A 56371-nucleotide genomic window follows, 5' to 3' on the forward strand; every position below is an offset into this window, starting at 1 on the left:
CATAATACAAAGGGCTATACAACAGAGGCTCTTCAACTTGTTGTAGATTTTGCTTTTAGGGAATTAGAGCTACATAGAATTGAAGCAGGAGCGATGCTTGCTAATTTAGCATCTATTCGTGTATTAGAAAAAATGGGATTTAAAAAAGAAGGTATAGCGAAAGAAAATATAAGGATTAATGGCAAATGGACAGATCATCAAATAGTAGCTATCATCAACAGCTTGGATGTGTAAGTTTATTTTGATTCCAATAACGATAATTATGTAACTCTTCAAACTCTACCAACAGTTTTATAGGGACCTTTACAATTTTCGGATTAGAAACTAACCTTACAAGTCTTGAAATTCCACCTAACTCTACAATTACTCTATTTGAAAATTTTACAACTAACCACACTAAGACTCTTATTTGTTTTAGTTTTAGCTTTGTATTTGCTGCGTTCGTCACATTGACTAGTAGAACATTTAAATCCACAACTCCACAAACAATTAGATTAACACCAGGGAGATACAAGGACTTTCTTATTTGAGGATGTTAAATGCCACTTCAGTTAACGCCTCATCAAGGCCATTATTTATCCAACAAACAACATATATTTTTTGTGATAAACCAAATTCATATTACTGTGAGAATAGTGATTATGGTTATTAGTAGTTATTAAAGAGGGCCTTGGCTCTTTTTTATTTTCTTTCGACATAATATGACAATATATGAATTAATAGTTTGGTATTATTATCTAGAAATCTTACATTTATCTACAAATTATTATTGTATTTTTAATTTTTTAAATGTAAAATATTTCAATGTAAATACATACCATTTAGGGGGATAAAGAAATTTATGAAAAAATTATTAGCTTCAGCAACAGCGGTAACACTATTAACAGTGGGGTACAGTTCTTCTGCATTTGCAGCTAAGAGTCCTAATGATACAAAAAACTGTGGCCATTTTAAAAGTCAACAAGATGCTCAAGCATTCTGGGATCAAAATGGATATGGTGTTGGAAATGATCCGCACCGTTTAGATAATGATAAAGACGGCATTCCATGTGAAGATTATAAATATCCAAAGAGCACAAATACTACAACAGAAAATAAAGAAACTACTAAACCTCAAGAACAACCTAAACAAGAAAATACTAAACAGGAAAACACTAAACAAGAACCTGTTAAACAAGAAAACACTAAGCAAGAGAATTCAAAACAAAACAACCAAACAACAAATAATAAACAAGAACAAACCAAGCCTCAAACAACTGCAAAAGAAACAAAGAAAAATACTAATACAGTTGTGAAAAAAGAAACAAAAAAACAAGGTGAAAAATTACCTAATACAGCATCAAACGGTGTTACAATGATGCTAGCAAGCTTAGGATTAGCATTAGCTGGATCTGTATTAATGTTCCGTCGTAAAAAGACAAACGCATAAAATAGTTCCTTAAAACGGCAGGAGAAATCCTGTCGTTTTCAAATGGAGTGATAAAAGTGAATAAAAAACAATGGATAGGCTTATGTTTAACTGTTATTGGACTTACTATCTTTTCCTATTATTTTCTGGAATGGTATAGTGCTAGACAATCAGCAGAGTCGTTAACAACTAGCGAGGCTAAACAATATGAGATCTCCACACCTTCTAAAGAAAATGAAACGCAAAACATCAATCAAACAGAGACAGAGATAAAGACTGACACTTCATTACAAGAAGAACCTGTACAAATTCCTGCTTCAAAGGTAAACCATCAGTTAGGAGATAAAGTAGCATATTTAATTATCCCTAAAATACAAAAGAAATACTCTATATATTGGGGAGCTGATGATAAAGTACTAAAAAAGGGTGTAGGTATGTTTGTTAGTGACTTAACTACTACACCATCTGGAAATGGTCATACAGTTTTAAGTGGACATAGAGATACTGTTTTTACCGAGCTTGGTCAATTAAAGGAAAATGACCAACTTATCGTGGAATATGAAAATAAAACATATACATATGAAATTAACAAGCATTGGATAACAGATTCAGAAGATCGAACAGTTATTGTAGAAAAAAGTGAGCCGACATTAACATTAACAACTTGTTATCCTTTTGACTATATAGGAGACGCTCCAGATCGGTACATAATTGAAGCATCTCTACTTTCTATTCATTGATGAGGATGGAAAGTCCAATACACATTAGTAAAATTAAAGTGGTTATCGAGTCGGAGAAAGGCACCTTAGAGTGTCTTTTTTTATATAATTTAGTTGCCCATATGGAAAGTTTGTTATAGTTTTTTGTTTAGCGTGATTTTTTTCGAAATGCTGGCGGCACCCCATCGCTATCAACCTAACAGAACAGGTTGCTCCCAAAAGTTTTTTATACAAAATAACATCAAAAAATACGTCTTGAACAAGCGTTAAAAAAGACAACTGAAGGGCAAGTATACCCTTTTGGAATCTTTTTAAGAGAAAATGATAAAATGAAGGTAATATTAGGGAATTGTGAGGATGATTACGTTGCTTACTTTGATAAAATTTGTAGTTAGTTATGCTGCAAGTCTATTTGCTTTTATTTTTGGATGGTTCTTAATTTCATATATTTTTAATCCTAGCTTTATTCACCCAGACGTTTTACAGGGGTTCATAAAAACTATCGTCACTTATGGTAGTATACCAGCTCTTATAGCTTGTCTAATTGGGGAAGTTTTATATAGGAAAATTAAACGATGTCGAGAGTTTCAATTTGGAATTCCTTTATTTATAGGACTAGCAGTTATCTATACACTTATACCATTTCTTTTTCTTTTTACTTTTTCTTTTTCACATTTCTTTTATTTCGTAGCACCTGTTATGATGGGGTCCTTAGCTTTTTATGTAGTGCGTAGAAAAATATAATTATAATAGATATGTCTAAATCACTAGTTTCAAAAAGCCTTCACGCAATAATGATTGCATGAAGGCTTTTGATGTTTTCTTATTTTTTTGTCTCGTTAACCCATGTAATAATGTCCTGGATGACGTACTCGGGAACATTAGCAGGGATTTCATATTCACTAGGGAGGCTTAATTCCCCGTCACCCTCCGTGAAGAAATGATTCAATTTCGGGTATTTTTTGAACTGAACATTCCTGCGGTTTGCAAGCCCTTCTTGCCATTTTGTATATTCATTTTTTACTGTTACTTGATAATCGCGTGCTCCTTGCAGAATGAGTAAAGGCTCTTTTCGTGATTTTGCCTCTTCAACTGGACGCCACCTAGAAACATCATACATAAAATGAGGTGACCCAAAATTGTAGCCAGCTGGAGGATGATCAGGATTGAAAGTAGGATCCTGAATAAAAGCAGCCTGTCTTTTTAGTTCATCGATTTCTTCCTGTGGTTTCCCAAGGTATTGATACTGATCAATGGCAATGTCAGTCAAAGGGTGTGCAGGTGGTGCGAGTAAGATACTTCCTCGAACAAGTGAAGAAGGCGCTTTGCTCAGTATACGCGGCATTGTGCCAGCTCCTTGGCTATGTCCGAGAATGAAAATATTATTTGGATCAATGCCTTCCTGCTGCGCTGCGGATTTTGCTGCATATATAGCATCATCTGTAGTATCACGGTCTAACGTAACGGGTTCTGCACTCATCTTTAATGCATGTTCTAAGGTACGTTTTTCATAGCGCAACACTGCAATTCCGTTGGATGAAAGGCCCACCGCAAGGTCTCGTAAGATTTTTGTTCCCAAATAGGTAGCATCGCGATCATGGATGCCAGCACCATGCACAAGAACAACGACGGGTACCTTTTCACCACGCTGATGCTTCGGAACTGTTAATGTCGCTGGTAACGGATAGGTAGAATTTCCAATGACGATTTCACGTTCTTGATAGGAGTCAGGTTGATCATAGCTAGGATGTGGGATGGTATAAGATTCTTCGGGTGGCCTTTCTCCAATTTCATCTACTTTCCCGCCAGGTGTGAATTTAAGGAGTAGCGGTATGGTAGTTCCTTCGGTAGCTGCTGGAATTTCTACCGTCTGATGGACCAAGTTTCGTTCTTTTATCACGGGGGTTCCCATGCTTTTTATCCCGCTCCAGCCACTTTGTGTCCACCAGTTTTGTAATGTGGTTGCTGTAAACTTGGATTGAAAAGCAGTTGACGTCAACTGTAGTGCCTCTGCATACTTACCTTGCTGGAGATATTCAAAAAATAATGATGTACGCTCCGTTAAAGAGACTAGTTTCTTTTCAGCAGATTGTTCTTCGCGTGTATCTGCGTGAATAGTTGTTGTAAGCGGGAAAGATGAAACGCCTAAAGAAAAGAGTAGGGGAAAGGTAAGTACTGATCTTTGTATTTTCTTTTTTTTATTCATGTTTTAACCTCCAATACGTGATGGTACAAAACAGGTATGGTAATTAGAATTCTGGTGCGAAAACTTCAAAATATTTGCAAGCAATCTCCAAAACTTGGACATACTCATATTATTATTCTAAAAAAACGTAGCTTTCTTCTCTTGTCACATGCATATTAATCCCAGAAATAATCTTTCTTCCTTCACTTTATATTTTGATTATACGAAACAAAGCTCTCGTTTTTCTTACTTGATACTTACAAATTCCTTAAGTAAAGGATATTTTAAAATCTTAGCTTGATGAATATGTAGCGGTACTCCTATGTTAAGAGATAGCTTAAGGACCGAGGATTATATTGTTTTTATAAAGGGTTGATGTTATGTTTGTTTTGTAACATATCGTGTTTTATGCATGTAGGAGGATTTATTGAAGAAATTATTAATATTGTTTTTATTAGCTACATTTTGTCTACAGATTACAGGATGTTCTAATAATATGGGTACACTAAGGGAGAAGTCTAAACGCATCAATAAAGGGTGGTACAAACATATGTAATAGTTTGTATCACCCTTTGTTGATGATAGAAGTCATAAAGAAAAGACACCCTAAGGTGCCTTCCTTCGACTTGAACCATCTTAATTTTAATAATATATTGGACTCCCATCCAACTATTATTTTACCATGTTAAATTGTTTTATTCATTGAGAAATATGCTTTAAATATATATTTTTAAAAAATATATAGATTTGAACAATATGTATACGAGCCACATATCAAAAAAAGACACTCTCAAGAGTGCCTCTCCTTAGCAGCCGAATCCGCCGCCCCAACAGCTAGCGCCAACAATGATTAATAAGATGAAGAGCACAACAAGTAAGGCAAATCCGCCGCCGAAACCACAGCCTCCACCACAACTACCTCCATAGCCCATATTAACTCCTCCTTCCATAAAGCCCATTTATTAATGGATTTAATTTAATTTATGTTTTTAAGGGTGAATGGAGCAGGTCCTTAAAAAAATAAAAGGATTTTGGAAGTTAAAAAGAGTTGACGATCTTATTTTTGTCACCGGAATTTTGTCTTCTACATATTGTATTTTATTCTGTGTATTGGGGGAAGGAGGATCTTATGGCTAATTCTGAGATGATTTTACGTTTACTTACGGATTTAAAGATTGAACAACAATTGTTGAAAGAACAGTTAGAGAAAATGCAAACAGCTGTGACTATTCTTGAAGAAAAGTCAGTGACGCTTAAAGAAAAACCAGCGACTCTTAAAGAAAAAACAATGACTCCTGAAGAAAAACCATCTGTTACAAAGCAAAGAGCTTTTTCTGGACGCCCAACATCTTTTCGTGATTGGAGAGCAGCTGCTCAAAAAAATTCATAAAACTATAAAAAAAGAAGACATCAATTAAGATGTCTTCTTTTGCTTGTACAATCCAAATGAAGTTAAGAAGATATATCCATATTGCTTTAGAAATAAGAAGAAAATAACGATTGTCGACTCCTATTTTAGTTATCTATTATTTGTTTTAATTCATTTATTCGTATTATTTTTTGAGAGCCCCAGTAATGAGGCCTTTTTTATAATTGTGTTAAAGTAGAAACCCCTCAAGCGTAGTGAGGGGTTACATGACTAGGGAAATGAATGATTATTAGTGTTTCATGAGCTGAAGTTCAGGATATTGCTTCTGAATTTCTTCTAAATGATTTTCGTTTATCCCTTTTAAATTTTGATCAAAGAAGCTAGTTACTAGTTTATTAATGAGTGTATAATTTGTGGCTACATCTTCGTCTGGTTCATTAATAATAGGTGAAAATGCTGCTAAATCTGTAAAACTGGTATGGTTTGTTTTTGGAATTACCACTGTGTACACGCCCGGTTTTTCAATCGTTTTATTTCTTAAATAGGATATTTCCAATAATTCATTTTGGATTCCGGTTGTCTTTTGATTCTCCGCTTCTTTCATATAATGAATCGTCGCCTCAGCATTCATCAACATGAATGGTTTCTGAGGACCGTCTTTAGGCATTGGGTCGCCAAACAATCCGCCATCCATATCAATTGCAGCTTTAATACGCGTATCCTTTACTAGCATCTGTGCGGAGGTTGCTCCGCCAAAAGAGTGACCGAACATTCCAATTTTGTCATAGTTAATTAAGTCTGCAATCGTTTTAAAACTTTTATCGAAATTACCTTTTATTACTTCGTTTAAAACAAAAGTAGTATCCTGTTCCCATTTTTGAACTATGGTATTTAAGGCCGTAGGTGTATTTTCAATTGGTATAGAGTCTACACGGTTTCCGTTAGGGAAAATCGTTGTTGCTGCATATCCTGTGAAATTAAGAGCGATTACTACATAGCCTTGACTAGCTAATTCCTCTAACTGGAATGTATTTTGTTGACTATATAATCCCATCCCATGGCCGAATAAAAGGAGGGGGAATTTTTCTTTAGCTTGAAGTGGCTTAGCATTTTGATAAGAATGTGTTTTTGTCAGCCCTAAATGTGTCGTTACGATATACGGAGCACCGTTTGTTACTGCCAATTGTTCACCCAGTTCGTTTATGTTCTCAAAATAGGCAGAAGGATTCCCTGATCCTTTTGCGGCAGGATAGTATACTTGTATCATTAACTCACGATTTCCATGATTATTTGGTACAGTTGTTTCTTTTCGATTTGTATCAATTAAATGAAAAGCTTTCGTGCCTACTGTATATTTTCCAGTAGGCTCTGGGAGTGTTATGATCGGAAAAAGTAAAGGTAATGTAAACATTACGATAGCAGTTACGATAATTCCTAAACCTTTTAAAACTTTCATCACTAACTTTTTAGAAACGGCTGTAGTTTTTGGTTTCAAAAAAACTTGTAATGTTAAAACGAACAATAAGAAATAGGCGGGAATCATGCGCCAGTTTGCACCAATTACAATGATAGTGGCAAGTAATAATGTATAATTTATTAGTAAAATGACTCCATTTTTTTTCGTCAAACCCCGTTTGATAAAGATGGGAATGATACTAGATAAAAGTAATGCAGCAACAAAAATGATTTCTAACATTTTTAGCTCCTTTCCTAATCAACATAAATATAGATTGATAATTTAAAACCTTCTCAATTATATAACTATCTTTGATAATTGTATGCATGTAAGTAAGTTTAGAATGTTTTTATATGACATTAAAAAAAGTACTCATACGAGTACTTTTTCTTAAATGAATTATTATTTATTTTTAAACCGTTCCCCATAAATGATAAACCATACCGATAACAAAAAATGCTAGTCCTACAAATAAAACAATTAAAGCAAGCACTCCATTTTTATTATGTTCCATAAAATTAGCTCCTTTTTCATTTACTTACATACAAAAAGCCTTTAGTCGTAATTATGGCTAAAGGCCTTAATCTTCATACTTTGTAGTTTATAAAAAAGTTGTACTTCTGTATTAATTTGGAATATGATTATTTAAAGAGAAGGTGATGAGTACATGCAGGAAACAAAACAATTCCCGCTTATATCGGGAAATCTCTCATTAGATTTAGTAAATACAGAGTTAGTTAGGCGTGGACAACGTTATGATTTATTAATAACAGATGAAGATGTATTAGAATGGCTACATGTAATAAAGGTTAATCTTCCTTTTTGGAATGAAAAAACACTTATAGGAATTCAGAAGCGAATGGATCAAGTTACATCTAGCATATTAGAGGTAAGAGAAGTATTGAGAAAACAGTTTGAGGCAATTGCTGATCAGCAAGAAATTTCTAATGATTTTATTACGTATTTAGAAAAACAAATTGAGAAGGCACCATTTACATATAAAATCATTGAACAGCAGCTAGTATCTATCCCAGTTGGAGAAATCGAGGATGTACTCGCATCGTTAATTGCATTTGACGCTTTAACGTTAATAGCAGAAAATAAGCTTATTTCCCTTAAAAGGTGTTCAAATCCTGACTGTGTTTTATTATTTATAGATAAGAGTGGAAAACGAAAATGGTGTTCTATGAAAATATGTGGGAACCGGAAAAAGGTAGCAAAATTTCAGGATCGAAAATTTGAGGAAGTTTAGAGAATCAACTTATAACAGTTGATTCTTTTTTTGCATTTTAAAACTAACCCCTTAAATTAATATTTACAGGTTAGTTATGCCGGGTTATAATTGTTGGTAAATAAAGGAGGAGAACGATGGATAATATAACAGCAACTAAGCAGAAAGATCCTCAACCAATAAGTGTACGATATTTTACAAAAATGAAAGGGAAAGGAAGAAGCCCATTACAAGTAAATGTAAAGGACTCTTTAACGGGACTACTAGGGGGATTTTTAACAATTCTTACCTTAACATATTTAACGAGCATAACCTCTACAGAATTATTAATGGCTCCATTTGGTGCGAGTTGTGTATTAGCGTTTGGAGTTTGGAATGCGCCATTATCTCAGCCGCGTAATATTATTGGAGGACATTTGATTTCAACTTTCATTGGTCTATCAATATATCATTTGTTTGGGAATGAATATTGGACAATTGCTTTAGCGGTGGGGATGGCAATAGCCGTTATGATGTTAACGAGAACGACGCACCCTCCGGCAGGCGCCGATCCGATTATCGTAATTTTAGGGGCAAATAGTTGGAGTTATTTAGTAACACCAGTTTTAATTGGCTCCGTTGTTATTGTAGTTATTGCTTTATTCATTAATAATATGAGTAGTAAAAGAAGTTATCCAACTTTTTGGATGTAGTTTGTGAAGTGAAAAATAATTTAATTGAGTATTCTATTCTTACTATGTTTTATTTTTTATATAGTAAAAGCCTTAGTCGTAATTGTAGCTAATGGCTTGGGTCCTCATACTTTGTAGTTCATAAAGAAAAGACACTTTAAAGTGTCTTCTACAGATTTGAATTATTTAATTCATGTAATTAATATTCGTTAGCATAAAACTCTTTTATTAATTTTATTTCATTTGTATCTGGATTAAACTTAAATATTTTAATTTGATTCGATTCGTCTTTGTATGCAAATGTATTCTCACCAACTTGGGTCATATTGCTGGTGTTTAAGATAGGGTCGCTACCGTGATCAGTAATTTCCACAGTTTTCTCACGATCCCAGAATGCAATGACAATAATCAAAATGATAAGACATACCCGTATAAAACGTAATTCTCTTGCAACAGGATGTTCCATCTGTTTGTCTCCTTTACTGTTTGATAGAGTCTGTTTATAAAAGAGATAATTCCTAGGGATATAAATAAAAAAGACACCGTAAAGTGTCTTTTTTATTTTAGTTATGCGCATTACTTAATAAGACGCTAGTTCCTCAGTCTGGCTATGAGTAACTATGTAGGGTAATTCCATTATAACATTTTAACCAGTAATGGGTCTATATGGAATTTAATTGATTTTCTTTTTGATTATTCAGAACGATTAATCGGGTATTTGGATGAAGGAAGCGGTGAGGAAGAAGGGACTTAACTTGTTTTAGAAGAGTGTCTTCTTTTTGTATCATTGTGAGTAAAGTGTAGAGTTATATTTCCCTTTACACGAACATAACGGTATAATATAGTTAAGTTAAGTGAACTTAACTATTAAACAAAACGAAATAAAAGCATGGAGGAATAACGCTATGACTAGAACGTATAAAGAAGTAATTAATGAAATGAACCGAGCTTATAATGAATTCTACATTTTACTATTCCAGGAGTTAAAAGATGAATTCGGTCTTACAGGACAGCAAGAGAGCATGCTATTTCATATTAATTTAAATGAAAACACGACAGCAAATCACATTGCGACTACTTTTAATATATCAAAAAGTGCCGTTAGTCAAGTTTTATCTAAATTGGAGAAACAGAAGATGATTTCAAAACAAGTAAACCCTAATAATAAACGGGAGTATTTTCTTACACTTGGTCCAAACGGTAGTAAGTATATAGAGCGGTTGTCGGAGTTAGATGATGTATTAATTGAGAAATATTTTTCTAAAATCGATATAAACGCCCTAGAGCAAATGACAGATACGTTAACGAAAATAAATAAAGTCATATTGGAAGAAAAACAGAAAGATCTTGATTGTAATGAGTAAGAACGTAGATGAAGCAATTAGTAGAAAGGAGGAGAAGTGCATTATGAGTTTCATACCAAATATGATTACGATAGCAAATTTTGTATGTGGGCTTTTAGCTATTTACGCTGTTTTCGTTCACGATATTTATTTGGGAGCAGTTTTTATTATTACAGGTATGCTGTTTGACTTTTTTGATGGCATGGTCGCTCGGAAACTTGATTCTGTTTCGGAAATTGGTGGAGAGTTGGACTCATTTGCGGATTTAGTTACTTTTGGTGTGGCACCGTCTATTCTGGCATATAGTGCCTCGTTAAAAGATTTGCAGTCTATCGGGATGATATGCGCGCTCACTTACAGTATTTGCGGCATGCTTCGGCTTGCAAGATTTAACACACAGCAAAGCAAACTCCCGACCTTTATCGGCATGCCAATCCCATTCGCGGCAATGTGTCTCCTCATTTTATGTTTTTTAAAGAATCCAGTTTCCGTGGCGTTTGGTACATGCGTACTCGCTTATTTAATGGTAAGCAAAATCAAATTCCCTCATTTTAAAAAAGATATAGCTGAAAGCTTGAAGCCTGGAAGATTGGATTGATGATACGAGATTACAATGAGAAAGATAAAGGAGTATAACATGATTCGTATGGCATTAAGATCATTCAACATACAAATGTATTGTTTGCTAGGCGTAATGTTATTGGGATGGCTTGTGACACCTTTTTCAGCACAGTTCGTAGGGATAAGCATTGGCCTTTTAGTAAGTATGTACTGCGCCTGGATTTTAGGAAGGCGTATTGAAAAGTTCGGAGATAGCATTGTAAAAAAAGAAAAAGCACCGATGCTTGGAATGATAAATCGGTTCGCAGCCGCAATACTCGGCGCGATTATTATGTATGAAATTGAACACCATGAATTCATGTGGACATTCGCTGCTGGAATTATGAGTGGGTATTTCTTGGTTATTATTAATTTGGGGTATTACAGTATGAGGGATGAGAAGGGATAAAGTGAAACCTAAGTTTAAGCATACTGTTGCCTAACAACGAATAGCGGATTAGTAATTAGAGTAATAATAAAATCTAACATAAAATTTAAGAAAAATTTTATATTTCCCCCACTTTTTATTTTAAAAGTTTTTTCTATCCTATAAACAAGTTACATCAAGGAGGAGACTGAAAATGAATAAGTGGGGATTTTTTTATTTTTAATATATTCCCTATATTCGAAGACAAAGTAGAAGATTAAACATATGAACAAAGTACTGGTTCTTAAACTATATTCTAAAATAATAGATGAAAATGTAAAGTTAGGGGATTCCACATGCATACAGAAGTTTTAATGAGTTATTTGTATACTTATTTTTTTACAATTATGTTTTGTATTTTATTTCAAATTGGATTTTATTTTAAAGCGAAAAGAAACATATCTATTCGGCATTTTCTATGGGTATATGTTTTTCTGTTCTACCTTTCGTTAGTGTATAAGGTGACGCAGATTGCAACTGTATGGGATATAAGTAGATATGAAACGTGGATTCGTGTAAGTCAAATCAACTTGACTCTATTTGATACGGCAGGTAGTACTACGTATCTTTTGAACATCGTACTGTTTATGCCGTTCGGTTTTTTATTACCGATGATTTGGCCGTATTTTAGAAAAATAAAAAATACGGTATGTGCAGGATTCTTTTTTTCATTGGCAATTGAGTTAAATCAATTGTTAAATAATAGAATTACAGATATTGATGATTTATTTACGAACACCCTCGGGGCGATTATTGGGTATTTATTATATAGAGCTTTAAAAATGATATTTAAAAGAGAGGGGGAAAAGCTTGATACCAGCTCTTCTCTAGTTATAAAATACGAGGCTATTTTTTGTTTAGTATGTTCATTTGTAGGAGCGATGTTAATTTATCATCCAGCTTTATTTGGAAGACCTGTCATCATTCAGTGAGGCAATTACGAATTTCTTTTGAATGCTCGAGTGATATTTCAATTTGCAAAAAGCCTTTAACTTGTTATAGTTAAAGGCTTTTATCATCATAATTTTTACTTACCAATTACCCACTCTAACATCCGCCTTCAACCACTTCACCCAATCCAAATCCTCTACCTTAAGCAAACTAAGCGAAACACCCTTCATATCTAAAGAAGTTAACAGTGTACCAACCTTTACGAATGTCACTTGCAATCCTTCAAGTTCACACAAACGGCGAATGTCGTTTGCGAAAATGTATTGTTCCATTAATGGAGTTGCGCCGAGTCCGTTAATGAGGATAGCGAAGTTGTCTCCTTTTCTCCAGCGATAAATGCTTTTTAGTTTGTTCATTAGTTCGATCGCTAATATTTCAGAAGAGGATAGTGCTTCTTTACGGTAACCTTTTTCTCCGTGAATGCCGACGCCATAAAACACTTCATCGTCATTTAATGTGAATGAAGCTTTTCCTTTTACTGGATCGTTGACAGGGGAAAGAGCAACTCCTAATGTGTGTAAGTTTTTAGTGATAGAGCGGCCAAGTGTTGTTAGTTCTTCTAGAGAATGGCCTTCAAGAGCGGCCGCACCAAGTATTTTTTGAACGAAAACAGTACCAGCGACGCCGCGTCTTCTTTTATTAAAAGAAGCATCATCTTCAATTGAAACGTCGTCATTTACGATGATGTGGTCAATTTTTCTTCCTTCTTCTTTAGCGATCTGCTTTGCCGCAAGAAAGTTCTCAACGTCATCTTTAAAGTTTTTAATAATGAATAGTATACTTTTATCTTTTGGCATAAGGCGAGTTGCCGCCGCAATTTGTTCCACTGTAGGCGGAGTGAAGATGCTTCCGTTTACTGCCGCTGTAAGCATACCTTTTCCTACATAGCCAATATCAGCAGGTTCATGTCCGCTACCACCGCCACTTATAATAGCGACGTCTTGCTTCATTTTTTCGATATCTTTTACATAAATGATGTTATTCGTTTCATCGTAATTTACTTTGTCGTTATGTTCAAAATAAAAGCCGTGCAGCATATCTTGAACGATATTTTGTACATCATTCATAATCTTTTTCATTGCTTTTGCCACCCTTTAATTACTTTGCTGATTGCTCCAGTAATAGTAGTAATTGATTGTTTATCATATTTTTCATAAGAGAAGACATAATGGAAGGATCTACTTCGCACTTACTTTCAATCCAATCTTTTATCGTTCCAACGAAGCCGTGACTATAAAAGGAGGCAATCGTATTTTTTGTCTCATCAGAAAGGCTGAATCCACAGCTCACAGATAGTTCATCGATAATCTTCATATATAAGTTTTTCGTATGCTCAAATAAATAGTGATTAAACGAGTTTTGCTCAATGACTTTAAAAGCATTTCGGTAAAATTTTTGATTTTCATAAAAGTAATCAAATAATAAATCGAAAATGTTTTCCCACGTTTCATAATCGAGAAAGTCGATAATGTTTTCCTTCGTTTCTTCTCTATAAATCCAGCTTAATAGTTCAAATTTATCTTTAAAATGATAATAAAAAGTTTGCCTACGCATTTGACAGTGTAACATAATATCGCTCACTGATATTTTATGAAACGACTCTGTTTCCATTAAATACTTCAATGAGTTCGCGATTATCTTTTTAGAAATTATAGAAGAGGTCATCTGAATCATCCCTAGAATGTTATTAATATGAAAATCCTATCTATAAATGAGAGCGGTGTCTTTAGACAGATTGTCCATTTTGTCCGTTTACTATAAAACGCTTTCATTTTAACATGGTTAGTAAGAAGAAGATTTCAAATATATCACAATATATTAAAGGAATTGAGGGAGAACTACAATGAAAAAGATTATAAACAAACCAGAAACATTAGTAATGGAAATGTGCAACGGAATGGTTATGGCTCATCCAGAGCTTGAGCTTTTGAAAAAATATAAAGTGATTAAGAAGAAAGAAATGAACGAAAATAAAGTAACGTTAATTAGTGGAGGCGGTAGTGGTCACGAGCCGGCACATGCAGGATTAGTCGGAAAAGGAATGTTAGATGCGGCAGTGTGCGGAGATGTGTTTGCGTCACCTTCACAAATTCAGGTATACCAAGCGATTAAAGAGACAGCTAGTAAAAAAGGTACGTTATTAATTATTAAAAATTATAGCGGCGATATTATGAATTTCAAAAACGGTGCGCATTTAGCGAAGGAAGATGGAATTGAAGTCGACTACGTAAAGGTGGACGATGATATTGCGGTAGAAGATAGCCTGTACACAGTAGGACGCCGCGGCGTTGCGGGCGTTATTTTAGTTCATAAAATTGCCGGCGCAGCAGCGGAAGCAGGTATGGATTTAGGAGCGGTGAAAGCTGTAGCAGAAAAAGCAGCGGCTAACGTGCGCACAATCGGTTTAGCATTAACGTCTTGTACAGTTCCAGCGAGTGGATCACCTACTTTCACACTTGCGGAAGATGAAATGGAATACGGTGTAGGTATTCACGGCGAACCAGGAATTAAGCGTGAAAAAATGCTGTCAGCAGATGAACTAGCGAACCGTATGACAAATGACCTTGTAAAAGATTTAGGAGTAAAAGATGGCGAGGAAATCGCAATTCTAGTTAACGGTTTTGGCGGAACACCACTGCAAGAACTTTACTTATTTAACAACGCAGTTACGAGAGAACTAGCTGCAAGAAACATTAAAATTAATAGAGTATTCGTCGGTAACTATATGACAAGTATTGATATGGCTGGTATGTCTTTAACGGTAATGAAGTTAGATGAAGAGCTAAAAACATTACTATCAAAAGAATGTAATACACCAGCGTTTAAAGTAGACGGTCCAGTTGAAAGTGTAGAGTACGTAAATGTACTTGAAGAGACAGAAGAGAAGGAAGTTTCATTTGAACTAGAAACTGCGGAAGAGCACGCTGTTATTAAAGATAATGTTATTACATTAAACAACATGATTTATCTCGTTGATAAAATGAGCGATATTATTATTAAAAATGAAGTACCGTTCTGTGAGCTAGATACGCATGCTGGTGATGGCGACTTCGGAATGAGTGTGGCAAAAGGATTTAAGCAATTAAAACGTGAGTGGCACTCTATTGTAGAACAAGAAAACGTAACGATCGGATCATTCCTTGACGGCTGTTCGATGATTATTATGGAACATTGCGGCGGCGCATCTGGTCCAATTTGGGGCGGTGCATTCCGCGCAGCTAGTAAAGCAGCAGCCGAGAAGCGTGAGTTAACAGTGAAAGAATTCGCTGAAATGCTGCAAGCAGCATTGCAAGGCATCCAATCGATCGGTGAAAGATCATTCGGCAGAGGAGCAGTAGTTGGTGACAAAACACTTGTTGACGCACTTGCTCCATGTGTAGACTCTTGGTTAGATAGCGCCTCAAACGAAGTAGACGTAAAAACTGCCTTTGAAAAAGGAGCAGAAGCAGCGGTCAAAGGAGCAGAGTACACGAAAGAAATCGTAGCTCGCATGGGCCGCGCTGGTACAGTTGGCGAAAGAAGCTTAGGATATCCAGATGCAGGTGCACATGCACTTGGGGTTATCTTTACGGAGATTGCAGGTAGTTTGAAATAGTAATTGGAAAGTCCCTCTGCTTTAAGGTGGAGGGGTTTTTCTGTAGTTTTCGAGAATAATAGTATGTGTCTTTTTGTATTACCAAAAACGACCGATTTTGGTGATACAGAAGGACATAAATCTCGTTTTTTATCGGACTTCTTTTTACTGTACTTTTATTTTCTTTATGAGTTATTAGAAAAATAATTGTCTATATAAGTCTTTATTTTTTCAAAATCCTTTTCCATAAATAAAATTGCTGGTACTTCAATTATTGGAAGATTATTTTCATTATCAAAAGGTGGACACGGTTTGGGAACTACCAAATAGTCAACTGAGCTTTTATCCCTAATATAATTAATTGAAACATCATAATGTTTGGAAAAATATTCCTTCAAATCATCCTGATTCCTTAAAAATGGTAGAGAAAATATTGAACCATAATTTATACCAGCGTCGACAATTAATACAAAGCATATTTTTTTCATGATACACCCTCCTCGTATAATAAGTTTTAAGTTAATAATTGTTCCTTGAAAATTAAATAGTTTTTATATTCAAGAGCTACATCAAAAAAATGATGTATGGGTAAAATTTAGTCTTGGATACTGGTGATTCCTAGATAATGGAAGTATAGAAGTAAAAAGATATGGTTATAATTTAAGTCTTCGACACGATATAACATATCCCCTGTAAAAATTTTGTAAAATAGCCTGTGAAAAACTGGATTTTCACTTGTAAATAACAGAAATAGGAGATGGAGAGAATGTTATTTACTTTGGATGAAATTATGACGACGAGGGAAGCATGTGATCGTTGGGAGATTACGCTGGATAATCTACACATGAAATTAAATAGATTAAAAAATAGTGATGTGTTGAATGGATTAATTAAAGAAGGAAAAGCAAAATATTATAAGCCAGAAGGAAAAAAAGAGGGGAATGGATATTTACAATAGAAGAGATTAATAAGGTGCAGCAAGTAAAATTATTAGAAATGGAACAAAGATTAGGTGATCGCATTGATCAAAGAAATAAATTAATTGAAAATGATATAAAAGATCGTAAGGAACGTGAAGAAAGAATAGAAAAAAGGCTAGAATTAAGAGATGATAACTTTATGGAAATGGTAAGAGAAATCCAAGATGCAAAACGTACTATCGTATTGGCTCAACAAGAAATAGCGGCAGCTAAAAAGAAGTCCTGGTAGAAGTTTTGGAAATGAGTATCATTTTTAAATTAATACAAGTAAAAGAGACCTTATATGGTCTCTTTTTTTTAGGGTATTTTACTGTTTTCGCTCAAATGGATTGTCTTATACATCTAAGTTGTTTCTACATAAATATCTGTAATCTCACCTATTACTATATCTTTAAAAAAATTTCCAACAGAACCAATAAACCGTTATAAAAAGTATTTAAAATAATAACAAATAGGTATAATAATTCCCACTATAGAAAATACAATACTTCCTAAATTAAATGCAGAAAGTTTCGCACGATGAACTTGAATTTCACCTAAATCTACCCCTCCACTAAAATGCTTATCCATAACTTTAGCGACGTTTTGTTGTTGATTAACAAAATAAGGTATTAGCCATATACAGCAGAACAAAATAATACTACCAAAAAAGAGTGTGTCAATAATTGAAGCTTTCCAATTTAATGAAGTAATGACTATGAGAACAAATTCTCCCACCATAACAATTATCATAGTTACTACATATCTGGTTTTTTCAGAAACGTTTTTAAATACAGTCTCGTCCATAATTTTTTCTATTTTAGTCCATATTACACTGATTAACACGATTAGGCTAATTAAGAAAATAGTAAATAAAGCTTTAACTAAAAGGTACTCAAACACTATCGACACCACCTAGTAATTTCTAAATTAGAATATAAAGTTGATTTTTTTAACTCTATCAAAAGATTAAATTCAATAATCTATTAACTAGCTTATCGAAAAATTTATTGATTTAAAGATACAACACTATATGTATTAGTTATATGGGATAAGATCTCCCAAAATTCCTTTTCTAATATATATATCTTCTAATCGTTGTTGGACTTCAATTGTCTAAATATTTTATTTAGCAATTTATATTAGTTAATAATTAGAATTTTTAGAATTAAAATTCCGTGATATTGTTAAGAAAATAATTATTATTATGATATTTCGATGTAATTGCTGCTAATGCTTTATCTTCAGGGGGAAATATAAGGTTTTCGTTACCATAATACTAATAACAACCTAACAAATTGAATAGTTACCAGAAAATACTAAATTTTGTCCCTCAGCAATTTACAGTATAATACACTTTTAGAAAAAATGGAATATTTAAATATTTTTTATTAATAATAATACGAATCGTCAGAATACTTATAATTATTGTATGGATTAAAGATAACTCATCTGTGGTGATCTTTATTCATTTTTTCTAGAGTTTATATTAACTTAGAAAACTTTGTAACAGAATCATATATAAGAGCAAATATGATACAAGCAATATCATAAGTTTTTTATTTTTTTACAGTAACCATTTCTCAGCTAATCTCCACTATTGATTCGCAATATTCTGTTATTTTTTTATCAATTTACAATTGCAGGTTGAACTATTATATAATATACAGAATAATGGTAATATTCAGGTGAATAGAAGTGTTTGAGGAGGACGTAGTGATATGAGCACAAATATTTTAATGCATGAAGCAGTTATGCAACAACTTAATGATTTTTATCAAATGATGTTGTCGCAGCAAATTATAAAAGCAATTGAATTAAAGAAAGAAATAGATGAAAAAATTGAACAGATTAAACATGCAGAAGAAAAAGAAAATCAAAATTTATTATTATATTATTCTTTACTAGACCTAAAATATAGAATGCTAACTGATCGAGTGAGTATTCGAAAAGATAGTTTTGAAGCAATTGATACAATTGATGAATCGACAGATACACTCACAGCTTATTACTATCATTCTTTTAAAGCAGAACATGCTTTAATGTTTAGTAACTATAATGAAGCCAGAAGGCAATATGAAGAAGCTGAGAGTTTATTAGAACATATTTCTGACGAACTAGAGCATGCAGAGTTTTATCAAAAATATGCGGTGTTAAATCATCATATGTCTAGTATGTTAATATCTATTGAATACGCAAATAAAGCGAAAGAAATCTTTGAAAGGCATGCTGGATATGAGGTGAAAGTTGCTTCTTGTGAAAACACACTAGGGACAGCTTGTATATTCTTAAAGCAATTTGAAAAAGCGGAAGAACATTTGAATCGTTCCATTGACCTGTTGCAAAAACATAATGTAGAAAAATTAATTTTAGTAGTAAGGCATAATTTAGGATTATTATATGCAACTCAAAACTTATCTACATTAGCGATTCGTCATTTATCAGAAGTGACAGAGAAGAATCCTGTCCATTTTAAAGCATTGTTCTTACAAGCACGTGAACACTACAAGCTAAGAGAAACAATTATTGCAAAAGAACTTATTGAAAAAGGATTAGCAGTTTGTATAGAATTAGGAAATGAAGAGTATGTATATCATTTCAATATTTTACGTTCTCTTAATGAAGATGAAGCAATTGAACTCTTAGAAGAAGAAGTGAAAAAAGGTATTTCTTACTTTGAAACGCAGGATTTATGGGATTTCGTAGAAGAATATGCAGAAGTATTAGCAGTTCGCTTCCGCAAATTGAATAAGCATGAAAAAGTTAGTGATTATTTCGATGTATGTTACGAAGCGAAACAAAAATTACTAAGCAAAGGGGCGTTAAAATAATGAAGAAGCTTGTATTAGCGACGTTAGGATTAGTGATAGCATTATCATTTAGTAACAATACAGGTGATACACAACATGCTCTAAAAAAGGAAGAAATTATACAATATTCACATGCTGATCATTTTTAATATCTCATTAACAAAGGGACTCCAATTATGGAGTCCCTTTGTTAATGGGATATTGCTTTAGTTTATCTAATTGTAATAATGCTTGTAAAAAGTGTAGATATTTTCTAAATTTGCAGAGGTAATTATTTGTTAATCTTTTAAAACATTGGCTTAGTAATACCGAGGGTTATTATAGATATATTAATCATGTAATTTGTCCATATCAAAATGAACGTTTTTTGCATTTAATATATTGTAAATATATTTTATTTTGGAAGGATGTGATTATATGGCTCATAAATCTACTGGAGTGTTTCGAGTTCCAGTCTCTGAAAATGGGATTATTCCAACTGCTCTCAACATTATGTTAAACAATGATTCACGTTGCCATACTAGTAATGTAACGGTAACTGTTAAGAGAAGTCGAAACACTTTTTTTCCAACTCAAAATGAATTAGTTGAAATCTCTCGTACTTTTGTTTCTTTAGAACCAAACAGAACAACTAAGATTGTGTTATTTACTCCAGAATTCCAAGTAGAAGATTTCCTTGATGTCATCATTAGTGGAAATAGAGAGGATGTTAAGGATGTTCTTGTATATTCTTTCTTAGCAGATTCAGTAGGTCATAATCTGCCATCTACTGTTTTCAGAAATGCAGAATACACTTTTGCTTGCTGACACAGTGATGATGTATTCTTTACTGTCGTATATCTGAATTGAAATGTTGCAAACAGCACTTCAAGGCATATAATCTATCGGTGAAAGATCATTCGGCAGAGGAGCGGTAGTTGGTGAAAGAAGTTTAGGATATTCAGATGCAGGTGCACATGCGCTTGGGGTACCTTTACGGAGATTTCGGGTAGTTTGAAATAGAAATTAGAAGATCCCTTCTACCTTAAGGTGGAGGGGGTTTTTAATATTATTTTTTGATATATATTGCTAAATATGTTCCCATAATTCATTCTATTGTATTGAGAATAATGTCATCTACATCAAAAAACGGTTTATAAAAGGAACTAGTATTTGAAGAAGTTCCACCTCAAACATACTCCTATGCATATAAGTATGTTTGAGGTGGATTTATTAAAGAATTTTATATATAGCATGAATGAAAATGAGATAAATAAAACAATGCTTCTCAGTATGTTCTTAAGAATTAATTGAGCAGGTCCTTGTAAAAATAAAGAAAAGACACCAAAAGGTGCCTTTCGCCGACTTAAATTAATTTTAATATTATCGATCTAAGTTTAAAAGCTATAAGAATTTTTTCTGTAGGATTTGTAAGTAGTTTTTACGAAATTATGAGTGTTTTTTATTTTGTAATTCAATAAGTTCATCTGGTAGCATTTTTGTATAATATTCTTTTTCTGTTAGTTCAAATATAAATAATGCTTTTTTCCAGTTATAAATAACATCTTCTACATTATGTTGTTTCATTTTTAATAAACACTGACCTTTTAAATAGAATAGTTCACCTAGTAAGTATAAAGTATTTAGATTAATTGCTAATTTGATACCCTTATCAATATACTTTATTGCCTCTTCATGTTGATATGTGAAGTCGAAACATTTTGCTAAATTTAACATGAGTTTTAATTTAATTTCTTTATCTCTAGGAAAATCTAATTTATTAAAATTAGTTAAACATCTTTTGAATATATTAATACTTTTTTCATATTCTTTATTTTCTGCATAAAATATAGCCATTGTTTGCATAATATCTATTTCTCTTTCTGATAAAAAATCAGAATTAGTTAAAGTCAGTTTTAATGCATTATTTAAAAAATCTAAAGCAGTTTTTATTGATTTATCCACCATAAATATAGCAATTGCTTCATGCCACATTAGAAATTGTTTCTCATCTTTTGTTTGAAAATTATTTAAGTTTTTCTCTTTTTTTACTATTTCATAAAGTTCTTTATATTGTTTTTGCTTTAAGCAATCTTTTATTACGTATTTTACGTTTTCTACATATTTTAATCTTTTGTTTTGAGTTAGTGCAAATATGTTATTCGGATCAATACCAAGTCTTTCTGATAATTGATATAACAATATACTAGATGGATAAATCATACCTTTTTCAATCTTGCTAATTTGACTTTGTGAACATATTCCATGACATAATTCGGATTGTGATATATTTTTTTTAATTCTAAGTTCTTTAATGGTAATACCCAAATCGTTAAATTCCATTTTGCCACCTACTATTTAGCACTTTATTAATATAAGAACATTCTCTAACCTTAATGTAATGTAAAATTAATATAGTTGCAATTATTGTTTTAAAGGGCTTATCGTTTCTATAAGATGGTGAGATTTTTTTATGTACAAAAAAGACACCCTAAGGTGCCTTACGCCGACTTGGACCACATTCGTTTAATATAAACCTATCTGTATTTTCACATGCTTCTCTAATTCCTCTATTTTCCATTTGATAAAATAAAATCCTAATATTACTAATAATTAAATAAATATTTCTGCATATTCAAGATATTTACATAAATTACAAAAGTGATACATTTAAGTTGTAATCTATAAAAACTATTAAAGGGGGATTTATTATGTTCAAGAAATTAGTAGTAGGAGCGTTAGCAACAGGTATTGCATTAACAGGAGGAATGGGTGCAGCTTCAGCTGATACACAAAAAGCTGTGAGCTCTCCGAAGCAAGCAGCCTGCTCCATTCCTTATGAGTATTCTAATGGTAAATTCAAAAGAACTCTTTATTACTCAAATGGAGTATATGCTAATAGTTTTAATGAAAATGTTTGTGGCGGGACGATTACGTGGTATTTAAAACATGTTCAACATGGAGTTGCTTTTTACGAAGGTAATTTAAAATAGTAGATTTTTTGAACCTCATTTATTGAGGTTCTTTTATTTTTAGTTTTTAAACTGATTCTCTATAAAAAAGACACCCTAAGGTGCCTTTTTGCGATTTGATCCATTGTAATATGGTATTGAATGTCAGTCCGATTATTATTTTACTATGTTAAGTAGTTTCGATTATTGAGAAAAAATACAACTCATTGTTTGAATGCAAAAAAGCCCTAGGGGGACTAGGACTTTTTGCTAGAATGAATAAGATTTAAAAAAGGACTTATATAACGTAACATATGAATGTTTCGTAAATGTATCAAAAAAATGAACAAAATAGTTATTTTAAATAAAAAAAGCTCCGCGATAAAAGCTGCGGAGCTTCATAAGGTCGAGTTATGTCGTACTCACAAGGGATTTTAACATGAATGTTGTGGTAAAAATACCGGTAAATTTATCCTATAACCCCCCCGCTGATTAGAGTTTCACTTCATTCGAAGGAATTTATGTTTTATAAATTAGATTATGATAGTTGATATTTTCCATATTGACCAGAAAAGAACTAAAAATTCTAGTGAAATTCCAAGTGTTCGTTTCCTAGTTTTTTGAAATTCTTTTATTAAATAGCCAACAGCACTAATTGCTATAAGAATGAAAAGAATAAGTTCGAGTGTAACTGGCATTTTATCTACTCCTAATACATTAATTTGTTATATAAAGATTATAAGATATTTTTGTGATTAGTAGTGAAAAATTCAATAGAATTATCTCTAAATGGAGTAAATGTTTCAACGGACCAATCAAATGTCAATACAACAAGTGTTATACAATATACGCATGGAGAGCCGTGGGGCTGAAGAAATATTGAAGTATAAAGAGTTGTTAGATCGAAGGATGATTACCGAAGAAGAGTTCTAAGTGAAGAAAAAGTAACTAATAAGTATATAGATGAAACGCTCAGATGAGCGTTTTTTTATTTATATATTCGCAAGTAAAATAACATAATATCACTATGAATCCTTATAACAATATGAATTTTTGCATATTTTTAAATTCAATATATCCCTCAAAAACTTTTAATTGTATAATATATTTTGTCATATTTTTAGATTTTTCGACATAAACCAACAAAAATAGAGAACGTATTGGGAGAAGACATTATGTATACAAAACTATTAAAATCAATTACATCATTATCACTGATTGGTGGTGCGTTGTTATATACAAATGGCAGTGGTGTGAAGGCTGCTGAAGTGGGTGTTTTTTCTGATGTGCCGACATCACATTGGTCATATCCTGCGATTAAAGATTTAGCGAGTAAAAATATTATTTCCGGTTATGGGAATGGGATATTTGGTTTTGGAGATGTTGCGACAAGGGAGCAAGTTGCGGCTTTAATTTATCGAGTGTTAGTACCGAATAAACAAGGCGGTTCGTTTAGTAATGATGGAACTCGTTACGTATTAAAGGATGGGTCTACGTTTAAAAATCCTTACGGTGATATTAATCAAAGTTCTACAATGTTTCCAGAAGAGGTATTAACTTTAACGAATTTAGGAGTTTTTAAAGGTGATGAAAATGGCCAATTTAGACCGAAAGCTTCTGTGAGTCGTGCGGAAATGGCACAAATTCTTACAAATGCTTTCCATCTTGCGGCAAAACAAAAACATACCTTTAAGGATGTTCCAAATCCATTTTGGGCAGAAAACGCAATTAGTGCAGTGCAGTCAAATGGAATCGCAGATGGCACAGGGAACGGGAATTTTGAACCGTATGGCACAGTAACACGTGAACAGTATGCGCAGTTTTTATATAAAACTTTAAAATATAAAAATGCCGATGTGAAAGATACAGGAGATGCTGCATTATTAACAGCGTTTAAAGAGGAAGTACAAAAGCGTATTAATACATACGAGACAAATATTACACTTCCATATAAAACGAAAAACAATAATACAAACGAAGTGATGAATACACTTTTTAACGCATATAAAGAAGTTGCAAGTAAAAATGAGTATACAAATAATAATAGATCGAATGTTTCATATGGACTTTCTGGATCACCTGGAAATTATACATTTACGCTTAAGATTACATATCGTGAAACGAAAGAACAGACGGAATATGTCATGAAACAAGCGAAAGCAATCGTTTCTTCTATTACTCAAGTTGGAATGGATGATCACGAAAAAGTGAAGGCGATTCATGATTACGTAGTAAAACATGTTTCTTATGATACGTCTTATAAAGCTTACACAGCATATGAAGCACTTGTAAATCGTTCTGCGGTTTGCCAAGGTTACGCACTATTAACGTATCAATTATTAAAAGAAGCAGGAATTGAAAATCATTTCGTGACAGGAACTGGGGACGGACAACCTCATGCTTGGAATTTAGTGAAAATCGAAAACAAATGGTATCATCTTGATACAACATTTGATGATCCGGTTCCAGATGAGCAGGGCCGCGTAACGTATTCGTATTTCAATTTATCAGATGAACAAATCGCAAGAAATCATGAGTGGAACCGCGGAGACTACCCGCAAGCTACAACGAATTATTATAGTACACTGACAAACAAAATTGCGGCAGGTAGTACGAAAACGCCTGCATATCAACAAATATTAAAAGATACAAAGTTAAACTATTTAGGAAATGAATATATCGCAAATAACTATACCGAATTAAAAAATAAAATGCAGCAACGCTATAGTGCAAAACCAGAGAAAATTGAAGTGCTATACAAGCAATCAATGAATGGTGCACTGCAAGATGTGAAAAAGGCAATTGGTGAAATCGATTATCCGCAAGGGGCAAATCGAGTTTCTTATAAAGCGGAGCCTTACAATGCGAAAGAAGGGTATTCTTTAGTAACAATTACGTTTACGTATTAAGAATGAGAAAAAGCATCTGTTTCAGATGCTTTTTTTTTATTGTATTGATTCGACAAAATATGACAGGGGAAAGCGAATTGGTCTGTTATGATAATTTTTGAAATTTTACATTTTGGAGGATTAATCATGAACAAAAAGAAGATTTTCGGTGCGTTAATAGGAATTGTAGCCTTATTTGTAATTATTAATGTAGTTGTTATGAAAGAGAAAACGACATCAACTAGTGAAAAAATGTACTCTGAGAAAGAATATAATAAATTAGTAGATGAACATTTTGAAGAAACGCAAAAGTTGAAAAGTGATATGAGTGTGTTAGAAACTGAAAAAAAATCTCTTGATGAGCAAGTGAAGAAGTTAAAAGATGAGTTAGCGAAAAAAGAGCAACAAGTAGCGCAGCAGCCGGTTCAACAAGAACAACCAAAGCAGGAACCACAACAACCAGCACCAGCGCAACAGCCGGAAAAGAAAGAAGAGCCAAAACCAGAACAACCTACTGGAGCATTCGAAAATCCAATGAAAAGCATAAACAAAACAGAGGCAATGAATAAAGTAAAAGAAAAGGCGAAGAAAGACTTCCAAGATGATTATATGACACAAAACTTTGTTGCGGAGGAACAATCAAAAGCATTTGATTTCTTAAACAGTATTGAAATTAAATCACAAGAAGAATTAAATGTAATGAAGAATGCATTGAAAGATTTTTCTAACGACTTTATGACCGCGAAGTTTGTTTATGAAGAGCAAATGAAGGCGAAGAATAAGCAAGGGTAAAACAAAAACGTTATCTTTTAAAAGATAGCGTTTTTGTTTTGGGTTATAAAGTTATTCCTACATTTTACATATACAGTCTGACTGTATAAAATCAAACTATACAGTTTAACTATATAGTTTGGCTATATAGTTATCGTGACATTGGAAGTCTTTATGAATACAGATAAAAATTTACCATTAACGGAAACAAAGTATTACGTTCTTTTAGCTTTATTAGAGCCAGCTCATGGATATTTAATTATGCAAAAGGTGGAGGAACTGAGTAATCATCAAGTAAAAATCGCAGCGGGTACATTGTATGGTGCGGTTGAAAATTTATTAAAACAAGGGTTAATAGAATCAGTAAAAAGTGAAGATAAACGAAGAAAAGTGTATGTTATTACGGAACGCGGGAAAGAAGTATTGCACTTAGACTTTATGAGAATGCAGCACATTATTGAGGTTACAAAGAGTTTATTACACGTATAGTTAGGGGGAAACGATGATGTGGAGATTGAAATTCTTTTTAGACTTTGAGAAAGAGGAAAAATGGTTAGAAGAGATGGCTTGGAAAGGCTATCAACTGGAAAGCACTACATTTGGTTATACATTTAGATATACAGAACCAGAAGATGCGACGATTAAAATAGACCATAGAGTATTTAGTAGAAAAAGTGACTTTATTAATTACTGTACATTATTTGAAGATAGTGGCTGGGAGCATATAGCTGGTAATCGTTGGTCAGGTACGTACTATTTTAAAAAGGTAAATGAGGAAAGTGAAGATGACATTTTTTCAGATCCAATGTCACGAGCAGGGAAGTATAAGCGTCTATCTAAAACATTTTTAGAATTAGCAATCTGTTATTTGCCAATATTATTTTTATTTATGTATAGTAATACAATGAATTTAGGAGCCTTTGTAAATCCGAAAGAACTATACTTGACGCCAGGATTATGGGATAAGCAAGGTGTATCATTTCTATGGTCATTCTTATTTGAAACGCCATTTGCATTAATGAGAGGACTTTTTTTGACATTTATCCCCGTTGCGACATGTATGTTTTTCGTTTGCTCGTATAAAGCGAATCGATTGTATGAAGAGAGAAGATGATAGGATGGATCCCCTGAAAGCTTAAACTCTTGGGATAGATGGGCATCTATAATGACACTTTTCAAAAGAATCAGCTTTATAGAGCATACCCATAGTTTATAGTCTACTATATACCTTTTCATGAATATGTAAAATTACATAAAATTTCAGTGAAAAAGAGAGTATACTTTCGTATTGTGTAATAAAGATAAAGCCCGCCTACGGAAATAGGCGGGCTTTTTTTACTTATAAAGAAAAGACAACCTTTAAGGTGTCTTCCTTCGATTTGAAACATTTTACTAGGTTAAGTTTTTGTGATAATAAACTCTTTTAATTGGAATGAACCTACGCAGTACATCACTTTATTCTTAAGCATCATTCTCAACAAAAGTGAAGATTTTCATTATCTTTTTAACTACAAAGGGTAATAATTTAGAAGCTAAAAATGCAAGTACGAAAGCAATTCCCCATGTTTTCATCCATGATTTGAGAAATAAAGCTGTATATCCAACATTCATTGAAACCATGACGAAAGAGATAATGCTAGATATGCCTAAAATCATAAAGATATTAAAAATTAATGGTTCAAATTTTTTATTGATTTTCAACATTAACACCTATTTTCTATATATGCTTTGCTGCCCAATTTCACCAACATCTAATCTTACAGTTTGAAATCTAGGTTGTCCAGTTTGTTTTACTTTGGTGCAATAGCGATATTGTTTGGAATAAAGTTTCACTTTATTATTTAAGAGCGAATAAATGAAAAATAAAATATCCAAAAATATAGATAGAAATCCGCTTTTATACCTTTCAATAAAAGAATACTAGCATTATATATTATAAGGAATACTTGTCCTTAATTGTAAATGAAAGGGGGGAATTGGTATGAGTTATGGCTATGGTCACCCTCCAAAAAAATGCTTTGAACATCATAATGAAACTTTATCAACGGGTGTATTACGTAGACATTCCGCTACGTTATTTCTTACTGTTGAAGCTATGAATGTTGATCCAGATGATACTCGTAGAGTAACAGTTGAAATGTTTGATTGGTCATCGGGTTCTCCGGTATTGTTACCATTAATAGACCCTTCAACACAAACATTGCCACCTAATCGATATGTTACTTTTCGTTCAGCAGCTCTTCCTCCAGCACTCTTTGCTTATGAAGTAAGAATCATTCGTCCGAAAGATAGAGATGTTGTTACAAATGTTTTTGGTCTTAGTGCAATCGTATTTAACCCACAAGAAGGAAATAATGTTTTACAACATGATTTAGCAAAATTAGACTTTAAATAGATTTTATAAAGGTCTATTTATTGAGCATGATTAAACAAAAGAGTAGGGTGTAATCCTACTCTTTTTTTAACGTTAACTAGAATTTTAAAAGAAATCCTTCATCATTTTAGCATCTTTAATATTTACTATCACACCTTCTACCTTATCTTTCTTCTCATCTTTAGCAATTGTAATTTGTTCCTTATTATCAACCCAAACAAGAAACTCTTCTTTGGAGTCATCTTTATATGTAACGGTAATAGTAGAATGTGCAGATTCTCTCTTTTTTTGATCTAAAGTAATTGTTGTAGGTGTTCCATTTTGAACTGCTGAAACGATAGATTGTATCATTTCTTCGTTATCTGTTTGAGATTTGGAAGTAGTATGATTTGTTGTTTTCAGTATTTCAATGTCTGAAATATTTGCGGAGTTTAATTGAAAGGTATATTGTGCATGTTCTTGCTTAACTTGTGAAGCTTTATCTGTAGCCGAGGTGCTTGTACAACCTATTAAAGTGAAAGATAGAGCGGTTAGTGCGCATATAGATATGATTTTTTTCATAGTATCCCTCCTTAAGATTAATTATAACAATTTTCTGTTAATTTAGGTAGTTATTGTAAGGGGAAGATGTTTTAAAGTGGTAAATGATGTTGTTCATTTTCTATTAAAATTAAAATTCACATAATTTTTTTCATATTTTATGTTTAACATTTCGAAAATAGGTGTACTACATATAATATAACAAATAATTCATTTTAAAGGAGGAAGTTAAAGATGGAAACGAAGTATAGGAAACCTTTTGTATATGAATTTATTACGGAGAAAGAGGTCATGAATGCGGCGAATGATCTAGTGAAGAAAGGAATAGAACAAAAAGATATTTACGTGTTAACACATGAGAAAGAGAGGACAGATAGAATCGCAGATAATGCAGACGTGAACACGATTGGAATAAAAGAGGAAGGACTTGGGACAAGCATTATTAATGTCTTTCAAAAAACGGGAGATCAGTTAAGAAATAAGATGCAGGAGTTAGGGCTTAATGAGGAAGAAGCAAACTTCTACGAAGAAAAGCTAGATGAAGGGAAGATCTTGTTATTCGTTAAAGATTTAGAAAGAGTCGGTGAATGGTTACACGAAAGAAGATGCATGTATTCTATTTAAATTTGTATCCTGTAAATCTATAAATCTATTACGAAAAGGAGATGGGAAATATGAGTGAGAGCGGACTAAAAGAACAAATTACTGGTAAAGTGGAAAAGGCAAAGGGACAAGTAAAAGAAGGAATTGGTGAAGTTACAGAAGATAGAAAGTTGAAAAATGAAGGGAAGTGGGACAAGACGAAGGGAACGATAAAAGAAAAAGTCGGAAAAGTGAAACAAAAGATAAGTGATGGATTGGATAATAAAGAATAATACATGTTTATCAAGCTTTGGTTACATACCAAAGCTTGATAAATCCAATATAAAACGAATATAGGAGGTTTAATTGTGGGACTTATTATTACGTGTATTGTAGGTGGACTTATTGGTGCGTTAGCTGGAATGATTACGGGAAAAGACTTTCCTTTAGGTATAGTTGGTAATGTGATTGCCGGATTAATTGGATCTTGGGTAGGTAGTGCGTTATTTGGTCATTGGGGTCCTGAATGGGGAGGCATTTTCGTTCTTCCAGCGTTATTAGGTGCAATCGTCTTTATTTTAATCGTTACATTCTTCTCTAGAATGCTACGGAAAGCGTAAGTATGATAATGAATAGTAATCTTAAGTTTATTATATATAACTATAAAGTGAATGAACTGATAAAAATACATAAAAAAGCATCCAATTAAACTAATTTGGATGCTTTTTTATGTATTTTACATAGGAATGAGTGGAGGATGAAGAACCCCCCACTCATTAACATTACACTTTCTATTATGTATTAAGCCATCGTTACCTTTTTACAATTATTTATTCTTACGACTTGCCTTGGTTCTATATGAGATAAGTCCTCGCTATTACTTATATCAACTACAATTGTATTCGTTAGTATGTTAATAATGGAACCAACTAATTTTGTAGCATGATCGTGTCGATAAGAAAATTGAACGAAATCTCCCTTTTTAAAGTTGTGCTCTTCCATAGATAGATCCCCCTAAAAATAATGTTTATACATTATACATACACAAAATTATAAGTTTTAAACATTTATTAGTACGATTTAAGTGTTAAGCCGAGAAAGGTGTAGAAAATTTATTTATAATGAAAATAAAAAAATATGTTTAAAACTAATTTTTATGGGTAATTAAATAGTAAAAGTTCGAGATAAGGGGGCGGAAATGATGAATTTGGCAATAAATATTTTGCAAAATGATGGAGGTTATACGGTACAACTTAATGGTGAAATTGATGCATATACGGCATCAGATTTAAAAAATAAGATTATGCCTATTGCAAGCGAAAAAGAGGTTCAGATTGTAGTAGATTTTCATAACGTAGATTATATGGATAGCACCGGTTTAGGTGTTTTTATAGCGCTATTAAAAGCGGTTAAGAAAAATGATGGAAAACTAGAGTTTATTGGTGTATCTAAAAGGTTAAAAAGATTATTTGATATTACAGGGTTAACAGAAATATTAAATTTGAATTCCGATTTTGAAAAAGTAGAAAGAAGGTGACTAGGGATGATGGAGAGATTTGAAAAGATAGAAATGAAAATTCCTGCAAAGGCAGAATATGTGGCTATTATTCGTTTAACAATGGCTGGTGTTGCGAATCGAATGGGCTTTGCTTATGACGATATAGAAGATATGAAAATTGCTATTAGTGAAGCATGTACAAATATTGTACAACATGCATATAAAGAAGACGTTGGAGAAATTGCAATTGTCTTTGGACTATATGAAAATCGATTAGAAATTATGGTTGCGGATAATGGGGTTAGCTTTGATTTTAATAACTTAAAAAGGAAAGTTGGTCCGTATGATATTAGTAAACCAGTAGAACATTTGCCGGAAAATGGTTTAGGTTTATATTTAATTAATACGTTAATGGATGATATACAAATCATGCATGATGAGGGTATGACAGTTTTAATGACAAAATATATACAAAGAGAGCAGGTGGAGAATGATGGAAATCCAATCTCAACCTACGAATCTTACTAAAGAAGACGTTATTAAACTAATTGCAGACTTCCAACAAAACCAATGTGATGAAGCGCAGGAAAGGTTAGTTGAGCATTATAAAAATCTTGTCTATTCCATTGCATATCGCTATTCAAAAGGCGGACCGATGCATGAGGATATTATACAAGTAGGCATGTTAGGGCTCTTAGGTGCAATAAGAAGGTATGATTATTCGATAGGGAATGCCTTTGAGCCTTTTGCAATACCTACAATAGTAGGCGAAATAAAGAAGTATTTACGTGATAAAACTTGGGGCATTCACGTTCCAAGGCGAATTAAAGATTTGGGCGGGAAAATTAAGCTTGCGATAGAGGAGCTAACAGATCACCTACAACGTTCACCGAGGATAATAGAAATCGCAAATCATTTAGGACTATCGGAAGAGGAAGTTCTAGAGATTATGGATGCGAAAAATAATTATCGAGTATCTTCCTTAGATGATGTAGTTGAAAATTCATCTGATGGAAGTTCGGTAGCGAGAATTGAATCTGTAGGTGAAGTAGAGCAAGGATATGAAGAGACAGAAAGGCGTCTCGTTTTAAAGGATATTTTTAACGTATTAAATGATACGGAAAAGAGTGTTATTCATTATATATTTGGAGAAAATTTAAATCAAAAAGATACAGGGGAACGGTTAGGTATTTCACAAATGCACGTTTCTCGTATTAAAAGACAAGCGATAAGTAAATTGAAGCAAGCCGCATTTTTAGATACATAAAAAATTTAAAATAATGATGTTTAAAACATGAGAAAAGGGGTACTTATTAAGTATAGGAGGAGATATGAAAATGTCACACGATGTGAAAGAACTAATCGAAGGATTGAATGAAGATTTAGCAGGAGAATACTCAGCAATTATTATGTATAACCATAATGCAGCTACAGTTTCTGGTATATATAGACAAGTGTTAAAACCTTTCTTTGAATCTGAAATTAGTGATGAACAAGGACATGCCCTATATTTAGCGGAGAAAATTAAGACGCTAGGTGGTACCCCCACTACGATCCCTTTACCAGTGAAACAAGTAGAAGATGTTAGAGAAATGTTAGAATCCGCTAGACAATCAGAATATGAAACAATTAAGCGTTATGAAACGAGAAAAGAACAGGCAGCGAAATTAAATATGACAGAGTTAGTTGTAAAACTAGAAGATATGATTGCCGATGAAACAAATCATATGGAAGAATTAGATCGTCTTTTAAATGATAAAGCAATGGTGTTAAATTAAAAGTAGAAATTTATAGAGTGAAAGAACAAATTCCTATTTCTAGGGGTTTGTTCTTTTGTTGTATAAATATGTTTGAGTAAGAAATTTTCATTTTGTAACTGAGTATGTAATACTAGAAAAATAGAAAATGATAATAGATTTACATTTTAAATAAGAAAAGGGGAAATAACTTGTGTCCATTTTAATTGTTGATGATAATCCGGTTAACATATTTGTAATTGAGAAGATTTTAAAACAAGCCGGATATCATGATCTTGTATCGCTCAATTCTGCACAAGAGCTCTTCGAATACATACAGTTTGGAAAAGATTCTTCCAGGCATAATGAAATTGATTTAATATTATTAGATATTATGATGCCTGAAATTGATGGACTTGAAGTTTGTAGGCGATTACAAAAAGAGGAGAAGTTTAAAGATATCCCTATTATTTTTGTTACAGCTTTAGAGGATGCAAATAAATTGGCCGAAGCTCTTGATATGGGGGCAATGGATTATATTACGAAACCTATAAATAAAGTTGAACTATTAGCACGTATGCGTGTAGCGTTACGCTTGAAATCGGAATTAAATTGGCATAAAGAGCAAGAAGAAAATCTTCGGAATGAACTAGATTTAGCTACGCAAGTACAAAGAAACTTATTAAGTAGCCCATTAAGAGAAGATCATATAAAAATTGAAGCAAGTTACTTGCCCTCATTTAAACTAGCTGGAGATATGTATTATTGGTATAAAATCGATGAAAATCGCTACGGTATTATATTATTAGATGTGATGGGACATGGTGTATCTGCTTCATTAGTTTGTATGTTTATTTCGTCTGTATTACGTGAAACGATTAAATGTTTAATTGATCCAGAACTCGTTATTAAAGAATTAAATAAATATATGACCCTTTTACATAATGAAAATGATAATATTCCCTATTATTTTACGGCCATATACTTAGTTGTTAATACAGAAGATAGAACAGTTGAATATGTCAATGCAGGGCATCCTTCTGGATATGTTTTAGTTGATGAAACAAATGTAGTTGAACTAGATCGCGGGAGTTGTGCGGTAGGATTTTTTGATGAAATAAAAGTTGAAAAGACAGTTATACCTTTTGAGAAAAATGCTCAAATCGTATTATTTACAGATGGTGTTCTTGAAGCAATTGCAAATGATGAATTTGAGGCTGAAGAGAAATTACGTACTTTTACAGAAAGAAAATGGGGAGATTTAGAAGGCGAGATAGAAGGGTTTTACAAGGAAGAACAAAAGAAAGCGCAATCAGATGATATGTGTCTCATTATGATACAAACGAATGCGAAATAAAAAGCGTATGAAATCCAAACAGAGGATTTCATACGCTTTTTATTGTATTTTTTGATAAATTTGTTCACTAGGATTAAATTGGGTATAATGCGGCATTATATTTGAAAAACGAAGAGTTTCTTTATTTCCTAAACATAGAAATCCATTGTGACCTAAGCTTTCATAAAATAGTTGCTGCACTTGATTTTGAAGTTTGCTTGTAAAGTAAATTAAAACGTTACGACAAAGTATAATATGAAACTCGTTAAAAGATTGATCGGTTACTAAATTATGCTGTGCAAAAATAATGTTTTGTAAAAGTGATGGATTAAAATAAGCAAAACGATTATCTGTTGAATAATAGTTAGAAAACGCTTGTGTACCGCCAGCTTGTAAATAGTTTTTCGTATAAGTTTGCATTTTATTTAACGGGAGGATACCTTGTTTTGCTTTTTCTAACACATTTGTATTCATATCTGTTGCGTAAATAACCGACTTTTCACTTAATCCTTCTTCGTGAAGTAAGATGGACATTGATAATACTTCTTCACCAGTTGCGCATCCAGCATGCCAAATTCTAATTTCAGGTTGCTTTTTCAATTCAGGAATAACATGCTCTCTTAGCGCTTTAAAAAAGGCAGGGTTACGGAACATCTCAGTTACATTAATCGAGAAATCATTTAATAACTGTTCTAAAACCCCTTCCTCGTGAATTACTTTTTCAATTAATTTTGAAATGGTTGGGATATTAGAGAGCTGCATTCGATTACAAATCCTTCTATAAATAGATGTGCGAGCATATTGGCGAAAATCAAATCCTGATAGTTTAAATACCGCTTCCAATAGTAATTCAATTTCTAAGTTTGTGCGCTCATCCGTATCTACTGATGGATCAAAATTATAATACTTATTTTCCACTCCAACTAAACCTCACTTATTTTATTAACCATACACTCATTACCGAATAGAGTTGATGTAGATTTAATGGTTTACTTATATAATCTGAAGCGCCAGCAGATAAACATTTTTCCTTATCATTTGGCATTGCTTTAGCAGTTAATGCGATAATAGGTATTTCATGTAACCCTAAGTTCATTCGGATATTTTCCATCGTTTCATAACCGTCCATATTCGGCATCATAATATCCATTAAAATAAGGTCAATATTTGTATTGCTTTTTAGTATTTCTAAACACTCTATGCCGTTTTGGGCAGTAATAATGTTGGCATTTTGTTTTTTTAATGCATTTTGTAACGCAAATATATTTCGATGATCATCATCGACAATTAAAATGGTTTTCTCTTGGAAGACGTTATTTGTTTCGGTAGTAACGATAGTTTCTTCAACAACTTTAGCAGGAATAACATCTTCTATCGTTGCTGCGACTTCTAAATTGGATAACTGTATATCATGTAATCCATTTGGAAGGTTAGGAATATATACGGTGAAAGTACTACCTTCTCCTACATTACTCTCTAACGTAATCCAACCACCTAATAATCTCGCAAACTCTTTACAAATAGATAAACCTAATCCTGTACCACCATACTTTCGAATCGTTGCTCCATCTGCCTGTTGAAAGGCTTCGAAAATAAGTTGATGCTGTTCTTTAGCGATACCAATACCAGTATCTTTTACTGAAATTGTAATCCAATCTTTACTGATAGACTGCATATCATGACTTAAATTGGTTGTTTCTATCGAATCAAAATGTAAAGAAACGGATCCTTTTTCTGTGAATTTAAATGCATTGGATAATAAGTTTTTAATAATTTGCTCAATCCGTTTTGCATCTGTATAAAACAGATCAGGAATCGTATCACTGTCTTCAATAGTAAATTCGACATTTTTTTGTGCAGCTATATGTAAAAAGTTTTGATGCATATTGGCTGCCATGTCACTTATGTTCGTTGCCTCAAAAATGATGTCTAGTTTGCCTGCTTCTACTTTAGATAAATCTAGTATGTCATTAATTAAAGTAAGTAAGTCTTTCCCTGATGAATGAATGACAGTTGCTAATTCAATCTCATCGTCGGATAAATTGTTATCATGATTTTCTCTTAACATTTCAGATAATAGTAAAATACTATTTAATGGTGTGCGTAATTCATGTGACATATTTGCTAAGAACTCAGATTTGTATTTTGAGCTGCGTAACAACTCGCTTGCTTTTTCTTCTAATTCTAATTTAGTAATTTGTAAGTCAGCTGTCTTCTGCTCAGCCTCTTCAGTTCTAGACTCTAATTGTTCATTCGTTGTTCGTAATTCTTCGGCTTGCATTTGTAGTTCTTCCGCTTGTGTTTGCAATTCTTCTGATTGAACTTGCAACTCTTCTGTCATTGCTTGTGATTCATGTAAAAGAGTTTGAATTCGCATACGTCCCATAATACTATGGATTGTTAAACCTAAATTATCAACAGTTTGGTGAATTAAATCTTGATGTAAATCTGAAATCTCAGTTACACTTACTAACTCCATTACTGCAATCACTTCATCTTCAAATAAGACAGGGATGACTAGTATATTTTTAGGACGTATTTCTAATAATCCAGTAGTAACGTAACGAAACTCTTCAGGTATGTCCCTCAGAATAAAACTTTTCTTTTCTAAAGCAGACTGTCCAATGAAACCTTCACCCATTTTAATGGATTGTTTTCCAACATCAGCACCTTGATCGGCGAAAGAAGCTTTTTTCACATAGTAGACAGTTTCTTCATATTCTTCACGTACATAAAATGCACCGCAAGAAGTTTGCGTTTTTTGTATGATGCCACTAAGAATTTTTTTACCTAACATCTCAATAGAAGATACACCTTGATACATTAAAATTAATTCTGCAAGCTCAGTTTGTAACCACTCTCTTTTTGATATTTCGTCTAGTAGGTGATTTGTTGTATGAGCAAGATCTTTTATTTCATCATGTGTATTTACATGAATTCTTTCCGTAATTTTTTCTTTAGAAGAAATGGATTTAATAGCTTGAATTACATTTTTAATCGTTTTTGTAATGGCATTCGAAATATAGAGTGAAACGATAATAGAAATACAAGAAAGTAAGAACAATAAACTGTATAACCAAATCTCTAATTTATTATTTTCAGTATCTAATTGTGCAGCTCTTTTTTTCGTTAGTTGCTCCTCAGTGTTACGGAAGTTAGTTAGCTGTGATTGTAATGACTGAATTTGAGTCGTGTCGATTGTTTGTACATTATTACTATTATTATTTGCAATGAGTGGGTGAATCTCTTTATTAATCCAACTAGTAATGTTTTCGTTAATCTGTTTTAATTTTTCTTGCTGAGAGGGATTATCCTCTAATAAAGCAAAAAGATCTTGATAATGTTTTTCGTAATCCTTTTCCGCAGAGTTAAGGGATTGCACGTAAGTAGGGTTATTAGAAATGATAAACCCTTTCGCTTTATTTTCAATTGTTAGTAACTCTTTCTCCACTTGATTCGTTAAATTGAGAACTTTAAAATCGTGATCAATAATAAAATTACGAGATTTTTGTAAGCTGGAAATCTCATTGTTTAACATAATGAAAGAAACAAGTAAGAACAAAATGATAACTAAATAACCAGCCATAATTTTGTAGCGAATACTAAATTTTGCTTTCGAGTTCATTAAAAATTCCTACCTTCAAGGTTATTAAAACTTTTCTATTTTAAAGAATGAAAAACGTAATATATATTATATCAGTTTTCATAAGGTCAAACTAGAAATCCCCCTATTGTATTAGGGGGTTCTTTTTTAATAGAGGAAATCATTTTGAAATATAAAAACATATATGAAAGGTAGTAGACGAGGGAATAGAGGATAACAAACATTCTAAGAAGGGAAGAGTGTTCTTAAAGCTCTTTTTGCATCTATTCCTTCAAAAATAAATAATACAAGATCTCTCTTTTTTACAGTAAGGAAAAAGGATACTAGAGTGCTTAAGTTTTTAATAGAAGTAAGTGTTCCATGTTTACTTATAAACAAATTAGCTTGAAATGTTGTCATTAAAGCATAAAAATGATGAATCTGCGTTATTGTAGGTGTTTCATTATAAGAAATAGTAGTAGAGTGAATGGCGTTCATCGTAATATTCCTTTCCATATAGTAAGCATAACAATATAAACATACCCGTTTAAAAAAATGTTAAACATATAAATAAGAAAAAATATAATTATAGTTTTTTACGTTTAGAAAAGGTTAGGAAGGGTATACATATACTACAAAGAGATTAACTGAAGATGAATTGTAAGATGTCTATGTTTAGTAGATTAGTCTATCAAAATATAATTTTACTTTAAATAAAAAGGAGCCTGGTATACATGAATGAAATGATGATTAATATTACATTTGATTTAATTTACTTGTTAAGTAGTTCACTTGTAGTGCTTATACTATTCGCTTTTTTCGTAAATGGTTATGTTAATAAGAAGATTAGTGTATACAGAAATGAAGAAAAATAAAGATACATTATATAAAACTTTAGGAGGTTAATAGTTATGAATGTAGATAGAAAAATAGTAGGTGTTTTTAGAACAATTGATGATGCGGCACTCGTTATTAATGAATTAAATGAAAAAGGATACTCAGCAGATAACATTTCAGCTATTGCGAAAGATCAAAAGGAAATTGAACATCTGGAAGAAAAATCGGGTGAAAAAGTGAATAGCGAAACTGCACATAAAGCAGATATCTTTTCAGCAACAGGGCTTGTAGCTGGAGGAGTAGCAGGCGGACTCGGTGGTTTATTAACAGGTCTTGGTATACTTGCCGTTTCTGGAATGGGTCCAATCGTAGCAGCGGGACCGATCGCAGCAGCTATTGGAGGAGCTGGTATTGGCGGAGGAGCTGGAAGTTTAATAGGAGCATTTATAGGATTAGGAATTCCAGAAGAACATGCTAAAAAGTATGAAGAATATATTTACGATGGAAATATATTAATTTTAGTAGATGCAAAATTAGATAATAAGTTAGAAATCTATAAAATCTTTGATAAGCATCATGCTTATAACTCTGATTTCTTTAAATAAAATGTAAACAAAGTAAATATCGTTTTTTGATCTTACAAATTTGGCGCGGCCGAGGAGTCGTATGACTATAAGAGAGGAAGGGCTTATAGTAAAAGATCAAGTTCTATCATGCTATTTAAAAGGGAAGAGGTGTCTTTTCGTGATTGTAAAAATATTAAAGGATAGCAGTAATAGTTTCCTTTGTACAGTTCAAAATAAAAATGGAGACCAGTATGTGAAGAAATGGTTTCGTAAACATGAAAACAATGAAAAATTAGGACGACCAACTTTTAAAGAAGTAGAAAAGGACTGGAAAGAAAATAAAGAGTCGTTTATGTATCCTAATGTTAAAGCGCTTTATTAAACATAATAGGCATTTTATTCTTACAAAACTGTCACATTCCTGTAAGGTAATTCAATAGATTAGTTGTGTGTTCCATGTCATAATAAAGACATAAGAAAGCTAATTAAAACTACAACTTATTAGGAGAGTGTCAGTCATGATTGTAACAACAACGTCTGGAATTCAAGGTAAAGAAATTATTGAGTATATCGATATTGTAAATGGTGAAGCTATTATGGGTGCAAATATTGTCCGCGATTTATTCGCTTCTGTTCGTGATGTTGTCGGTGGTCGTGCTGGTTCTTATGAAAGTAAGCTAAAAGAAGCTCGTGATATCGCAATGGACGAAATGAAAGAACTTGCAAAACAAAAAGGTGCGAACGCTATCGTTGGTGTTGACGTAGATTACGAAGTAGTTCGTGATGGAATGTTAATGGTTGCTGTAAGTGGTACAGCTGTACGTATATAAGTAAATAAAAAACAGGCTCACCCCTTGAAGTTTATGCTTTGAGGGGGTTTTTTATTTTTCTTTTGTTCATGACTAAAGTTAAAATAGAGAAGGGCCGATGTACTAGCTCGCTTATTTCAAATGTAGTATATTATTTCTTAAGAAAAAGCAAGTAAATGGAAGTTTTTGTATTTAAAGAAGGTGTTAATTTTATGACAAATAATAAAATTGCTATTTGAGGTACGAAGAGAATGAGTGGTATGAATAATTTTAGAAAGTGTATAGTTAATAGAAATAAACGATGGAGTATGTAAAGAGTTATATTACATAAAATTTATTATGAATGGAGGCGGTTACACTATGTTTTGGTTAGGATGTTTTTTAGGATACATTGTAGGTTCTATTATTACATGTGCGCTACTTTACTTTGGATATAGATCCAATGAAAATAAAAAAGCGGATATGCAAAAAGGGGAGGAGAGAAAAATCAATAAAAGAGGTGTATAGTAGGCGAAAGGTAAGGTGATAACATTGATGCAAAAATAAAGGACAGTTACATATTTCATATGATTACTATGTACTGTCCCGCTTATTCCTTTTGGATTAGGAAAAATTGTTCCCTGTCTTGCTATAAATTTCATAAGCAAAAAATCCAAATAAATAGCCTATTCCAGATCCTAAACTAACTGAAAGTAGTAATGAATCAGGAGAAAATATGCCAACAATAATACCGATCAAACACCCTAAAAGCATTCCTATTGGTATTAAACTATCTAATAAAACTTGAGCGTTTTTTGATTTTTTCTTACCTAAGTTACCGTTGTTATATTTATGTTTAAGGCTACCAATCACATATACTACAATTCCCCCGACTATTAAAACAGGCGCAATTGCCGTGAGTAACCACATGTTAGAACCTCCTTTCGCTTTTTTAATTAAATTACATAAGCTACTTAAAATTCTATGCTACTAAATGGATTGATAGTTGAATGTACTCAATTTAATAATTCGTTAAAAAAACTTTCCCTTTCGTTTTCTCCGCAGATTGCACAACATCAACCGCCGTTTTCACATCCGCTAAGTCATATGTAGAATGTACTTTCATAAAACGTAATTGCTTATTTTCTACTAAGTGAATTAAATGACGAAACGTCTCTTGCCATTTATATGGTGACACTTCTTTATTCCAATGTCGTAAATGAAATATGTTCGCGTGCACTTTTGCTTTCGTGACAATCTCTGCCCAGTTTACTTGTATGCCTGATAGAAGACCGATCGTTAAAAAGTGCCCGTTTGGACGTAAGGAGAAAGCTAATTCATTTCCATCCGGTCCCCCAATAGAATCAATCGCAGCGTCTGCACCTCTGCCGTTTGTTAATGTCATAACTGTTTCATAAAGCGGGGCAGTCGAAGTATCAATTACATGATGAGCGCCAAGCTGAAGTAATTCCTCTGTATGTTTACTATTTCTTGTCACGGCAATGAGTTGGAAATTTAAAATTTGCGATAACTGCGCAAAAAGATGACCAATTGCGGATCCACAAGCATTCACTAATAAAACGTCATTACGCTGTAAGTTTAACGTTTCTGTACATGTAACCCACGCTGTAAGGGGATTAATATACATTTGTGCCGCGGTAAAATCATCAATAGAATCGGGAATAGGGACTACAAAATCAGCCGATGTTTTCACATATTCTTGCCAAGTACCTTCCCCGCGTAACGGTAACACACGTTTACCGATAAGCTCTCTAGAAACAAAAGCTCTTACATCTTCTACAATACCAACACCTTCATAACCAGGTATGTTAGGTAACGGAATTCTATGAGCGTACGCTCCGGTTATTGGAATTAAGTCAGATGGATTAATCGGTCTAACTAGCATACGGACGAAGACTTCATTATCTTTCAGTGGTTCTATATTTTTATATTCAACTTGTAATACGTCTTTTGGATTGCCAAACTTATGAAATTGAATGTGTTTTCCACGCAAGATAGATGTTCCCCCTTAGTTTGATTGAGTTTATTATAGCATTTTTGGTTTGGTTGGTTATTTTGTTAATGATAAATAGGGTTTGTACAATGGTAAGTAAAATAGATTTTAATTTACGTATTTATCAGAATTTTATAAAATGTGTATATAACTATGAAATGGGGGAGATTTCTTCATGTGTACTAGTTTGACGTTACAAACTAAAAATTTCCAACATCTTTTTGCGAGAACAATGGATTTCACATTAGATATGAATCAGGAAGTAATAATCATTCCTCGGCGTTATCAGTGGAACAATATAACTGGTGAAACAATCCGAACGAAAAAGGCTGTTGTCGGAATGGGAATTAATTTTGGAGGAAGGGTCATGATGGCAGATGGAGTAAATGAAGCTGGTATGACATGTGCAACTCTCTATTTCCCAGGATTCGCTACTTATAGTAGTCATGTAGATAGCAATAAAACGAATGTAGCACCATTTGATTTTGTGACTTGGAGCCTCACGCAGTTCAATTCTGTTGAAGAATTAAGAAAATCTATTGATAGCATTGCCTTTATAGATGTGCCATTACCAATTTTAGGGGTTACTCCACCGCTACATTGGATTTTAGCAGATAAATCGGGAGAATGTATTGTACTTGAGCCGACAGCTGATGGAATAAAAGTGTATGACAATCCAATAGGAGTGATGACTAATAGTCCGGAGTTTAGTTGGCATTTACAAAATTTAAGACAATATATTGGTCTTAAATCGCAGCCATTTGCGCCAACGGAGTGGGGCGATGTACCATTAAGTGCTTTTGGCCAAGGTTCAGGATCGATGGGACTTCCTGGAGATTTCACACCGCCATCAAGATTTGTACGGGCAGCGTATGGCAAACAAAACATTCAAGGTATAGAGAACGAAGAAGAGGGTATATCGGCTATTTTTCATATTTTATCGAATTGTGAGGTTCCTAAGGGGGCAGTAATAACAGAAGACGGTATATTAGATAATACGATCTATACAAGTGCAATGTGTATGGAGTCTGGAACATATTATTACCATACTTACGATTGTAGACAAATTATAGCCATTCATTTATTCAATGAAGATTTAGATACAGCTGAGATTAAAACGTATCCGTTTCAGCGGAAACAAAAAATATTTTATGAAAACTGAAGCGCCCCTGAAAAAGTGAGACTAATAAAAACACCTCCATTTAATTTGCATACTTAGTATGCGAATTTAGGAGGTGTTTTTTATCATTTACCAATATTCAGGTTTACTTCTTGCTATTCTATTAAGCCGAAGCTCTCTTCATTCTCTCAAGTAAACTAGACAACACATGCGTACGATAAGATTCTAGTTTTTTACCTTCATAAGTACGGATACCTAATTTTTTAAGTTCTTTTACATACCAACCTTTGCTTCCGAAATACATGTGATCGCTCCCCTTCAACTTTGTTTTTATTTATCCTGATTGCATATGGAGGTACAGGAATTATAATGAAGGAAATGAATTTCGCGCGAAAATGGTTAACTTTGTTGCAAAAGACATATATACTAAAGATAGTATACAACGAGGTGGACAAGACGTGATTATAGAGAAGCACGAAATTCAAATTGACCAAATTACTAGCGGTAAAGTGAATATCTTTACTTTCTATAGAAATAGAAAGCAAATTGATGATCATTTTTTACGATTGCAAGAACCATCGCTTACAGCAAACTACTTCTTCCATTTTCATTTTGATGCAGAGAGCTTGCATCTACTGCAGAAAGAGTTTCCGAGCGTATATCCGTACGACGGTAGTGAAACGATTCACGACTGGACGGAAAAGATGAAAGCTGAATTGCAACATCAGATCCAAACAGGAAAATGGAATAAACGCGTACGTATCGGTAATCGCATTCTAGATGTGGTGTTTACGTGGTGTGACGAAGATATAGTAGAGTGAAAAAGAAGCGGATGACGCTTCTTTTTTTTAGCGCTGGAATAAAACGAGCTTACCTGCAGTAGATGTACAGCGATGTGTTTTTTCATACAATCCTTTTTCTTGTAAGATAGATTCACCTTTTGCTTTTGCTTCTTTTTCAGTTGCCGCCTCGAATGATTCGTCTAATGCTTTTGAACCATCTTTTTCAAAGACTGTTAGAACGTATACTCCCATGAAAATTCCCTCCAATAATTAAAATCAGAATCTTATAATTATTTTGACATAAAACGCTACAATATGCAAAGAAATATATGACATTGCGTGGTAAAATAGAATGAAACTTTACTCATCGAGAATATTTTTATTCTCGATGAGTATTAGTTTTCAGCGATTTTAATTTTAATAAAATGAAACTTTTGAAAGATAGAAAGGATCGTTATTTGTGAAACAAGTAAAGTTTATACATGCGGCTGATTTGCATTTGGATAGTCCGTTTAAAGGGATGGAGATGAATGTTGCGCAGTCTGTTTGGGAGAGAATGAAGCAAAGTACGTTTGAATCATTTGAGCGTATTGTTGATAAAGCGATTCAAGAGCGCGTTGATTTCGTATTACTAGCTGGGGATTTGTATGATGCGGAGACGAGAAGTTTGAGGGCGCAAGTGTTTGTGCGTGAGCAAATGAAGAGACTTTCGCAGTACGATATCCCTGTTTTTATTATTCACGGTAACCATGATCATTTAGGGGGAAGCTGGGCAGCAATTGAGTTTCCGGAAAATGTTCATGTATTTACTGAGCCTTATGTAGAAGAGAAATCATTTTATAAAAATGGTGAGCTATTAGCTTCTATTTATGGTTTTAGTTATTTGCAGCAAGCGGTAACAGATAATATGACAGCGCAGTATACGAAAATGAGTGATGCGCCTTTTCATATTGGCATGCTTCACGGAAGTGTGGAAGGAGATGCAGAGCATAATCGCTATGCACCGTTTCAAATTCGTGAGTTGAAAGAAAAACAGTTTGATTATTGGGCTCTTGGCCATATACATAAACGTGAAATTTTATCAGAAGAACCATGCATTATTTATCCAGGGAACATACAAGGTCGTCATCGTAAGGAAACAGGCGAGAAGGGTGCGTACCTTATTGAACTTACGAAACAAGGAACGCAGTGTTCATTTTTCCATACGGCAGATGTTGTATGGGATGAAATCGAAGTTTGTATTGATAGACTTGAAACTGTTGATGAACTTATGACGAGCCTATCTACTGCGATGAATGAATGCCGAAGAGAAGAGGAAGGTACGCTATTAACTGTCGTATTCACAGGACAAGGCTCACTTTCCCCTTATTTGCGTGACGAAAAGCGCGTGGAAGAGATTTTTCACATTTTAGCATCTAGCGAAGAGCGAAAAGATTTTGTATATGCGATGAAGTGGAAAAATGAGACGGTTTCTTTTGCGGAAATCGAACGTTTGAAAGCGGAAAATCATTTCATAGGTAGTGTGCTAAAGGAGTTAGAAGCTTTCAGCAATATGGACGGAGTATTGCGCACTATTTGGACATCTCCTGTAGCGCGTAATAGTATTGAATCTTTTACAGAAGAAGAGAAGAAAGAGATTCAAAAGGAAGCAGAAAATATTATTTTAGAGCAATTATTCCAGCAAGAGAGGGATAAAAAATGAGAATTGAAAAACTCCATATTTATGGGTACGGAAAATTAGAAAATGTGGAAATGGATCTTTCCTTGCTGACGGTGTTATACGGTGAAAATGAAGCGGGGAAATCGACAATTCGCTCATTTATGAAAAGTATTTTGTTCGGTTTTCCGACGAGAGGACAGCGCCGTTATGAGCCGAAAGAAGGCGGGAAGTATGGCGGCGCGATGACTGTGCAAACAGAGCAGTACGGTCGTTTGAAAATTGAGCGATTGCCAAAGACGGCAGCTGGCGAGGTGACCGTTTATTTTGAAGACGGGAAAACGGGCGGAGAAGAAATTTTAAACGATATATTAAGCGGGATGAATGAAAGTTTATTTGAATCTGTCTTTTCATTTGATATGCATGGTCTTCAAAATATTCATCAGCTAGGCGAAGCGGATATTGGCAATTATTTATTTTCGGCAAGTGCAGTCGGAAGTGATGCGCTATTGCAGTTAGATAAAAAGCTAGAAAAAGAAATGGATCAGCGCTTTAAGCCGAGCGGGCGTAAACCAGAAATTAACGTGTCATTGCAAGAGATGAAGAAACTTGAAGAGAAGATGAAAGAGTGGCAAGGAAAAATTGGCACGTATGAAAAACAAGTAGAGCAGTTAAAAGAAAGTGAAGAGAAGCTTGCTTCTGTTCGCGTGGAGAAAGAGAGTGCAGAAAAGCGAAAGCAAGATTATGAAATATTAGCAGCGCTTGAGCCACTCGTTATTGAAAAACGTGCGCATGAGAAAGTGTTAGAGAACGAGAGCGGGCAGTTTCCTGTAAACGGAATGGCGCGTTATGAAGCAATGAAGGCGAAGATGGAGCCGCTTCAATTACAAGTTGATTCACTCCACAAGAAAATTGAGACAGTGCAATCGGAAATTGCCTCGATTCAAATAGATGAAGAGTTTTTACAAAAAGAAAGTTATGTAGAAGAACTTCGTATGCAGCATATGTCTTACGAAAATGCACGCCAAGAAATGCGTGATATGAGCGGGAATATTACGAATATAAAAGAAGAAATCGCAGAACTAGAACAACAAATTGGTACTACTTTTGAAAAGGAAACAGTTCTTTCATTTGATATGAGTTTGGCAACGAAAGAGTTAATTACGCAAACAGTGCAAAAGGCGCGCGAATTAGAAACGCAAAAAGCACAGCTCGATGATCGTTTTAAAGTAGCGCAAGAGCAATTAGAAGAACAAGAAGAAAATATAAGACAGATTAAGAAACAAATGTTAGTGGATGAAGAGAGAAATGTGTTAGTTGAGAAAGAGAAATCGTTCCAAGATGCGGCGTTTATCGGTATGGGCGCAGAGAGAATGAAGCGCAAGTATGAGGAAAAAGCAGGAGTAGCTAAACAAAAGAAAAAGCAGTGGCAAAGAGTTTGTCTTCTGTTACTTCTTATTAACACAGGCGTTTTATTCACAAGCTTATTTATAGATAACCGAGCGCTCTTATTTATTAGTGTCATTATTTTTGTAGGGATTGTTCTCGCCCTTGTTTTATATAAAGATCCATCAAATGGATTACAAGAAGAGCTCCTTACACTTCAGCAAAGTGCCGGCGGGAGACAAAGTGAAGAAGCGATGTCTGTTCGCTATCAGTTAGAAAAAGATGAAGAGATACGTAAATTATTTGAGCGCGAGTCTTATAAGTTACAGCAGTTGGAACGAGCGTATGATAAAGTCGTTTCATCGTATGAGGAATGGGAGAGAGAAACGTTCCAGGCGGGAGAACAAGTCGATGCATATAAAACGCGCTATATGTTTCCTGAATTTTATACGTATGCACACATATTGCCGGCGTTTGAGCGTATTGAAAAAATGCAGCAATTATATCGTGAATTAGAGAAACAAGGCACGCGAAAATCTTCATTATATGAAATGATTTCGCAATTTGAACATAAACTAGAAACTGTTATCGGTAGTGCGGAGTATAGTAAGCTACACGAGGCACAAAGCCGTATGCAAAATGAGAAAGAGAAGCGCCAAACTTGTAAGCAGTTAAAAGAAAAACTGGCGGAATGGCAAGAAGAATATGAGTTTATGCAAGAACAATTAAAGCAATTACTAATAGAACGAGATGGTTTATGGCATATTGCAGCGTCTACGGATGAAGAGATGTTTTTAGAAGCGGGTAAACTAGCGGAAAAACGTGAAGATGCAGAGAAACAAGTGGGGCGTTTATTACCGCAAATTGATCTGTTAGAAAAACGTTTAACGAGTTTATCATTAGCTGAACATTACGAAGCTGACGGTTATGACGGAAAATTAAAGCAAGAACTGACAGTCGTGCAAAACTGTCTGGTGCAAGAGAAAGAACTGACAGAGCGTATTGCGAAACATCGTATGGAAATTGCGAATTTAGAAGAAGGTAGTACGTACGGCGATTTAATGCATGAATGGGAAATGAAAAAAGCGCAAGTGCGTGAACAAGTGAAGAAGTGGGCTGCTTATGCGGCCGCAAAAACGGTGTTAACGAAAACGAAGCAATATTATCATGAAGTACATCTTCCTCGTATTTTACAAAAGTCAGAAGAGTATTTCGTCTATTTAACAGGCGGACGATATAGTAAAATCTTTTCACCGTCAGAGTCAGAGCCGTTTATTGTAGAGCGTAACGATGGTATGCGTTTTTACAGTCATGAACTAAGCCAAGCGACAGCGGAGCAGTTATATTTATCGCTGAGATTTGCACTAGCAAAAACATTTGAGCATGATTATCCATTTATTATTGATGATAGTTTCGTGCACTTTGACGCGGTAAGGACGAATCGAACGATTGAACTTATAAAGGAAATTGCAAAGGATAGACAAGTCATATTCTTTACATGTCATGCGCATTTACTCGCGTATTTTACAGAAAAACAGATTATAAAATTAACACATATGCGTAAAGAAAATGAGTTGTAGTGTGCTATACTAAAAGTAACTGATTTGGTGGAGGAATTCGAATGAAAAAGAAAATTGCAGAGTATGAAGTTGGTGAACAAGTCGATATTTTCTTGTTAATTAAAACAGCGACAAAAGGTATCGCAAGCAATGGAAAGCCATTTTTAACAGTAATCTTACAAGATCCAAGTGGAGATATTGAAGCAAAATTGTGGGACGTATCACCAGAAGTTGAGAAACAATATGTAGCGGAAACAATCGTGAAAGTAGCTGGAGATATTTTAAACTACAAAGGACGTATTCAATTACGTGTGAAACAAATCCGTGTTGCGAATGAAAATGAAGTAACAGACATCTCAGACTTCGTAGAAAAAGCACCAGTGAAAAAAGAAGATATGGTTGAGAAAATTACGCAATACATATTTGAAATGAGAAACCCGAACATTCAACGTCTAACAAGACATTTATTAAATAAGCATCAAAACGAATTTTTAGACTATCCAGCAGCGACAAAGAACCATCACGAGTTCGTATCTGGACTAGCTTATCACGTCGTATCGATGCTTGATTTAGCGAAAGCTATCTCAAATCTATACCCATCGTTAGATAAAGACTTACTATATGCAGGCGTTATTTTACATGACCTTGGTAAAGTAATCGAATTATCTGGCCCAATTTCTACAACGTATACGTTAGAAGGAAATTTACTAGGTCACATTTCTATTATGGTGAACGAAATTGGTAAAGCGGCAGACGAATTGCAAATCGATGCAGAAGAAGTATTAATTCTTCAACACATCGTCCTTTCTCACCACGGAAAAGCAGAATGGGGTAGTCCAAAACCACCATTAGTAAAAGAAGCAGAAATTCTGCATTACATCGATAACTTAGATGCAAAAATGAACATGATGGACCGCGCATTAGGACGCACAAAACCAGGCGAATATACAGAGCGTGTCTTTGCTCTTGATAATCGTTCGTTCTATAAACCGTCGTTCCATAATTAATAGTGTGAATAAAGTGGCCTCATTAAGTTTTAATATGCTTAGTGAGGCTGTTTTCTTTATTAAAAATTAAATGAAATAGTTAAGAAGTACGCATGGGGTTAACGAAGAACGATTAAAACATATCTCACCACTAGAATGGGAGCATATCAACTTTAATATGGCAGATACTTAGAATCGCTTCAGCCTGTATAACAGGCCTAAAAATAAGAGTTGAAACTTGTTTAGTATCTATTTTTGTTAAAAAGTGGGAGAATTGTGCTATGATGTGGGCAAATATAAAACTATCTAAAGGAGGGATTTACATGCCGCATATTGTGTTTCGTGGAATTACTACTGAACAATTAAAACACATAAGCAAGCCATTAGTAGAAGAGCTCGCAGAGATTTGTGAGTGTGGTACGGATAATTTTACGTTGGAACTACCAAGTTCTACGTTTGTATTCAATGGAGAAGAAATAGAAGCATTTCCTCTTATTGAAGTGAAATGGTTCGAGCGTGGACAGGAAATTCGTAATCGATTTGCCAAGGCCATTACTACATATGTAATGGATTTTGGACTTCCAGAAGTAGAGGTTGTATTTACGGTTTTCACAGAATCAGCGTATTATATTAACGGGAAGCATTGTGCAAGTTAGAGCTATTATAAATGTTTTTGTAACATTTATCCCGCATTAACGGGCAGTAAGACCCCGACCTCAAAATTCAGCGGAAGCAAAGAAGTTAGGTGGGGGATCAACTGTCCGTAAAAGCCCGATTGGTTCAACTAATAATCAGTGGGGGATGAACAAAACCCCCACTGATTAAAGTTTCACTTTATAAGGGATAGAACCACATCGCTATCAAGCTAACTAGACAAAATACCCTCTAAAAAGAGCAAGGCGTTATTCTTTCTGAGAAATCATAGGAAAGGATAACGCCTTTATATCAATTTTAATATAATCGATTCACTTCTTTATAAAAAGTTTGGTTATTTTATTGAAGCTTATTCCACAAACACACCCGTTTGTTCACTTTTTTACTGTTTGAAAGTCATACTTTTTATATTGATTTATTTATTGGAAAAACCGAAAGTTTTAAACGCTCTCTATTACATATTTATTTTTGGAAAAATAGCCTAACTCCAAATACTAATAATACTGTGCCAGTAATACCCTCTATTGTACGGTTCACCTTTTCTTTTCTTAAAAAAGTTCTTAATTGACGTATTAGAGAGATATAAAGTAAATACCATATTGCTGTCAAAGTCGTAAATGTGAATCCCAACAAAAGAAATTGGAAGAAATGACTTTGATTACTCACAATAAATTGGGGTAGAAAACTAAGGAAAAATACAGCCGTTTTTGGGTTTAAGATTGCCGTGGTAAATCCTTGTCTAAAACTTTTAACCGTTCCAATATCCTTAAAGTTTATTTCCACTGAACTTGACATATCTTCTTTTTTAGAAAAGGCACTTTTAATTGACTTTACAGCTAAATAAATTAAATAAAATGCCCCAGCATATTTTATTAATGTAAATAGCATAGCAAATTTCATTAAGATAGCAGAGAGTCCTAGTGTAGCCATTATTGTATGAATCATCATTCCAGATACCGTTCCTAAGACGGTCTTTATCCCACCATTTCTACCATGAGAGATAGTGTTTTTTGTAACTAAAGCAAAACCGGGACCAGGCATCATTATAATAAGGAGTGCTGTAAGGATAAATAGCATATAGTTTTCCATGTTATGGTATTTCCTTTCTGATTTTTAGTTTCGCTTATAGTATAGCTTTTTTCCTTAAAACATTAAATATAAAAAGTGTGATCAGGATAGTATCATAAACTTTCAAGGAGTTGTAATTGAATTATAGAGGGCTTCACTTGAATAATGTTCTTCTGTAAATGAGCGTTTTTTAATTACTTTTTCTCGGAACACTCTTAATTTTCTTTCGTTTATCGAGGGTATTAGTATCAACTTGACCAAACATTATCCAAAAACTACATTTAACATTTACGAAAGCATATTCGAATAATCATTCATTAAATTTCTTATCAATCAACAAAAATTAATTATCATAAGGAAGAGGTACGTGAACTTCTATTTAAGAAATTACTTATTCTTGAAAAAAACGAATTAACTCCCCATAAATAATTGTAAAGATATAAAATTCTATAATTCCCTCGGAACAAAAAAGTTGTCTTTTATAGCAACGAAGTTCATTTTTATCGTTTTGGGGTAGTGTATTCTTGGTAGCTTGATGGGCATGGAGAGCTTTGAGTCTTTAGCTTGATAGTGATGTGACGCTATCCAGAAATTAATGATTTTACACCCTAAATGTTATTTAACAAAAAAATATCTCGAATTTGAGATAAATCACTTGCTTTTTAATCACTTGAGGTGTAAAGTGATAGTAACGAAAGCGATTGAGTCATATGAAAAACATACACTCAGTTGTTTTCGATTAAAAACAAAGTAACTTATACAGTAAAAACTAAGATGAATTTACAAAAACATAATTAAGAATAAATTGAAAAGCTAAAAACCATATTAGTTGTGGGAAATGTTATTTTTTTAGTTGTCACTTGACTAGTAAAACGAAACGGAGGAATAACCAATGTATGAAATTAAAGGGCATCATCACATTTCAATGGTTACGAAAAATGCAAATGAAAATAATCACTTTTATAAAAACGTGCTTGGCTTACGTCGTGTGAAAATGACAGTAAACCAAGATGATCCGTCAATGTACCACTTATTTTATGGAGATAAAACAGGAAGTCCAGGTACGGAATTATCATTTTTTGAAATTCCATTAGTAGGAAGAACATATCGCGGTACGAATGCGATTACTCGAATTGGATTACTTGTTCCTTCAGAGGATAGCTTGCATTACTGGAAAGAACGCTTTGAAAAATTTGATGTGAAACATAGTGAAATGACAACATATGCAAATCGTCCTGCTTTGCAATTTGAGGATGCTGAAGGTCTTCGCTTAGTACTACTCGTTTCAAACGGGGAAAAAGTGGAGCACTGGGAAACTTGGGAGAAATCAGAAGTTCCTGCAAAGCATCAAATTCAAGGAATGGGTTCTGTAGAACTGACAGTGCGTAGACTTGATAAAATGGCGAGTACACTTACAGAGATATTCGGTTATACAGAGGTTAGCCGAAATGATCAAGAAGCAATTTTCCAGTCCATTAAAGGAGAGGCTTTTGGAGAAATCGTTGTGAAATATTTAGATGGTCCTACTGAAAAGCCGGGCCGAGGCAGCATTCACCATTTAGCAATTCGCGTGAAAAACGATGCAGAGCTTGCTTATTGGGAAGAACAGGTGAAACAAAGAGGCTTCCATTCTTCAGGAATCATCGACCGTTTCTATTTTAAAAGCTTATATTTCCGCGAATCAAACGGAATCCTATTTGAAATTGCAACAGATGGCCCAGGATTTACAGTTGATGGAGATGTGGAACATTTAGGAGAAAAACTTGATTTACCACCGTTCTTAGAAGATCAGCGTGCAGAAATTGAAGCGAATTTAGCACCGATTGAAGAGAAGTAATAGAAGAAAATATACAACTTTAACATATAAATGAAACCCATTGGAGGAATATAAAATGAACCAATTAAAAGGAATTCACCACGTTACAGCGATTACAAGTAGTGCAGAAAAAAACTATGAGTTTTTCACTCACGTTTTAGGAATGCGTTTAGTTAAAAAAACAGTAAACCAAGATGACATTCAAACATATCATTTATTCTTTGCAGATGATAAAGGTAGTGCCGGAACAGATATGACATTTTTTGATTTCCCGGGTGTTCCGAAAGGAGTACACGGTACAAATGAAATTTCAAAAACTTCATTCCGTGTTCCAACTGATGCAGCGTTAGCATATTGGGTAAAACGTTTTGACCGTCTTGAAGTAGAACATACAGGAATTAAAGAGCAATTTGGTAAGAAAACTCTTTCTTTCGTTGACTTTGATGATCAACACTATCAATTAATCTCAGATGAACTTGATAAAGGAATCGAATCAGGTACACCATGGCAAAACGGGCCAGTACCATTAGAATACGCAATTACTGGTTTAGGACCTGTATTCATTCGTATCGCAAACTTTAGCTTCTTTAAAGAAGTGTTAGAAAAAGTTTTATTATTTAAAGAGATTGCGCAAGAAGGAGAATTCTATTTATTTGAAGTGAACAAAGGCGGAAACGGTGCCTCTGTCATCGTAGAACATAATACAGTTCTTCCTGAAGCACAACAAGGTTTTGGTACAGTGCACCATGCTGCATTCCGCGTAGAAGATCGCGCTGTATTAGAAGAATGGATTGAGAGAATCAGTAGCGTAGGACTTCCTTCATCTGGCTATGTAAACCGTCACTTCTTTGAATCATTATACGCAAGAGTTGCACCACAAATCTTATTTGAATTTGCAACAGACGGCCCAGGATTTATGGGAGATGAGTCATACGAAACACTTGGCGAAAAATTATCTTTACCTCCATTCCTAGAGCCAAAACGTGAAGAAATTGAAAAATTAGTTCGTCCAATTGATACAGTGAGAAGTACGAAGGAATTTATTAAAGAGTAAAAATAGAGATAGTAAGTAGGAGAGCAAGTAGTTTTAGCGGAGTGCTGGAACTGCTTGCTTTTTTATTTGGGTAATTATCAAAGTGGATAATCTTCATAAAATAATTAATGAATTGTCAGTTAATTATTGAGAAATATTTATTTGTAGGATGATCGGAATAGATATTTGAATTTTCTGTTATTATTTGTAGAAGAGTACATAACAAATGATTAGGAGGGGTTTCATGATTACATCTACTACAAACGAAAAACTGACGCAGCTATTGAATGAATGGTATCTAGAGATTAGATCTAGACGTATAAGTAATGCAGAACGTCTAAAACAAGAAATTGATTTTAAATTTACTAAACTAAAAAAAGAGACTGGAGAAGGTTTGCAGGACCAAAATCTATTACTTTATTATTATTTGCTAGAATTTCGATATAACTATTTAATAGATAATCTAGGCTTATCTCAAGAGAGTTTTAACAAGATAGATTCGTTTGATCAACCAACAGATAATTTTTTAACTTATTATTATCACTTTTTTAAAGCAATACATGCTAGTGAGTTAGGAAATTTTCATCTCGCTAAAGAACATTACGAAAAGGCTGAAAGTTTTTTGAAGTATGTTCCTGATCAATTAGAAAAGGCTGAATTTTATTATAAGTTAGCTACATTTCATTATGATACACAACAAGCTTTGGTATCTATTAAACATGCAACGAAGGTAAAGGATATGTATTTAAATCATGATGGATATGAATTAAATGTAGCTTTTTGTGATAATATTTTAGGCTTAGCCTGTATGAACTTAAAGGAATGGGAATTAGCTGAAGAGCATTTCACAGCTGCTATGGATCAATTCCAAAAAATTGGTGAAGAAAAATTTATTATTATGGTTCGTCATAATTTAGGATGGATGTATTCTACGCAAAATTTATCTGCATTGGCAATTCGTTATCTTACTGAAGTAGTAGAAAAATCTCCCCAACATTATAAAGCTCTTTATGTAAAAGCAAAAGAGCATTACAAGTTAAAAGAGCATGAGATTGCAAATAAGCTTATAGAAAAAGGATTGAAGATTTGTAGAGATTCGAAAATTGAAGGATATCAACACCATTATGAAATTTTAAATGCATTAAATCAAGGTGTAAAAGCGGAAGAATTAGAGGACATTATTCTTAGAGGAATTACGTATTTTGAAAGAGAAGAGTTATATGATTATACTCAGGAGTATCAGGAAAAGTTAGCAGTAAAATTTTATGAAGAAAACCTTTGGGAAGAGGCAAGTAAGTATTTTTATTTTAGTAAAAAAGCAAGAGAAAAACTTTTTGATAAGGGGGCTTTAAAATGAAAAAAGTGGTAATTAAATTATTAGGGATTGTAACAGTATTTACACTGACTTTAGGGGTGTATAGTTCAACAGATCATCAAAAAAGTCCAACACTAATGAAAGCTGAACATGGTGATTATGGTGGCTAAAAGAGAAAAAGGGATCTCACAATGAGGTCTCTTTTTTCTTTTTAGTTGTAAAACAATTGACTTACTTTAAATATGTAACTATAATGGTTACAGAATAACCATTAGCAACAGAAATGAGTTATATTTTTTTAGTATAATTGTAACTGTTTTAGTTACAATTAAAAAGAGGACATAAAATAACCAAAAAATGTAAAAACTTTAAATAACAACAAGAGAAAGGAGACGGGAATGTTGAAACGGTTTAAGTTTTATTTGATTAGCGGTATTGTGCTTATTTTGCTTATCGTATGTAACTTCGTTGATAAGCCGATTGCGAAGGTTGGAGAAGTGAAAGATACTGTTATGATGAAGCTGAATACGAAAGAGAGTATGGCGCAAATTGATGGACAGACGATTTATTTTAAACAAATTGGTGAGGGAAAACCTCCTTTACTTATGTTGCATGGGTTTGGTGGTTCTTCTGATGGGTTTAGTGATATTTATCCGGAACTAGCGCGAGACCATACGATTATTGCGGTTGATATTTTAGGGTTTGGGCGTTCTTCTAAGCCAGTTGATTTTCAGTATTCGTTTCCTGCGCAAGTGAATTTATATTATAAGTTAATGAAGAAGCTCGGATACAATCAGTTTGCAGTGCTCGGCCATTCAATGGGCGGAGAGATGTCCCTTAATTTAGCGT

Annotated in this window: 67 protein-coding genes and 5 pseudogenes (2 of these 72 cut by a window edge); 50 read left to right on the top strand and 22 right to left on the bottom strand. The window is 33.5% G+C overall.

Annotation, left to right across the window (positions count from 1 at the left end; translation table 11 throughout):
* Positions 1–234: the 3' end of a GNAT family N-acetyltransferase gene (locus tag BC_RS04835; RefSeq protein WP_000779766.1), read on the top strand. Its footprint begins 312 nt before the window's first position; only the last 234 of its 546 coding nucleotides appear in the window; the start codon falls outside the window, past its left edge; its stop codon occupies positions 232–234.
* Here BC_RS04835 and BC_RS04840 read toward each other — a convergent pair.
* Positions 215–448, bottom strand: coding sequence for a hypothetical protein (locus tag BC_RS04840; protein ID WP_165450345.1), 234 nt, complete (start codon positions 446–448; stop codon positions 215–217). The two genes, BC_RS04835 and BC_RS04840, sit on opposite strands and share 20 nt — an antisense overlap.
* Positions 449–841: 393 nt before the next feature.
* Here BC_RS04840 and BC_RS04845 point away from each other — a divergent pair, with 393 nt between their 5' ends.
* The 4 genes and pseudogenes from BC_RS04845 to BC_RS04855 all read left to right on the top strand — a co-directional run bounded on the left by BC_RS04845 (position 842) and on the right by BC_RS04855 (position 2871).
* On the top strand, positions 842–1429 hold the full coding sequence (locus BC_RS04845; RefSeq protein ID WP_000734536.1) for an excalibur calcium-binding domain-containing protein: 588 nt from the start codon (positions 842–844) through the stop codon (positions 1427–1429).
* Positions 1430–1485: 56 nt separating this feature from the next.
* Complete coding sequence (locus BC_RS04850; RefSeq protein WP_001036110.1) at positions 1486–2148, top strand: class D sortase; 663 nt, start codon at positions 1486–1488, stop codon at positions 2146–2148.
* Positions 2149–2336: 188 nt separating this feature from the next.
* Positions 2337–2456, top strand: a pseudogene (locus tag BC_RS27865) (GNAT family N-acetyltransferase); the annotation flags it as partial.
* Between the two features lie 28 nt (positions 2457–2484).
* Positions 2485–2871 carry a hypothetical protein gene (locus BC_RS04855; RefSeq protein ID WP_000631591.1) on the top strand — a complete coding sequence of 129 codons (387 nt, stop codon included), beginning with the start codon at positions 2485–2487 and terminating at the stop codon, positions 2869–2871.
* A 79-nt stretch (positions 2872–2950) separates the two neighbouring features.
* On the opposite strand, the gene BC_RS04860 is transcribed toward BC_RS04855, so the two are convergent.
* Positions 2951–4333, bottom strand: a complete 1383-nt coding sequence (locus BC_RS04860) for an alpha/beta hydrolase (RefSeq protein WP_001035274.1) — start codon at positions 4331–4333, stop codon at positions 2951–2953.
* A 406-nt stretch (positions 4334–4739) separates the two neighbouring features.
* Here BC_RS04860 and BC_RS28165 point away from each other — a divergent pair, with 406 nt between their 5' ends.
* The gene (locus tag BC_RS28165) at positions 4740–4868 is read left to right on the top strand and encodes a hypothetical protein (protein ID WP_255289172.1); all 129 of its coding nucleotides are present in this window, start codon (positions 4740–4742) and stop codon (positions 4866–4868) included.
* Positions 4869–5118: 250 nt separating this feature from the next.
* Here BC_RS28165 and BC_RS04865 read toward each other — a convergent pair whose 3' ends face one another.
* The gene (locus tag BC_RS04865) at positions 5119–5244 is read right to left on the bottom strand and encodes a YjcZ family sporulation protein (RefSeq protein WP_000540377.1); all 126 of its coding nucleotides are present in this window, start codon (positions 5242–5244) and stop codon (positions 5119–5121) included.
* A 197-nt stretch (positions 5245–5441) separates the two neighbouring features.
* Between BC_RS04865 and BC_RS04870 the strand changes: the two genes are divergently transcribed.
* Positions 5442–5702 (top strand): hypothetical protein, encoded by a 261-nt coding sequence (locus BC_RS04870; protein ID WP_000013691.1) that lies wholly within the window; start codon positions 5442–5444, stop codon positions 5700–5702.
* Positions 5703–5970: 268 nt separating this feature from the next.
* Here the strand turns inward: BC_RS04870 and BC_RS04875 are convergent, their stop codons facing one another.
* Complete coding sequence (locus BC_RS04875; protein WP_000889688.1) at positions 5971–7377, bottom strand: alpha/beta hydrolase family protein; 1407 nt, start codon at positions 7375–7377, stop codon at positions 5971–5973.
* Positions 7378–7804: 427 nt separating this feature from the next.
* On the opposite strand from BC_RS04875, the gene BC_RS04880 reads away from it, so the two are divergent.
* Positions 7805–8389 (top strand): CGNR zinc finger domain-containing protein, encoded by a 585-nt coding sequence (locus tag BC_RS04880; protein ID WP_001158435.1) that lies wholly within the window; start codon positions 7805–7807, stop codon positions 8387–8389.
* Positions 8390–8505: 116 nt separating this feature from the next.
* Entirely contained in the window at positions 8506–9060 is a 555-nt protein-coding gene (locus BC_RS04885; RefSeq protein ID WP_000368844.1) for an HPP family protein, read from the top strand.
* Positions 9061–9238: 178 nt separating this feature from the next.
* Here the strand turns inward: BC_RS04885 and BC_RS04890 are convergent, their stop codons facing one another.
* Positions 9239–9505, bottom strand: a complete 267-nt coding sequence (locus BC_RS04890; RefSeq protein ID WP_000400965.1) for a YmzC family protein — start codon at positions 9503–9505, stop codon at positions 9239–9241.
* A gap of 439 nt (positions 9506–9944) precedes the next feature.
* On the opposite strand from BC_RS04890, the gene BC_RS04895 reads away from it, so the two are divergent.
* The 4 genes from BC_RS04895 (at position 9945) to BC_RS04910 (ending at position 12341) form a co-directional block, all read left to right on the top strand.
* Positions 9945–10403, top strand: a complete 459-nt coding sequence (locus BC_RS04895) for a MarR family winged helix-turn-helix transcriptional regulator (protein WP_000198939.1) — start codon at positions 9945–9947, stop codon at positions 10401–10403.
* 43 nt (positions 10404–10446) lie between these two features.
* Positions 10447–10980, top strand: coding sequence for a CDP-diacylglycerol--serine O-phosphatidyltransferase (pssA, locus tag BC_RS04900; RefSeq protein WP_000008333.1), 534 nt, complete (start codon positions 10447–10449; stop codon positions 10978–10980).
* Between the two features lie 39 nt (positions 10981–11019).
* Positions 11020–11391 carry an ATP synthase subunit I gene (locus BC_RS04905; RefSeq protein ID WP_000620610.1) on the top strand — a complete coding sequence of 124 codons (372 nt, stop codon included), beginning with the start codon at positions 11020–11022 and terminating at the stop codon, positions 11389–11391.
* A 314-nt stretch (positions 11392–11705) separates the two neighbouring features.
* Positions 11706–12341 (top strand): VanZ family protein, encoded by a 636-nt coding sequence (locus BC_RS04910; RefSeq protein ID WP_000556719.1) that lies wholly within the window; start codon positions 11706–11708, stop codon positions 12339–12341.
* Positions 12342–12440: 99 nt separating this feature from the next.
* On the opposite strand, the gene dhaQ is transcribed toward BC_RS04910, so the two are convergent.
* Both dhaQ and dhaS read right to left on the bottom strand, forming a co-directional pair.
* Positions 12441–13439, bottom strand: a complete 999-nt coding sequence (gene dhaQ / locus BC_RS04915; protein WP_000723364.1) for a DhaKLM operon coactivator DhaQ — start codon at positions 13437–13439, stop codon at positions 12441–12443.
* Positions 13440–13458: 19 nt separating this feature from the next.
* Positions 13459–14025 (bottom strand): dihydroxyacetone kinase transcriptional activator DhaS, encoded by a 567-nt coding sequence (gene dhaS, locus BC_RS04920; RefSeq protein ID WP_000204220.1) that lies wholly within the window; start codon positions 14023–14025, stop codon positions 13459–13461.
* A 178-nt stretch (positions 14026–14203) separates the two neighbouring features.
* Here dhaS and dhaK point away from each other — a divergent pair, with 178 nt between their 5' ends.
* A complete protein-coding gene (gene dhaK, locus BC_RS04925) occupies positions 14204–15955 on the top strand; it encodes a dihydroxyacetone kinase subunit DhaK (protein ID WP_000720705.1) in 1752 nt (583 codons plus the stop codon).
* 164 nt (positions 15956–16119) lie between these two features.
* On the opposite strand, the gene BC_RS04930 is transcribed toward dhaK, so the two are convergent.
* Entirely contained in the window at positions 16120–16422 is a 303-nt protein-coding gene (locus BC_RS04930) for a hypothetical protein (RefSeq protein WP_000717610.1), read from the bottom strand.
* 278 nt (positions 16423–16700) lie between these two features.
* On the opposite strand from BC_RS04930, the pseudogene BC_RS04935 reads away from it, so the two are divergent.
* Positions 16701–16903 (top strand): annotated as a pseudogene (locus tag BC_RS04935) (hypothetical protein); the annotation flags it as partial.
* Positions 16889–17143: pseudogene (locus BC_RS04940) on the top strand (DUF3967 domain-containing protein); the annotation flags it as partial. The pseudogenes BC_RS04935 and BC_RS04940, both read left to right, overlap by 15 nt.
* A 194-nt stretch (positions 17144–17337) precedes the next feature.
* On the opposite strand, the gene BC_RS04945 reads toward BC_RS04940, so the two are convergent.
* Positions 17338–17796, bottom strand: a complete 459-nt coding sequence (locus BC_RS04945) for a hypothetical protein (protein WP_000464477.1) — start codon at positions 17794–17796, stop codon at positions 17338–17340.
* A gap of 104 nt (positions 17797–17900) precedes the next feature.
* Positions 17901–18006, bottom strand: a pseudogene (locus tag BC_RS28380) (BtrH N-terminal domain-containing protein); the annotation flags it as partial.
* A 608-nt stretch (positions 18007–18614) separates the two neighbouring features.
* Here BC_RS28380 and BC_RS04950 point away from each other — a divergent pair.
* The 4 genes and pseudogenes from BC_RS04950 to BC_RS28385 all read left to right on the top strand — a co-directional run.
* Positions 18615–19724, top strand: coding sequence for a tetratricopeptide repeat protein (locus BC_RS04950; RefSeq protein ID WP_000106147.1), 1110 nt, complete (start codon positions 18615–18617; stop codon positions 19722–19724).
* Positions 19724–19852: a hypothetical protein gene (locus BC_RS28170; RefSeq protein ID WP_000737557.1), complete on the top strand. Its 129-nt coding sequence runs from the start codon at positions 19724–19726 to the stop codon at positions 19850–19852. Before BC_RS04950 ends, BC_RS28170 begins: the two co-directional genes overlap by 1 nt.
* Positions 19853–20120: 268 nt before the next feature.
* A complete protein-coding gene (locus BC_RS04955; protein ID WP_000940664.1) occupies positions 20121–20510 on the top strand; it encodes a hypothetical protein in 390 nt (129 codons plus the stop codon).
* Between the two features lie 94 nt (positions 20511–20604).
* Positions 20605–20705, top strand: a pseudogene (locus BC_RS28385) (DAK2 domain-containing protein); the annotation flags it as partial.
* A gap of 426 nt (positions 20706–21131) precedes the next feature.
* On the opposite strand, the gene BC_RS04960 reads toward BC_RS28385, so the two are convergent.
* Positions 21132–22025: a helix-turn-helix domain-containing protein gene (locus BC_RS04960; protein ID WP_000395468.1), complete on the bottom strand. Its 894-nt coding sequence runs from the start codon at positions 22023–22025 to the stop codon at positions 21132–21134.
* 368 nt (positions 22026–22393) lie between these two features.
* Here BC_RS04960 and BC_RS04965 point away from each other — a divergent pair, with 368 nt between their 5' ends.
* From BC_RS04965 to BC_RS04985, 5 genes are all read left to right on the top strand, one after another.
* Positions 22394–22675 carry a hypothetical protein gene (locus BC_RS04965; protein ID WP_000473820.1) on the top strand — a complete coding sequence of 94 codons (282 nt, stop codon included), beginning with the start codon at positions 22394–22396 and terminating at the stop codon, positions 22673–22675.
* A gap of 1133 nt (positions 22676–23808) precedes the next feature.
* Positions 23809–25542 carry an S-layer homology domain-containing protein gene (locus tag BC_RS04970; RefSeq protein ID WP_000288216.1) on the top strand — a complete coding sequence of 578 codons (1734 nt, stop codon included), beginning with the start codon at positions 23809–23811 and terminating at the stop codon, positions 25540–25542.
* Positions 25543–25668: 126 nt separating this feature from the next.
* Positions 25669–26313, top strand: a complete 645-nt coding sequence (locus BC_RS04975) for a hypothetical protein (RefSeq protein WP_001035208.1) — start codon at positions 25669–25671, stop codon at positions 26311–26313.
* 153 nt (positions 26314–26466) lie between these two features.
* Positions 26467–26781 carry a PadR family transcriptional regulator gene (locus BC_RS04980; protein WP_001090719.1) on the top strand — a complete coding sequence of 105 codons (315 nt, stop codon included), beginning with the start codon at positions 26467–26469 and terminating at the stop codon, positions 26779–26781.
* Positions 26782–26794: 13 nt separating this feature from the next.
* A complete protein-coding gene (locus BC_RS04985) occupies positions 26795–27406 on the top strand; it encodes a DUF2812 domain-containing protein (RefSeq protein WP_002195227.1) in 612 nt (203 codons plus the stop codon).
* A 347-nt stretch (positions 27407–27753) separates the two neighbouring features.
* Here BC_RS04985 and BC_RS04990 read toward each other — a convergent pair whose 3' ends face one another.
* A complete protein-coding gene (locus tag BC_RS04990; protein ID WP_000700224.1) occupies positions 27754–27993 on the bottom strand; it encodes a DUF2798 domain-containing protein in 240 nt (79 codons plus the stop codon).
* A gap of 280 nt (positions 27994–28273) precedes the next feature.
* Between BC_RS04990 and BC_RS04995 the strand changes: the two genes are divergently transcribed.
* Positions 28274–28687, top strand: coding sequence for a hypothetical protein (locus BC_RS04995; RefSeq protein WP_000120216.1), 414 nt, complete (start codon positions 28274–28276; stop codon positions 28685–28687).
* Between the two features lie 84 nt (positions 28688–28771).
* On the opposite strand, the gene BC_RS05000 is transcribed toward BC_RS04995, so the two are convergent.
* Complete coding sequence (locus tag BC_RS05000; RefSeq protein WP_000720856.1) at positions 28772–29227, bottom strand: hypothetical protein; 456 nt, start codon at positions 29225–29227, stop codon at positions 28772–28774.
* Positions 29228–29440: 213 nt separating this feature from the next.
* Here BC_RS05000 and BC_RS05005 point away from each other — a divergent pair, with 213 nt between their 5' ends.
* The 3 genes from BC_RS05005 (at position 29441) to BC_RS05015 (ending at position 30408) form a co-directional block, all read left to right on the top strand.
* Positions 29441–29830 (top strand): general stress protein, encoded by a 390-nt coding sequence (locus BC_RS05005; protein WP_000448799.1) that lies wholly within the window; start codon positions 29441–29443, stop codon positions 29828–29830.
* 50 nt (positions 29831–29880) lie between these two features.
* The gene (locus BC_RS05010) at positions 29881–30081 is read left to right on the top strand and encodes a CsbD family protein (protein ID WP_000004257.1); all 201 of its coding nucleotides are present in this window, start codon (positions 29881–29883) and stop codon (positions 30079–30081) included.
* A gap of 75 nt (positions 30082–30156) precedes the next feature.
* Positions 30157–30408, top strand: a complete 252-nt coding sequence (locus tag BC_RS05015) for a GlsB/YeaQ/YmgE family stress response membrane protein (RefSeq protein ID WP_000522903.1) — start codon at positions 30157–30159, stop codon at positions 30406–30408.
* A 181-nt stretch (positions 30409–30589) separates the two neighbouring features.
* Here the strand turns inward: BC_RS05015 and BC_RS05020 are convergent, their stop codons facing one another.
* Positions 30590–30790 (bottom strand): hypothetical protein, encoded by a 201-nt coding sequence (locus tag BC_RS05020; protein ID WP_000391011.1) that lies wholly within the window; start codon positions 30788–30790, stop codon positions 30590–30592.
* Between the two features lie 196 nt (positions 30791–30986).
* On the opposite strand from BC_RS05020, the gene rsbV reads away from it, so the two are divergent.
* The 5 genes from rsbV to BC_RS05045 all read left to right on the top strand — a co-directional run bounded on the left by rsbV (position 30987) and on the right by BC_RS05045 (position 34379).
* Complete coding sequence (gene rsbV, locus BC_RS05025; protein WP_002195245.1) at positions 30987–31325, top strand: anti sigma b factor antagonist RsbV; 339 nt, start codon at positions 30987–30989, stop codon at positions 31323–31325.
* A gap of 6 nt (positions 31326–31331) precedes the next feature.
* Positions 31332–31814, top strand: coding sequence for an anti-sigma B factor RsbW (gene rsbW / locus BC_RS05030; protein ID WP_000970576.1), 483 nt, complete (start codon positions 31332–31334; stop codon positions 31812–31814).
* A complete protein-coding gene (gene sigB, locus BC_RS05035) occupies positions 31777–32553 on the top strand; it encodes an RNA polymerase sigma factor SigB (RefSeq protein WP_002164611.1) in 777 nt (258 codons plus the stop codon). Before rsbW ends, sigB begins: the two co-directional genes overlap by 38 nt.
* Positions 32554–32623: 70 nt before the next feature.
* The gene (locus BC_RS05040; protein ID WP_000017755.1) at positions 32624–33064 is read left to right on the top strand and encodes a ferritin-like domain-containing protein; all 441 of its coding nucleotides are present in this window, start codon (positions 32624–32626) and stop codon (positions 33062–33064) included.
* Between the two features lie 172 nt (positions 33065–33236).
* The gene (locus BC_RS05045; RefSeq protein WP_000025517.1) at positions 33237–34379 is read left to right on the top strand and encodes a fused response regulator/phosphatase; all 1143 of its coding nucleotides are present in this window, start codon (positions 33237–33239) and stop codon (positions 34377–34379) included.
* A gap of 39 nt (positions 34380–34418) precedes the next feature.
* Here BC_RS05045 and BC_RS05050 read toward each other — a convergent pair whose 3' ends face one another.
* The 3 genes from BC_RS05050 to BC_RS05060 form a co-directional block, all read right to left on the bottom strand.
* Complete coding sequence (locus BC_RS05050) at positions 34419–35276, bottom strand: CheR family methyltransferase (protein WP_000429044.1); 858 nt, start codon at positions 35274–35276, stop codon at positions 34419–34421.
* A gap of 16 nt (positions 35277–35292) precedes the next feature.
* Positions 35293–37983 (bottom strand): ATP-binding protein, encoded by a 2691-nt coding sequence (locus tag BC_RS05055; RefSeq protein ID WP_001084970.1) that lies wholly within the window; start codon positions 37981–37983, stop codon positions 35293–35295.
* Between the two features lie 204 nt (positions 37984–38187).
* Positions 38188–38439 (bottom strand): hypothetical protein, encoded by a 252-nt coding sequence (locus BC_RS05060; RefSeq protein ID WP_000991349.1) that lies wholly within the window; start codon positions 38437–38439, stop codon positions 38188–38190.
* 236 nt (positions 38440–38675) lie between these two features.
* Here BC_RS05060 and BC_RS27530 point away from each other — a divergent pair, with 236 nt between their 5' ends.
* From BC_RS27530 to BC_RS27535, 5 genes are all read left to right on the top strand, one after another.
* Positions 38676–38816 carry a hypothetical protein gene (locus tag BC_RS27530; RefSeq protein WP_001004569.1) on the top strand — a complete coding sequence of 47 codons (141 nt, stop codon included), beginning with the start codon at positions 38676–38678 and terminating at the stop codon, positions 38814–38816.
* A 36-nt stretch (positions 38817–38852) separates the two neighbouring features.
* Positions 38853–39383, top strand: coding sequence for a general stress protein (locus BC_RS05065; protein WP_001100102.1), 531 nt, complete (start codon positions 38853–38855; stop codon positions 39381–39383).
* Positions 39384–39522: 139 nt separating this feature from the next.
* On the top strand, positions 39523–39726 hold the full coding sequence (locus BC_RS05070; protein WP_002023439.1) for a DUF4028 family protein: 204 nt from the start codon (positions 39523–39525) through the stop codon (positions 39724–39726).
* 136 nt (positions 39727–39862) lie between these two features.
* Positions 39863–40174 (top strand): YbjQ family protein, encoded by a 312-nt coding sequence (locus tag BC_RS05075; protein WP_000637511.1) that lies wholly within the window; start codon positions 39863–39865, stop codon positions 40172–40174.
* A gap of 339 nt (positions 40175–40513) precedes the next feature.
* Positions 40514–40660: a hypothetical protein gene (locus tag BC_RS27535; protein WP_000498628.1), complete on the top strand. Its 147-nt coding sequence runs from the start codon at positions 40514–40516 to the stop codon at positions 40658–40660.
* A 96-nt stretch (positions 40661–40756) separates the two neighbouring features.
* Here BC_RS27535 and BC_RS05080 read toward each other — a convergent pair whose 3' ends face one another.
* Complete coding sequence (locus tag BC_RS05080; protein ID WP_000266569.1) at positions 40757–41062, bottom strand: hypothetical protein; 306 nt, start codon at positions 41060–41062, stop codon at positions 40757–40759.
* A 91-nt stretch (positions 41063–41153) separates the two neighbouring features.
* The gene (locus BC_RS05085; protein ID WP_001214239.1) at positions 41154–42146 is read right to left on the bottom strand and encodes a zinc-dependent alcohol dehydrogenase family protein; all 993 of its coding nucleotides are present in this window, start codon (positions 42144–42146) and stop codon (positions 41154–41156) included.
* A 175-nt stretch (positions 42147–42321) separates the two neighbouring features.
* Between BC_RS05085 and bsh the strand changes: the two genes are divergently transcribed.
* Entirely contained in the window at positions 42322–43308 is a 987-nt protein-coding gene (gene bsh, locus BC_RS05090) for a choloylglycine hydrolase (protein ID WP_000337598.1), read from the top strand.
* Between the two features lie 121 nt (positions 43309–43429).
* Here the strand turns inward: bsh and BC_RS05095 are convergent, their stop codons facing one another.
* Complete coding sequence (locus tag BC_RS05095) at positions 43430–43570, bottom strand: YflJ family protein (protein ID WP_000273537.1); 141 nt, start codon at positions 43568–43570, stop codon at positions 43430–43432.
* Positions 43571–43724: 154 nt separating this feature from the next.
* Here BC_RS05095 and BC_RS05100 point away from each other — a divergent pair, with 154 nt between their 5' ends.
* Positions 43725–44087 (top strand): hypothetical protein, encoded by a 363-nt coding sequence (locus BC_RS05100; RefSeq protein WP_000582785.1) that lies wholly within the window; start codon positions 43725–43727, stop codon positions 44085–44087.
* 27 nt (positions 44088–44114) lie between these two features.
* Here BC_RS05100 and BC_RS05105 read toward each other — a convergent pair whose 3' ends face one another.
* Positions 44115–44300 carry a YhzD family protein gene (locus BC_RS05105; protein ID WP_000539552.1) on the bottom strand — a complete coding sequence of 62 codons (186 nt, stop codon included), beginning with the start codon at positions 44298–44300 and terminating at the stop codon, positions 44115–44117.
* A gap of 208 nt (positions 44301–44508) precedes the next feature.
* Between BC_RS05105 and BC_RS05110 the strand changes: the two genes are divergently transcribed.
* The 4 genes from BC_RS05110 to BC_RS05125 all read left to right on the top strand — a co-directional run bounded on the left by BC_RS05110 (position 44509) and on the right by BC_RS05125 (position 50292).
* Positions 44509–45750: a metallophosphoesterase family protein gene (locus BC_RS05110; RefSeq protein ID WP_000815696.1), complete on the top strand. Its 1242-nt coding sequence runs from the start codon at positions 44509–44511 to the stop codon at positions 45748–45750.
* Complete coding sequence (locus tag BC_RS05115; RefSeq protein ID WP_001217618.1) at positions 45747–48671, top strand: ATP-binding protein; 2925 nt, start codon at positions 45747–45749, stop codon at positions 48669–48671. The genes BC_RS05110 and BC_RS05115 overlap by 4 nt, the downstream gene beginning before the upstream one ends.
* Positions 48672–48712: 41 nt before the next feature.
* Positions 48713–49657: a 3'-5' exoribonuclease YhaM gene (gene yhaM / locus BC_RS05120; RefSeq protein ID WP_000726638.1), complete on the top strand. Its 945-nt coding sequence runs from the start codon at positions 48713–48715 to the stop codon at positions 49655–49657.
* A 302-nt stretch (positions 49658–49959) separates the two neighbouring features.
* On the top strand, positions 49960–50292 hold the full coding sequence (locus BC_RS05125; RefSeq protein WP_001120259.1) for a DUF1904 family protein: 333 nt from the start codon (positions 49960–49962) through the stop codon (positions 50290–50292).
* Positions 50293–50752: 460 nt separating this feature from the next.
* Here the strand turns inward: BC_RS05125 and BC_RS05130 are convergent, their stop codons facing one another.
* Positions 50753–51379: a LysE family translocator gene (locus tag BC_RS05130; protein ID WP_000433008.1), complete on the bottom strand. Its 627-nt coding sequence runs from the start codon at positions 51377–51379 to the stop codon at positions 50753–50755.
* Between the two features lie 871 nt (positions 51380–52250).
* On the opposite strand from BC_RS05130, the gene BC_RS05135 reads away from it, so the two are divergent.
* The 5 genes from BC_RS05135 to BC_RS05150 all read left to right on the top strand — a co-directional run.
* Positions 52251–53195 (top strand): ring-cleaving dioxygenase, encoded by a 945-nt coding sequence (locus BC_RS05135; RefSeq protein WP_000272976.1) that lies wholly within the window; start codon positions 52251–52253, stop codon positions 53193–53195.
* Between the two features lie 55 nt (positions 53196–53250).
* The gene (locus tag BC_RS05140) at positions 53251–54228 is read left to right on the top strand and encodes a ring-cleaving dioxygenase (RefSeq protein ID WP_001072569.1); all 978 of its coding nucleotides are present in this window, start codon (positions 53251–53253) and stop codon (positions 54226–54228) included.
* Positions 54229–54451: 223 nt separating this feature from the next.
* Positions 54452–55564, top strand: a complete 1113-nt coding sequence (locus BC_RS05145) for a tetratricopeptide repeat protein (protein ID WP_000633311.1) — start codon at positions 54452–54454, stop codon at positions 55562–55564.
* On the top strand, positions 55561–55692 hold the full coding sequence (locus BC_RS28175; protein WP_000758182.1) for a hypothetical protein: 132 nt from the start codon (positions 55561–55563) through the stop codon (positions 55690–55692). The genes BC_RS05145 and BC_RS28175 overlap by 4 nt, the downstream gene beginning before the upstream one ends.
* 228 nt (positions 55693–55920) lie before the next feature.
* On the top strand, positions 55921–56371 hold the 5' portion of the coding sequence (locus BC_RS05150; protein WP_000919241.1) for an alpha/beta fold hydrolase. 425 nt of this gene lie beyond the right edge of the window; 451 of the gene's 876 nt are visible here — the first part of the coding sequence; it begins with the start codon at positions 55921–55923; its stop codon lies beyond the right edge, outside the window.

This window comes from Bacillus cereus ATCC 14579 (genome assembly GCF_000007825.1).
Taxonomy (GTDB): domain Bacteria; phylum Bacillota; class Bacilli; order Bacillales; family Bacillaceae_G; genus Bacillus_A; species Bacillus_A cereus.

What these genes read in the sequence shown, in the direction of transcription:
- BC_RS04950 (WP_000106147.1), top strand. Translation starts at nt 18,615, where the DNA reads ATGAGCACAAATATTTTAATGCATGAAGCAGTTATGCAACAACTTAAT.
- BC_RS05130 (WP_000433008.1), bottom strand. Translation starts at nt 51,379, where the DNA reads ATGGAAAACTATATGCTATTTATCCTTACAGCACTCCTTATTATAATG.
- BC_RS05005 (WP_000448799.1), top strand. Translation starts at nt 29,441, where the DNA reads ATGGAAACGAAGTATAGGAAACCTTTTGTATATGAATTTATTACGGAG.
- BC_RS27535 (WP_000498628.1), top strand. Translation starts at nt 40,514, where the DNA reads ATGTTTTGGTTAGGATGTTTTTTAGGATACATTGTAGGTTCTATTATT.
- BC_RS28175 (WP_000758182.1), top strand. Translation starts at nt 55,561, where the DNA reads ATGAAAAAAGTGGTAATTAAATTATTAGGGATTGTAACAGTATTTACA.
- dhaK (WP_000720705.1), top strand. Translation starts at nt 14,204, where the DNA reads ATGAAAAAGATTATAAACAAACCAGAAACATTAGTAATGGAAATGTGC.
- BC_RS05020 (WP_000391011.1), bottom strand. Translation starts at nt 30,790, where the DNA reads ATGGAAGAGCACAACTTTAAAAAGGGAGATTTCGTTCAATTTTCTTAT.
- BC_RS05010 (WP_000004257.1), top strand. Translation starts at nt 29,881, where the DNA reads ATGAGTGAGAGCGGACTAAAAGAACAAATTACTGGTAAAGTGGAAAAG.
- BC_RS04995 (WP_000120216.1), top strand. Translation starts at nt 28,274, where the DNA reads ATGAGTTATGGCTATGGTCACCCTCCAAAAAAATGCTTTGAACATCAT.
- dhaS (WP_000204220.1), bottom strand. Translation starts at nt 14,025, where the DNA reads ATGACCTCTTCTATAATTTCTAAAAAGATAATCGCGAACTCATTGAAG.
- BC_RS05140 (WP_001072569.1), top strand. Translation starts at nt 53,251, where the DNA reads ATGAACCAATTAAAAGGAATTCACCACGTTACAGCGATTACAAGTAGT.
- BC_RS04910 (WP_000556719.1), top strand. Translation starts at nt 11,706, where the DNA reads ATGCATACAGAAGTTTTAATGAGTTATTTGTATACTTATTTTTTTACA.
- BC_RS05065 (WP_001100102.1), top strand. Translation starts at nt 38,853, where the DNA reads ATGAATGTAGATAGAAAAATAGTAGGTGTTTTTAGAACAATTGATGAT.
- rsbW (WP_000970576.1), top strand. Translation starts at nt 31,332, where the DNA reads ATGATGGAGAGATTTGAAAAGATAGAAATGAAAATTCCTGCAAAGGCA.
- sigB (WP_002164611.1), top strand. Translation starts at nt 31,777, where the DNA reads ATGATGGAAATCCAATCTCAACCTACGAATCTTACTAAAGAAGACGTT.
- BC_RS04875 (WP_000889688.1), bottom strand. Translation starts at nt 7,377, where the DNA reads ATGTTAGAAATCATTTTTGTTGCTGCATTACTTTTATCTAGTATCATT.
- BC_RS05000 (WP_000720856.1), bottom strand. Translation starts at nt 29,227, where the DNA reads ATGAAAAAAATCATATCTATATGCGCACTAACCGCTCTATCTTTCACT.
- BC_RS04855 (WP_000631591.1), top strand. Translation starts at nt 2,485, where the DNA reads ATGATTACGTTGCTTACTTTGATAAAATTTGTAGTTAGTTATGCTGCA.
- BC_RS04975 (WP_001035208.1), top strand. Translation starts at nt 25,669, where the DNA reads ATGAACAAAAAGAAGATTTTCGGTGCGTTAATAGGAATTGTAGCCTTA.
- BC_RS05135 (WP_000272976.1), top strand. Translation starts at nt 52,251, where the DNA reads ATGTATGAAATTAAAGGGCATCATCACATTTCAATGGTTACGAAAAAT.
- BC_RS04985 (WP_002195227.1), top strand. Translation starts at nt 26,795, where the DNA reads ATGATGTGGAGATTGAAATTCTTTTTAGACTTTGAGAAAGAGGAAAAA.
- BC_RS04955 (WP_000940664.1), top strand. Translation starts at nt 20,121, where the DNA reads ATGGCTCATAAATCTACTGGAGTGTTTCGAGTTCCAGTCTCTGAAAAT.
- BC_RS04885 (WP_000368844.1), top strand. Translation starts at nt 8,506, where the DNA reads ATGGATAATATAACAGCAACTAAGCAGAAAGATCCTCAACCAATAAGT.
- bsh (WP_000337598.1), top strand. Translation starts at nt 42,322, where the DNA reads ATGTGTACTAGTTTGACGTTACAAACTAAAAATTTCCAACATCTTTTT.
- BC_RS04845 (WP_000734536.1), top strand. Translation starts at nt 842, where the DNA reads ATGAAAAAATTATTAGCTTCAGCAACAGCGGTAACACTATTAACAGTG.
- BC_RS05115 (WP_001217618.1), top strand. Translation starts at nt 45,747, where the DNA reads ATGAGAATTGAAAAACTCCATATTTATGGGTACGGAAAATTAGAAAAT.
- BC_RS05055 (WP_001084970.1), bottom strand. Translation starts at nt 37,983, where the DNA reads ATGAACTCGAAAGCAAAATTTAGTATTCGCTACAAAATTATGGCTGGT.
- BC_RS05095 (WP_000273537.1), bottom strand. Translation starts at nt 43,570, where the DNA reads ATGTATTTCGGAAGCAAAGGTTGGTATGTAAAAGAACTTAAAAAATTA.
- BC_RS04860 (WP_001035274.1), bottom strand. Translation starts at nt 4,333, where the DNA reads ATGAATAAAAAAAAGAAAATACAAAGATCAGTACTTACCTTTCCCCTA.
- BC_RS04895 (WP_000198939.1), top strand. Translation starts at nt 9,945, where the DNA reads ATGACTAGAACGTATAAAGAAGTAATTAATGAAATGAACCGAGCTTAT.
- BC_RS05145 (WP_000633311.1), top strand. Translation starts at nt 54,452, where the DNA reads ATGATTACATCTACTACAAACGAAAAACTGACGCAGCTATTGAATGAA.
- BC_RS05080 (WP_000266569.1), bottom strand. Translation starts at nt 41,062, where the DNA reads ATGTGGTTACTCACGGCAATTGCGCCTGTTTTAATAGTCGGGGGAATT.
- BC_RS04880 (WP_001158435.1), top strand. Translation starts at nt 7,805, where the DNA reads ATGCAGGAAACAAAACAATTCCCGCTTATATCGGGAAATCTCTCATTA.
- rsbV (WP_002195245.1), top strand. Translation starts at nt 30,987, where the DNA reads ATGATGAATTTGGCAATAAATATTTTGCAAAATGATGGAGGTTATACG.
- BC_RS28170 (WP_000737557.1), top strand. Translation starts at nt 19,724, where the DNA reads ATGAAGAAGCTTGTATTAGCGACGTTAGGATTAGTGATAGCATTATCA.
- yhaM (WP_000726638.1), top strand. Translation starts at nt 48,713, where the DNA reads ATGAAAAAGAAAATTGCAGAGTATGAAGTTGGTGAACAAGTCGATATT.
- BC_RS05040 (WP_000017755.1), top strand. Translation starts at nt 32,624, where the DNA reads ATGTCACACGATGTGAAAGAACTAATCGAAGGATTGAATGAAGATTTA.
- BC_RS04865 (WP_000540377.1), bottom strand. Translation starts at nt 5,244, where the DNA reads ATGGGCTATGGAGGTAGTTGTGGTGGAGGCTGTGGTTTCGGCGGCGGA.
- BC_RS04905 (WP_000620610.1), top strand. Translation starts at nt 11,020, where the DNA reads ATGATTCGTATGGCATTAAGATCATTCAACATACAAATGTATTGTTTG.
- BC_RS05125 (WP_001120259.1), top strand. Translation starts at nt 49,960, where the DNA reads ATGCCGCATATTGTGTTTCGTGGAATTACTACTGAACAATTAAAACAC.
- pssA (WP_000008333.1), top strand. Translation starts at nt 10,447, where the DNA reads ATGAGTTTCATACCAAATATGATTACGATAGCAAATTTTGTATGTGGG.
- BC_RS04980 (WP_001090719.1), top strand. Translation starts at nt 26,467, where the DNA reads ATGAATACAGATAAAAATTTACCATTAACGGAAACAAAGTATTACGTT.
- BC_RS04930 (WP_000717610.1), bottom strand. Translation starts at nt 16,422, where the DNA reads ATGAAAAAAATATGCTTTGTATTAATTGTCGACGCTGGTATAAATTAT.
- BC_RS05075 (WP_000637511.1), top strand. Translation starts at nt 39,863, where the DNA reads ATGATTGTAACAACAACGTCTGGAATTCAAGGTAAAGAAATTATTGAG.
- BC_RS04870 (WP_000013691.1), top strand. Translation starts at nt 5,442, where the DNA reads ATGGCTAATTCTGAGATGATTTTACGTTTACTTACGGATTTAAAGATT.
- dhaQ (WP_000723364.1), bottom strand. Translation starts at nt 13,439, where the DNA reads ATGAAAAAGATTATGAATGATGTACAAAATATCGTTCAAGATATGCTG.
- BC_RS04960 (WP_000395468.1), bottom strand. Translation starts at nt 22,025, where the DNA reads ATGGAATTTAACGATTTGGGTATTACCATTAAAGAACTTAGAATTAAA.
- BC_RS27530 (WP_001004569.1), top strand. Translation starts at nt 38,676, where the DNA reads ATGAATGAAATGATGATTAATATTACATTTGATTTAATTTACTTGTTA.
- BC_RS04890 (WP_000400965.1), bottom strand. Translation starts at nt 9,505, where the DNA reads ATGGAACATCCTGTTGCAAGAGAATTACGTTTTATACGGGTATGTCTT.
- BC_RS04965 (WP_000473820.1), top strand. Translation starts at nt 22,394, where the DNA reads ATGTTCAAGAAATTAGTAGTAGGAGCGTTAGCAACAGGTATTGCATTA.
- BC_RS04970 (WP_000288216.1), top strand. Translation starts at nt 23,809, where the DNA reads ATGTATACAAAACTATTAAAATCAATTACATCATTATCACTGATTGGT.
- BC_RS05060 (WP_000991349.1), bottom strand. Translation starts at nt 38,439, where the DNA reads ATGAACGCCATTCACTCTACTACTATTTCTTATAATGAAACACCTACA.
- BC_RS05105 (WP_000539552.1), bottom strand. Translation starts at nt 44,300, where the DNA reads ATGGGAGTATACGTTCTAACAGTCTTTGAAAAAGATGGTTCAAAAGCA.